The sequence below is a fragment of the Elusimicrobiota bacterium genome, from assembly GCA_028718185.1.
Classification (GTDB): Bacteria; Elusimicrobiota; UBA8919; order UBA8919; family UBA8919; genus JAQUMH01.
Map to the genome: position 1 here is coordinate 1 of JAQUMH010000001.1, position 57,671 is coordinate 57,671.

The following is a 57,671-nucleotide window of genomic DNA, read 5'->3' on the forward strand; positions in this document are numbered from 1 at the left end:
AATCACTGCCTACGGCACTTAATATTTTTGTCAAACTGTAATTCCTGCCGGTTACATATGAACCGGTATCCGTGGTAGTCATTACAAACGGACTGCCGGTTATCTCGCTTACTCCTTTCTTTATATGTACTCTTGGATACCCTGTCTTCGGGGCATCGCCATCGGCATCGGCATACTTCACTCTATACACATAACTCGTATTGGTTGTGCCGGTCTCCGGATTTATGCCATCTGATGTATAGTCTGTTTCACCGGTCCAGCTTAATGTCGGCGCTGTATTTACACGGGTTACGCTTATGGATGTTTCAGAGGTATTGTTTGAGGTGTCGGTTGCTTTTGCATATATTGTGTTTGAGCCATTTACTAATGTTACGGTACCATTCCACGAATTTGTTCCTGTCGCCGGGACATAAGTCCCTCCGGTACCTAACTTTATTTCCACTTTGCTTATTCCTATATTGTCATTTGCAGTACCACTTAACGTTAATAACGATGTTGTTAATGTAGTACCATTAGAAGGTGATGTTATAGCTATACTTGGTGCTGTTGTGTCTGACGGTGTATAGGTTACGGTTATTGACGTTTCGGTGGTATTATTTGATGTGTCGGTTGCCTTCGCATATATTGTATTTGAGCCACTTACTAATGTGACAGAACTATTCCACGGATTTGTCCCTGTCGCTGATGCATATGTGCCGCCGGCACCTAACTTGACTTCCACTTTGTTTATCCCTATATTGTCACCTGCGGTACCACTTATTGTTATCAATGCTGCTGTCGTTATTGCTGCGCCATTTGCAGGCGATGTTATGGCTATTGTAGGCGGTGTTGTATCAGGAACATATGTCACGGTTATTGACGTTTCGGTTATATTTCCTGTTGTATCCGTTGCTTTTGCATATATTGTATTTGAGCCGCCTACTAATGTGACAGAACCACTCCACGGATTTGTCCCTGTTGCTGATGCATAAGTGCCGCCAGCTCCTAATTTAACTTCCACTTTGCTTAAGCCTATATTATCAGAGGCAGTACCGCTTATCGTTAATAACGATGCTGTTAATGTTGCACTATTAGCAGGTGATGTTATAACTATACTTGGTGGTGTTGTGTCCGGTGGTGTGCAGGTCACAGTTATTGATGTTTCTCTTGTGTTACCTGAGGTATCCGTTGCTTTAGCATAGATTGTATTTGAACCGCTTACCAATGTTACAGTTCCACTCCAGGAACTTAATCCTGTCGCTGATGCATAAGTGCCGCCGGCACCTACTTTAACTTCTACGTTGCTTAACGCTACATTATCTGATGCAGTACCACTTACAGTTAATTGCAGATTGGTTACTGTTGTTCCACTTATTGGCGAAGTAATGTTTATACTTGGCAATATAGTATCTGCCTTGTTGCTGGCGGCATTGGATATGCCTGACCAGTTACCTTCAACATCTGCTACTTTCATCACAAAATAATATGTCTTATTAACAGTATCTAAACCACTTACTGTAAGACTTTGGTTAGTTCCTGATACTTGCGGAACCGGCTCTGTTGTGCATTGTGTTGCGGTAGTCCAGTTATGAGTTATTCCGGCAGGGGTTGTTGCATACCTGATATCATACTGACTCGCTGTTCCCTTAAAGCCGTTCGCTCCTACTGCGACCCAATTTAACACCACACTGGAAGGCGTTATGTTACCTACGGATAATGTAGCGATTGATGCTGGCGGGCAGGGAATATTTGATATTATCTCGCCGCTCGTGGCTCCTGTCCAACTGCTATCTCCTATATTTAAAAACATGCTTCTAGGAACTTTAAGTTCAGAGTTTCCAGCCACAGTTATTGATTTTGTGTTCCAGCCATGTCCCCAATTAATTATCTTAAAGATATCTTGCCAAAAACATTGTGGTGTAGTCGGTGTTAGACCCGCTAAAACGCAGCCTGGCTGCTGACAAGATGCTGCATTATCTATAAATGTTCCCGGCACTAATGGAATTTTATTGTTTAATCTGCCACTATTGGTCTGCATAAAATCACATGCCCATTGTACATCACTGAGAGATAAATCAACTTGCTGCATCCAAAAATCCATTAACAGATGTGTTTGATGCCACAACATATCTGTTCCCGCACTATTTAGTCCATTACCAGTGACTGATGGACAGTTTACTGATATATTGAATGTCGGATTAGGTCTATTCACAGAAATCCAATCAGAAAATTCCTGCCAAAACGAATTCATTGCACCTTTCATTGCGTTAATTCGTCTTGTATCATTTGTATCGGGTCCTAACGTAGTAGTCGACACTATTATATTGATTGGAGTCGAATATGATAACCCATCATAACCAGGTTCTTCAAAATGGATTCCATCTATTGTGGGATAATTCTGAATAAGAAATTTTACTAAATCAAGCTCGTAAGCTTTAATTTCCGGATATGATATTTCTACTCGTTCTTCTGCCAAACTTCCATCCGAAAACACTTGAGCGTATTTGCGTTCCCATCTTTTAAAAAAACCAACTCCATAACCTCTGGTTGGTCCATAACCTATATGTATCTTCATTCCATTACTATGACACCAGGCAATTGCCTTATCTAACATTCCCCAACTTGCCTGTAAATTCCACGTACCGCAATTTATCGGGTCTCGTGCAGCTTCTAAATAGTCCTCTCTGAGCATAAAAAATACAGCGTCATAATTTGAATCCTTTCCAGTTTGTAAAGCGGAATACAATTCAGTTTCACTTGTCAAATCATACCAGTGTGAAATAAACATATCAGCACGGGTAAAATTAACAGGAACTAACGCACTGACCTTACTAATTACTCCGCAAAGCATTACAAAAATAACTGCTAAACATACTCTCTTCTTATTCTTCATAGCTCCTTCCTCCTTTAAAATGTGTTATGTGTAATGTATGTTATAGAGTTTTAGGGTTTTAGAGTTTGTAGAGTTAAAACCCTATAACCCTATAACTCTATAACTCTATAACCCTATAACTCTATAACCCTTTTTAGAATTTCAAATTCAACGATATTCTATGTGTATCGCCTAAATCGCCAAACGGGACAAAGGCATAATCTACACCACAACTCTTAAGCTCTATTCCTGCTCCTAAGCTTAATCCTTTTAACCCGCCTATGTCTTTCGTCTTCGTATTATAGCCTGCCCTGCCTATTAATGTTGCACCTTCACTCGCTGCATACTTGTACTCTGTTCCTGCTCCTATCCCAAGACCACTGTCATTTACTGCTGTCATTTCTAAGCCTACTAACCACTCAGGTTGAATATTATATCCTCCGCCTACACGTATCGTCATCGGCAGATTATCGCCGGATTCTATATACTTCATCTTTCCACCTAGATTCTGGAGCGATATTCCTAAGCTCGTTTTTCCTTCCGTTGGCTTGTATAGCATTCCTATATCGCCGGCTATCGCTACCCCGGTTTCCTTTATCTTGCTGCTTATATACTTTATTCCGGCTCCTAACGATACTTCATCGCTTACGTCATTACCATATCCTAATGTTATTGACATGTCTGAAGGACTATAATTGCTCGTTAATACTCCGGCGGTATCATTGCCTTCTATTGAACCATAACTTAAATACTGTATCCCTATTCCTAATCCGCCGGTTTCGGTCGGCTGACCATACCCTATCCATGTATAGCCTATGTCCTCAAACCAGACCGCATGCATTACACTTATTGATGTTTTTTCTATTCCCGCTAATCCGGCTGCATTCCAATATATATTACTTGCTCCTTCACTTACGCCTACTCCTATATCACCCATGCCACTACTGCGGGCTCCGGCACCCAGCTTTAAAAAATGCACTGCACTTGTGCCGGCATCGCTCTTACTAAAAGCGGCATATGCACTACCTGTACATATAATACCTGCTAATAATACTACTAACATCACTGTGCTTAACACTTTGCGCATATTGACCCCCTTGTTATTACTAGTCTTCTGTTCTAATGTTTGATTACCCCGATTCTTATTTATAACGGAATATGTAATCAGGATTGTTTTATTGGTCTCCGGTAGGGGACTCAAACTTGATCATCCCGATTCTTATTTCATAAAAGAATTTGTTATCAGGATTGTTTTATTGGTCTCCGGTAGGGGACTCAATAAAACAAAAAAAAGCTCATTAAAAAACTAGTTAAAAATTAACTAATTAAGTATCTTATACCTAATTAACTAATTTACTAATTCTCTAATCAACTCTTTTATTTTCGATAACCTTGCTGGCTTGATAGTCTTTATCTTGCCATAAGCGGTTTACACGCTTGTGGTTTGTCGCTTGTCGGCAACCTGTTGGCGTTCACTATCTTAGCCCTTGGTTTTGCGAACTCATCAAGGTTTCCCTTGAGCAGCCTTTTCGGATTAGCACTCGCAGGTCGGAGCTACTGCACCGACCGAGAATGCAATCCCGCAGTATGCGGGGCAAAACAACTACATTTGGATATTACTACTTTTGTTTAATAATTTGCTATTGACTAATTTGAAACTTTTCTGTATAATATTTATGTTACTTATTACTCCCTCTTAAATAGAAGTATAACGCATAGAGTAAAAAAAGTCAATGTCAAAAACTGTAGTTCTTTTGTCAAATAATTTGATATGAAAATGGATTATAACTGGGAAAGAGAAGTTAAAAAAAATACTAAATTATTTTTTGCAGAGTATTATGATCCATACCGCGAAGTAGAAAAACATTACCATTCATTTAACGAATTAGTAATCATTATTAAGGGGTCATTACGAGTTGAAATATCTAAGAAAACTTTTCATGCAAATCCCGGCGACATACTGTTTTATCGTGAAAGGGTTGCACACAAAGAAGTGATTGAGAGTAGCGGTCAGGTTGGACTTATTGCTGTTCTCTGGAGAAAAATAGGACAGGCGGATCTTCCAATTTTAACCTATGATAAAAATAAAAAAATCAGGTTTTTAGCCCAATGGTTGTGTGAAATAAATCAATCAAAGTCTCCTTATGCAAGTTTATTACAAGAGCAAATCTTTGAAGTAATATTAACCGAATTAACAGATATTTCCAAATCCAAAGAATTGCACCCTATTGTCAGTAATATACGAAATTTTATGAAAGATCACTTAAAGGAACACCTGTCAGTAGAAAAATTAGCTAGTCATGCCTGTATGAGTAAATATAGTTTTTTTAAGAAATATAAAGAATTCACAGATAGGACCCCAATGAAAGATTTAAGAATCATTCGTGTTGAAACTGCTAAAGATATGATATTTACAACAGATGTGCCATTAAAAACTATTTCCAAAGAAGTGGGATTTGTTGATGAGTATCAGTTTTCAAAGGTGTTCAGAAAACATTTCGGTGCCCCGCCAGGTCACTTCCGTAAAAACACTATTTTCTCTTTAAAATAGAATCTGCAAATAAATATGTAAAGTTAATTATAGAGTTTTAGGGTTATAGGGTTTTAACTCCTTAATACTACAAACTCTATGAACCCTATAACCCTACGAACATTACTAACCCTATAAACTCTTCCTTTAATATAGACAATAAACCAAGTTAAAAGTAGTTTTTATCCTATTTTATCAAAGTAAAAACTATTTTTTTATTTGTTTTTTTATCTTTTCCAACATTTCTTTTGATTGTTTGTTGTTTGGATCAATTTTCAAAGCTTCTTCCAATTCGGCAGCAGCTTTTTCATATTCTCTTTTCTGATAAAAATTTACACCAGCCGTGTAATGCTCTCCCATTAGTTTAAGTTTCTCTTGTTGGGAATTTTCCGGTTGTACTTGCGGAGCAGGCACTGGAGCAGGTTTTTCCGGTACTGCTGCTGGTACTGGTGCTGCTGGCGATACTGCTGCTGCTGGTTGAACTGTCTCAACAGATTTTGGTTTTTCTATTTCTTTTTTAACAGAAACTATCCGATTTTTTTCAATAATTTTCACAATAGCTTCCTGGAATTTACCTTTCTGCTCCTCATCAATTTTGTCCAAAAACTCCACTAAAGACGGGATTGCCGATTTACTACCAAGCGAAACAAGTGCATCTGCAACAGCATCATATACTGTTATATCTCTTCTTTGTCTTAAAACCGCTGTCAGAAGCGGTGTTGCATCTTTATCCCCGAGAGCTCCTAAAACATTAATTGCAACAACACTAATTTCATCTTTCTTATCGTTCACTGCAGTAGAAAGTGCACGAATAGCTTCGACACCACCGATACTGCCTACAGCATAAATCGTAACAAGACGAATCTTTATATTCTTATCGGCAACTAACGGCGAAAGCGTAGGAATAACCGATTCATCGCCAAGACTACCCAACAAATTTATTGCTGATATTTTTACTTTATTATCTTTATCTTTTGTGGCATCAATAAGCGGACCGATTGCTGATTTGCTATTAATATTGGCTAACGCATCAATAGCTGCAAGTCTGACTTTCGTATCTTTGTCCCTAATAGCTACCCCAAGAGCACTGACAGATGCATCATTATGAATTTTTGAAAGTGCATTAATAACTTCTAAACGAACACTTTTACTCTTGTCACTTAACGCATCCCGTAACGCTTCAACAACCTCCGGCTTGCCGATTTCCCCTAATGATTTGGCAGACGAAATCCGCACTGCGTCCTTCTTGTCCTTCAAGCCGGTGATATACTGTTGAAGCATTAACTCCTCTGCTTTTAATACCGGCAAACAAACAAACAGTAAAAAGCACAATGTTAAACCTAAAAACCGTTTTCCAAACTCTTTAACCTTTACTTCTACCCTTAATCCCATACTACCTCCTTTTGAGATTGCTGATAAACCTCTTTTTGATATCATTCTGAGCCATAGGCAAAGAATCTCTTTATCATCAGAAACGAGTTCCTTCACTTCGTTCAGGATGACGGCAAGGGAACATTTTTTCAGCAATCTCCCCGTTAGAGACCAAATATCTCTAATAAAATTTACATTCTTTCGGGTGCGGAAACACCCAATAAATATAATCCGTTCTTTATGACATTTTTTACCGCTTGACACATCTGAAGTCGTGCAATTGTCAATTTGGAATTTTCAGTTATAACCCTGTTCTTATTATAATACGAATGAAAATCAGCGGAAATATCCTGAAGATATTTCGTAATGTAATGAGGAGCACAATCTCTTACAGCTATTTCAATAATATCTTCAAAAAATAAGACACTTTTCACAAGTCCTTTTTCTTCTTTTAATTTCAATACCTGCAAATCATACGTATCAACCAGAAATTCGCAATTCATCTTTTTTGCTTCTTTAAAAATGGAGCAAATTCTTGCGTGTGCATATTGGACATAAAAAACCGGATTTTCCGGCGCCTGTTTTTTTGCTAAATCAAGGTCAAAATCCAAGTGACTTTCGGAACTCCTCATTAAAAGAAAAAATCTAGTGGCATCTACTCCGACTTCACCCAATACCTCATCAAGTGTTGTAAATTTGTTTTCCCTTGTTGACATGGTAATTTTTTTACCGTCTTTCACAATGTTTACCAGTTGATATAAAATAATTTTAAGCTTTTTTTCATCTTCCCCAATCGCCTTTATAGAACCTCTCATCCTTTCTACATATCCATGATGGTCAGCTCCCCATATATTTATATATTCATCAAATTTCCTTTGATACTTATTATAATGATACGCTATATCCGACGCTATATAAGTTGTCCTTCCATCCGCACGTACAAGCACCCTGTCTTTATCATCAGAAAATGCAGTTGACTTAAACCACACAGCATCGTCTTTTTCATATGCAAAACCATTCTTTTTAAGTTTTTCTATTATTAAACTGACTTCATTTTTTTCATATAAAGATGATTCTTTAAACCAATTGTTAAATTTTACACCGAATTTCTCTAAATCAGTTTTTATCCATTCAAGTATTTTGTTGATTGTATATGCTTTATATTCAACATCAGGTATTTTATTATCCACAATCTGTTTAGCGATATCTTCAATGTATTTTCCTTTGTATCCATTTTCCGCAAGCGGCTTTTTTAAAATATATGATACAACCGAATTTGTTAATACTTCCATCTGGTTTCCTACATCATTAATGTAATATTCCCGTTCTACACAACCATCTGAAAATTCGAAAAGTCTTGCAAGAGAATCACCGTAAGCAGCACCTCTTCCGTGACCTATATGCAAAGGACCTGTCGGATTAGCAGAGATAAATTCAATAAGAATTTTTTTGCCATTCAAAAGCTTGGTTCTGCCATATGAACTGTCTGATGAAATTGCCGATTTTAGTTTATCAAATATAAAATCATCGGTTAATTTAATATTTATAAAACCTGACTGAAATTGGACTTCGGATATTATTTGGTTTTTCCTAATATTTTCTATTATCACATCTGAAACCTCTTTTGGATTTTTTTTAATTTTTTTCGAAAGCACCAATGCTACATTTGTTGCTATATCAGTTTCTATTAATGCCGGTGCCTGCTCTATAGAATATTTGAATTCACCTTCAATATTCATCTTCAATATAACATCATCAATTATCTTTCTTATTTCTTTTAACATTTTTTACTATCTCTCTTAACTGACGTCCGCTAAAATTATTTTTTTCTGTCATTACGAACCTGCCTGCCGGCAGGCAGGCAGGCAGACTTACCGTGAAGCAATCTTTCTGTTATATGTACGATTGCTTCGCCGGAACCGTAGGTCCCGCTTAGTGCGGGACCCCGCAACTGCTATTTTTTTTGCTGCTCTCCAATTGCTCTCTAAATTATAAAACTTTCTTGTTTCGTTGTGAAATATATGGACAACAACCCCGCCGTAATCCAAAACAACCCATTTTGACTTATTCTTTACCTCTTTTTTATACGGAGGTATCGATAATTTATCACATACTTCTGTCAGAAGTGTTTTTATGTGCGTATCTGAAGTACCGCTGGCAATAACCAGATAATCAGTAAAATCAGAGGTTTTTCTTACATCAAGCACTAAAATATCTTTACCTTTTTTTTCTTTTAAAATTTCAACTATTTGCTTTGTAATTGACCTAAAATTCATTTTTTTTCCCATATATTTTTTAATCCTTGCCAGTCACGCCCGATAATTATTGTTACATCCACACCTCTCGATTCGTCAATTTTTGTAATTACTTCTTTTACCCCGATTTCATCTGCAATTTGCTGCGCCTTTTTAAGTTGCCCCATCCTGTCGATAACAATCGTTTTCTCATATTTGGAATTTGGATCATAATTTCCTGTTTTAATAACATCGAAATTCTTTTTTACAAAATATTTTCTCATTTTTCCGGCAAGATCTGTCTTCCCGGATGCATTGAATATCTCAACAACTATATTAGAATAAGTCGGAAATCTTTCCATGTTATCTATTTTGTTGGTCATAACCAGATTAACCGACTTTTCGATTGCGATAGCGTCAGGAATCCATACGCCGCTTTTCGTCGGCGCACCGGCAAGTGATTGTACCCGGATGTTTGAAAGCTTGAAATCTTTTAATTCATATACTATCGCTAACATGTCCCATATGGAAATATTAGTATGAATATTCTCATAAATAATTTTTACTATTTTTGGAAATCCTATTATAACTTTTGGCTCTTTTATTTTGTTTACAACTTCACGTATAAAACCTTGCTGCCTTATAACCCTGTCTAAATCTGCCCGGTCACCGGTCCTGTATCTTATATATTCTAAAGCTTTTTGTCCAGTAAGTAAATATACACCGGTAGAAAAATGAATATGGAGATTACCCCAATTATCGTCATAATTCATCGGCTGGTTAATTTTAACTTTTACACCGCCAAGCACATCAATAAAATTCCTAAAACCATCATAATCTATTTGTGCATAATATGGAATATCTATACCTAATATTTTTTGGACTTCATCTTTCACACTATTAGAAGCTATATTGTGGTCCTTTGTACTTTTCCATTTGTTAGCATAAATCTGATTGATTTTTCTTATTGCGATTCCTTCAATTGATATTTTAGTATCGCGGGGAATTGATATTATATCCAAAAATCTTGTTTTTGGATTATATGATAAAAATATTATAACGTCTGAATGCTTTGAAAAATCGACACTATCTGTGCCTATGATAATTCCATTAACGCGGTTACCTGAAACTATTTTATACGTAAGCGTGTTTGAAACAGTAAGAATAACAGTTATTAAAAACAAGAAACTAAAAATTATTACAATTTTTTTCATCAGGATTATTTATTTGCAAATTATGAATACAAATATTATTGTTATATTATAGTTCTTTATTAAGGTGTCATTGCGAACAGCTTTTTCGTGAAACAATCTTGTCAGATTGCTTCGGCTATGCCCCGCAATGACGTCTATTTAAGGTACATTTTTTTAATAATTTATTATATAAAATTACGCTTTCTATAGAAAGCGGTTTCTTATCACCTAAGACATATTTCATTTTAGTTGATAAAGTTAAAACCATCGCTTTATCCAAATCTTCAAATGCAAGCTTTCTAATATTTTTGGCTTCCTTATATTTCCTTGATGGTTCAGAAATATCTGCAACATAAATAATTTTTGCAAATTTGTCCATATTCCTATATCCAAAAGTATGATGTTTTATTGCATTCAATATTTTCTTATCTTTAATTCCAAACTTATTTTTTGCAACCTCTGAAGCTAAAAACGAATGTTCGTTCCCGTTTTTAGAATTTTTCTGACTATCATGTAAGAGCGTAGCTATTTGTATTTTTTTAATATTTTTTAATCCATAATGTTTTGCTAATTCTGATGCAAGTTTTGTAAGTTCTAAAGTATGAACATATCTTTTCTGTGATATGTTCTTTTTTAAGTAATTCTTAATATCATTGATATAAACCATAATCTGCGTAATCAGCGATTGCTTGGATTTTCAAACAATCACATATAGAGACCGTTTCTTTTTATGTAACTTCCAACTGATGAACTAATAAGTCCTCTTGCAGAAAAACCATCTTCGATTTTCCTCCTGATTCCCGTTGATGAAATATCCGGAATTTTTCCCGAGAGCAGTATAAAATTATCTTTATTGTTAAAAATATAATTATCTCTTTTTCCAACAACAACTTTGCTTAACTGAATAATCTTTCTATCGTTTTTCCAGTTTTTTAAATCTATTGCAGAATCGGACCCGATGATAAGATATAAATCTACAGGAAAATATTTTTTATAAAAATATTCTATTGTTTGATATGTATAGGTTTTTCTTTTTCTGTTGAGTTCAAAATCCGATATTAAAAACTTTTTATAACTCCTTGTGGCAAGACTTAACATCCTTTTCCTGTGAAATGCTTTTTCTAACTTCCTGTTTTTATGAGGCGGCATATATGCAGGTACAAAAAACAATAAATCTAATTTTAACTGCTTTAATGCGCTTTTTGCAAGAACAATATGCCCATTATGAACAGGATCAAAACTTCCGCCTAATATCCCAATTTTCACTCTTTATATCCCTTTAATCACCAGAGCTAGCAAGAAATTTTCGCAGAGCCTAGATTTGCGACTACACTTTCAAGAGCAAATCTCAGAGCGAGTTGGTGCCGAGCGACTCAAGAAAATTTGCTTGGGAGCGATTTTTATTCTCTTATTTGCCCATTACCCCTTACGACATATTTATATGATGTAAGTTCTCTTAATCCCATGGGACCGCGAGCATGTATTTTTTGAGTTGAAATTCCGATTTCTGCGCCCATACCAAACTCGTTACCGTCAGTGAACCTTGTTGATGCATTCCAATAAACTACTGCAGAATCAACTTCTTTTAAAAATTTTTCCGATGTTTCCCTATTCTCCGTAACAATTGCATCAGAGTGATGAGACCCGTATTTTTCAATATGAGCGATTGCCTCGTCGACAGAAGAAACAATTTTTATAGACAAAATCAAATCCAGATATTCCTCATACCAATCGTCTTCAGTTGCCGGTTTTATACCACTAATTATTTTTTTTGTATTTTTACAACCACGAATTTCAACACCTGCCTTTTTATACTTATCAATTATTAAAGGCAAAATATTTGCCGCAATATCTTTATGAACAAGCAAAGTTTCCATTGCATTACAAACGCCCGGTCTTTGAACCTTTGCGTTAAAAGATATTTTTATTGCATTTTCTATATTGGCATCCTTATCAACATAAGTGTGACAGACACCTTTACCGTGAGCTATAACTGGTATAGAAGAATTATCCCTGACAAACTTTATAAGATTTTCACCACCTCGGGGAATTATACAGTCAATATAATCGTTAAGTCGTATCATTTCTGAAATCACTTTTCTGTCAACTTTATCAATAAATTCAACACTACCTTCAGGTATACCATCTGAATAAGCGCTTTCGCATATTAATTTTGTCAATATTTTATTAGAGTTAATCGTTTCGCTGCCACCGCGTAAAACAACACAATTGCCCGATTTAAGGCAAAGCCCGACAGAATCAACAGTAACATTCGGACGTGCTTCATAAATTATTCCTATAACACCGATAGGTACGCGAATTTTTCTTATCTCTAAACCATTCGGTCTTGTTATTTTCTCGATAATTTCACCGACCGGGTCAGGCAACCCTATAACAAATTTAAGACCGTCAACCATTGCGTTTATTCGTCCGTTATTCAATACTAAACGATCAACCATCGCTGACGGTAACTTCTGTTTTTCAGCGTTCTTTATATCTTTAAGATTTTCAGAGATTATTTTATCCCTATTTTTTAAAATATTCTCTGCGATATTAAAAAGGGCTTTGTTTTTTATATCATTTGAGACAAATGCTAAATTTCTTGAAGCAATTTTAGTTCTTTTAGCTTTTCTAACAATATAATCCTTAAAATTAGCCATGTTTTTATTATACGAAATTTTACCAAAAAGACAACAAAAAAAATCATTAGAAGAGATATTTAATTGTTTTAGATTCTTAGTGTTATATATATCCGCTAAAGAACTGATACATTTTAAAAAATAGAGTTTAAATGAAGTTTTAGCATAAAGAATGTAGTGGCTTGCCTTTGGCAAGCACTACAAATAATTGCAGAACCATATGATGCCATAATAAAGCACACAAGGACAGGCAAATACAACTCAAATAATAATAAAATCTAATTAATTAAACTCTACAATAAATTGCGAAGAAGGATTATTTTATATATTTTCTATTAACTCAGAAAACTTTTTTATTGGGTCGGGGTAAGATATTTTACTGAAAGATTCCGACATCTCTTGAAGAATATCAGGATTGTTCGCAAATTCATATATTTTTTCTGCAAGTCTATCAATGTTTTTCTCTTCAATAATAATTGCACTACCGTATCTTACCAGATATTCAGCATTTGCTTTCTGATGCTCTTCAGTAGAATAAGGATATGGGATAAGCACCGCAGGAATTTTTAATGTAATCAATTCTGCTACTGTAGTAGCGCCTGCACGGCAAATAACTAAAGATGCTTTTTGATATGCTGTTTCTATATTAAAAAGGTATTTATACACTTCTGCCGGTATTTTTTTTTCAGAATACGCATTTTTCACTATTTCATAATTATTTTCACCGGTAATATGTATAAACCGGATTTTTTCTTTTATCGCAACTAACCTTGATAGTGAATTTATAGCTGCAAGATTTATATTCTTTGAACCTTGACTGCCGCCAAAAACCAAAATAGTAATCGGTAATTTTATAATTTTAATTGATTTTGTCTGCTTAGAAACATCTAAAATATCCTGGCGGACAGGATTACCCGTAAAAACAACTTTTTCTAAAGGAAAATATCTACTTGAATCGCCGAAACTTATACATACTTTAGATGCAAATTTTGACGATAATTTATTAGCAAGTCCAGGAATGATATTTTGTTCGTGAATTATCGTAGGAATCTTTTTTATCCATGCTGCAAAAACAACAGGAAAGGAAACATAACCGCCAAAACCTATGACAATATCCGGTTTTTCTTTAATCAATATTTTTATTGATTGAAAAACAGAATATATGTTTTTAATTATAAATATTATCGCTTTTATTGATATTTTTCTTTGAAAACCAATACTAGATATTGTATAAAACCTGTAATTTTCTCTTGTAATTATTTCTGTTTTTTTACCAATAAAAAAAACATCATATCCTTTTTTTTTAAATTCACTCGCTATTGCAAGACCCGGATATATATGGCCGCCTGTAGAAGAGACAGCAATCAATATTTTTTTAGCCATTTAAGATTTTACCTGCCTGCCGGTAGGCAAGTTTGTTTACCGATATTCAGCAGTATTCCAATACTTGTCATCATTATTAAAATTGACGAGCCGCCAAACGAAATAAATGGAAGAGGTAAACCTTTCGTTGGTAAAAGCCCGACACTAACTGACATATTAATCAACGATTGAAAAGTAACCATTATTGTAATTCCAAAGGCAAGAATACTGCCAAAAAGATCTTTTGCACCCAATGCAATTTTCACACCAAAATACAACAATATTAAAAATAAAAACAAAACAAATATCGTACCAAATAATCCAAGTTCTTCACCTATAATTGGAAATATAAAATCCGTGTGCGGTTCAGGCAAAAAAAGCATTTTTACCCTGGATTCCCCCAATCCTATCCCTCTCAACCCGCCTGAACCCATTGCAAGAAGTGACTGGACTAACTGATACCCCGAACCCTGCGGATCAGCCCAGGGATTTAAAAAGGTTGTTATTCGTCTAATACGATATGGTTCTTTTATTACAGTATAAATAATTACAGGTATCCCTGCAATACTCATTAAAAACACATGTCCTAAATTTGCCCCGCCTATAATTAAAAGAATTATTGTTATAGAAAAAATAAGGAGCGGTACACCAATATCCCGTTCCGCAAATACCAATATTAATATCACGCCTACAATAAGTAGCGGTTTCAATAAACCCTCCTTAAAATTTTTCATTTTGCTTTTCCTTCTATCAACATACCAGGCAAGAAAAATTATAACAGTTAATTTTGCTACCTCTGATGGTTGAAAACCTAGTGGCCCAAACCTCAACCACCGTTTTGCCCCGCCGACTGTAGTCCCGAATATCAGAACAAACACTAACAGAACAAAAGTAAAAAGTAAAAGTGGTATTACCATGCTTCGTAACTTATTATAATCAAAATATGAGAAAAATAGCATAGAAATCCCGCCAAGACATACCCATAATAGTTGTTTCCAAAAAAACATTGTAGAGCTACCGTACTTGTAATCCGCCATTATGCCGCTTGCTGAATAGACCATAATTATACCGATAGATATTAGTATCGACATAACAACCCAAATTTCCATATTATATGACTTTGTTTTATCCATTATGATACCTGAAAATAAATACTCAACTATCTCATTGCTAATCAAACTTCACCTAACTCTGGCGAGAAACAATCGTATTGAGATTGCTTCGTTATCCCAAACATCGGGATTCCCCGCAATGACAACTTAGCTGAGTTAAATATTCATAACTATTTGTTTAAAATATTTCCCTCTCTCTTCATAGTTCTTAAATTGGTCAAAAGAAGCACATGCGGGAGACAATAAAACAATATCTCCCGAAACTGCAATTTCTTTTGCTTTCATTACAGCCTGTTCAATGTTTTCCAATAAAATAATATCGGCAGAACCCTTTAATTCTGAAAATATTTTTTCTTTCGCTTCGCCTATTGCGATAATTTTCTTAACGTTGTTTTTTATAAGTGGAATCAACGGTGAATATGGCGATCCTTTGTCCCTGCCTCCAAGAATAAGAACAATTGGCTGTTTGAAAGATTTTATAGCAACTTCTGTTGAAGATACATTTGTCCCTTTTGAATCATTTATGTATTTAACACCATTTATATCTTTGACATATTCAATACGATGTTCTATACCGTTAAATTCTGATAATATTTCTATAATATTTTTCTCGGGAATATTTGCTGCTTTTAATATTTCGATAGATGCGAGTGCATTTTCAACATTATGACTTCCGGGTATTTTTAAATTTAGTTTATTTCCATTTTTTCCAATTGAAAAATAAATTACCTCTGACCTGCATTTTCCGGAAAGTTCTTTACAATAACTATCATTTTCATTTAATACGCAGAAATCATTTTTATCCTGATTTAAGAATATCTTAGATTTTACATTTGCATAATTGTCCATTGTTTTGTGTCTTTCTAAATGGTCAGAGGTAATGTTTAAAATAGCTGATATATGCGGTGCATATTTGTCCGTATATTCAAGCTGATAACTTGAAACTTCCATAACAACATATGTCTCTTTATCTGATTCCCTGATAAAATCACAGACAGGAGTTCCTATATTACCGCAAATAATAGTTTTTTTACCAGCTTTTTTTAATACTTCACCTACCATAGAAGTTGTTGTGGTCTTTCCATTTGTCCCGGTAATAGCAATAATCATTTTATATTTTGCTAAAAGGTAAAATATTTCTATATCTGAAATAACCCTTATGCCTTTTTCTCTTGCTTCGGTTAAAATAGGTATATCCCAGTGAACACCGGGGCTTGGTACTATTAAATCTGCTGAAAGGATTTCTTTCGAATGGCCGCCGAATTCAGTTTTAATGTTTTGCGGGATTTTTGATTCAACTGCTTCCTCTTTTTTAACATCACTAAGTAAAACCTGGCATCCCTGTGATAAAAAATAATTAACACAAGAAATACCTGTCTTTGCTGCCCCCAATATTGCTACCTTTTTCCAGTTATTTTCCACAATGTTTCAAACTCCAAAAATCGGTTATAGAGTTTTAGAGTTTGTAGAGTTAAAACCCTATAACCCTATAACCCTACAACCTACGACATCTTCTCCGTCTACCTAATTTTTAACGAGCTCAAAGATAAAAGTGCTAATATGATTGCTACAATCCAAAATCTGATTACAACTTTATCTTCGGGAAGACCTTTAAGTTCAAAATGATGATGTAAAGGCGCCATTTTAAAAATTCTTTTCTTTCTGAAACGGAATGATATAACCTGCAGTAACACCGAGAGCGCTTCAACGACAAAAATCCCCCCTGTTACAATCAAAATCACCTCTTGTTTGATAAGAACACTAACAACCCCTATGCTGCCGCCTAAGAAAAGCGAACCCGTATCTCCCATAAATATTTCTGCCGGATGACAATTAAACCACAAGAAACCTAAACATGCACCTATCATTGCTGTTAGAAATATAGAAATTTCACCGGCGCCGGATACTGAAATTACCTTTAAATATTCACTAAACTTTACATTGCCCGCTACGTAAGCAAAAACCACATATACGAGCCCGGAAAATATAATTGAACCGACAGCAAGACCATCAAGTCCGTCTGTAAGATTAACTGCATTTGAAGAACCAATAATAATGAAATATGAAAAAAATATGTATAAAACTCCAAAATTCAAAAATACTCCCTTAAGATAAGGAATATTAACGGATGTTACATATTTTGGATTTGATGGAAACAAATAACAGTATGCAGAAATAATGACTGCCATAATAGATAAAAACAAAATCTTTTTTGAAGCAGATAAACCACTGGAATGTTTTTTTACTATTTTAAGATAATCATCAACAAAACCCAAGACACCAAGATAAGTAGACGATAAAATTAAAACCCATATAAACCTATTATTAAGACGTGCCCATAAAATTGTTGAAACTAAAAACGAAATAAGTATTATAACTCCGCCCATAGTTGGAGTACCGGATTTAACAAGGTGGGTAGGCGGACCATCTTCTCTTATAGTCTGGTTAATTTTGAAGAGTTTCAACTTATTTATAAAGTATTTACCAAAAAAAATAGATATTATAAGTGATGTGAAAATTGCACCACCCGCCCTAAATGTTATATATTGAAAAACATTAAATGGTGAAAAATAATTTGATAAATGACAAAGATAATATAACATAGATATTTATTTGTTTTTTGTCTGAATGTTTTTTATAACTTCTTCGATACCTGCACCTCGTGAAGCTTTAAAAAACACAGCATCCCCTTTTTTAAGGTTTATTTTCAAATATTTTGACAACTCGTTCTTATTTTTAAACCATATGCCATTAGATGAATCAGCAATACTTTTTGCTAATTTTCCGACTGTATAAACAACATCGGCAAGTTTATTCTTAAATATAAACTCTCCAATTTTTTCATGTTCCCTTTCCCCATAATTACCTAATTCCAGCATATCACCTAAAACCAATACTTTTCTCTTATTATAAAAGATTTTTGAGAAATTTTCAATCGCATTGTGCATTGATGTCGGATTTGCATTATAAGAATCGTTTACAACAATGACCCCATTTTCTAATTTTACCATTTCCATCCGCATTCCCTGAGGTATAAAATTTTTTAAACCATTAACAATGTCTTGAACTGAGATTTTAAGAGAAACTGCACAACCTGTTGCAGCAAGTGCATTATATACATTAAACATTCCGGGAACAGGAATTTCAACTTTGGTTATTCTATTGTCAATTTTTATATTGAAATTTGTTTTATCAGCCTTCAAAATAAAATCAGATGCCATTATATCCGATTTACTATTAATTCCAAATGTTATTTTATTACATTTTAAACTTTTAGCAGCAAGCGATATCAGCTCATCATCATTATTAACAACAGCAATATCATTTTTCCCGAGGTAATTAAAAAGTTCCATTTTAGCATTTAATATACCTCTTAACGAACCAAAATTCCCAATATGCGCAAAACCGATATTAGTAATTATTCCGCATGTCGGGTTTGCTATCTCACACAATCGTGCGATTTCACCTTTATGATTTGCTCCCATTTCAAGAACACAGTATTTATGATTTTTATTAAGTTTAAAAAGTGTAAGTGGAAGTCCTATATGATTATTAAAATTTCCTTGAGTTGATAAAACGGAGTGCTTTTGAGAAATAATAGAAGCTAATATATTTTTCGTGGTTGTTTTGCCATTAGAACCGGTTATACCGATAGTTTTTGGATTAAATATTTCTCTGTAATATTTTGCAAATTCCTGTAAAGCCAGAAGGGTGTCTTTAACTATTATAACAGGTAATTGCGGGTTTTTTCCTATTCTTTTATGTTTATCAGACATAAAATCCGGAGTTCTGGACACGACAGCTGCGATTGCTCCCTTTTTAAATATTGCATCATATATATAATCGTGACCATCATATTTTTCCCCTTTTATAGCAAAAAAAATATCGCCCTTTTCAGTTGTACGTGAATCAATAGATACACCAAAAGACCGATATTTTTTAATTGTTCCTATGATTTTTAATAATTCTATTTTTTCCATTTTTTTTATCATACCTTTCTGATAAAATACGCGATGCAACATCCTTATCATTATAAGGAATTTTTTCATCACCGATAACCTGATATTCCTCATGTCCTTTTCCTGCTATTAAAAGTATGTCGTCAATTTCACAAATTGAAATCGCTTTTCTAACAGCTTCCGCTCTATCAAGTATAACCTCATAATTTTTACATTTTATATTTTGTAATCCCACTTCTACATCAAGCGCAATTCTTTCTTGTTTTTCGAAACGAGGATTATCAGATGTTATAATCGTGTAATCAGATAAACGCCCGGAAATTTCCCCCATTAAAGGTCTCTTTGAGCGATCTCTATCACCACCACACCCGAATACAGTAATTATTCTTTTATGCTTTATTGTTTTGGCAGCATTAATAAGATTTAGCAGGGCATCAGGTGTATGTGCATAATCGATAATAACAGTAAATGGTTGTCCTTTATCAATTGTTTCAAACCTGCCGGGAACTGTTTCAAATTCTTTAATACCATTAACAATATCTTTAAAATCTACTTTTTGACTATAAGCACAACTAAAAGCGGCAAGAATATTATAAACATTATGTTGACCTACGAGTTTTGTTTCTATTCTTACTTTTTTACTTTCCAATTGAACAAAAAATTCTGTTTTATTTCTAAGAATTGTTATTTCTGTAGCTCTTATTTGTGCATCTGATTTTATTCCATAGGTAATAACATCACCTTTTGTAATATTTAATAATTCTTTGCCTGCCTCATCGTCTGTATTAATAATTGCATATTTTTTTTCTTTTGCAGATTTTGTCAAAAATTCTTCAAAAAGCAGGAATTTTGCTTTTTTATATTCATCCATCGTTTTATGATAATCCAAATGATCTTGAGTAAGATTTGTAAATATCGCCACGTCAATATCACATCCTGAAATACGATTCTGAACAAGCCCGTGTGATGATACCTCTACCACAACACCATCAGCACCGCATTGCTTCATCTTTGATAAAATTTCCTGTAAATCAGATGACTGAGGAGTTGTATTTGGAGCCGGTATCATTAAAGTATCAAATCTATAGAAAATAGTTCCTATAACTCCTAATTTTATTCCGGCAGTTTGAAATATTTTTTCTATAAGATATGAAGTCGTAGTCTTACCGTTGGTTCCGGTAATAGCGAAAAATTTCATGTTTCTTGACGGTTCATTATAAAAACGTGAAGACATTTTAGCAAGTGAATCTGAAACATTGTCAGTAAGCAGATATGTGGCGTCACCTTTTATTATTTCTTTATTATCCGTTAATATTGCAGCTGCTCCTTTTGAAATAGCATCTTTGATATATTTTTTCCCGTCATCCTTGCTGCCTTCCATAGCAGCAAAAAGGTAATTTTTTGAAACTTTACGGGAATCATACGTTATTCCTGAAATATCTTTTTCAATGTTACCTTCTATCTTAATATCCAATCCTTTTATAAGCTCAATGATTTTCATGTTTTTTTAATACCTTACTTCATGACTACTTCTCTCGTAGGTTCTATGTTTAAATATTCAAGAACTCCCAATGCAATTCTTTTGAAAACAGGAGCAGCGACAGATGATGCCCAGTAATTTTCCTTAGGTTCATCTAATACAATAAGAATCGTAATCTTCGGGTCATCTGACGGCAAAAATCCTGCAAAAAGTGAAACATATTTTGTTTTAGAATAATCTTTTAAGATTTTATCATATTTTTGTGCTGTCCCGGTTTTACCTGCAACTTTAATCCCGCTGATTTTTGCTTGTACACCGGTTCCATAATTAACTACTGACTCAAGCATACCTTTCATAATATCTGCTGTCTTTTGAGATACAACTCTTCTTATTGTAGTTGGTTCAAAAACCTGCTTTTCATTATTATCATAAAGTATTGACCTGACAATTTTGGGTTCCATTAAAACCCCGCCGTTGGCTATTACAGAAAAAGCATTAACTATCTGCAAAGCAGTTGCTGAAATTTCCTGCCCGAAAGAAATTATTTCACATGAGATTTTTGACCATTTATTAGGCGGCAGCAATATTCCGTTAATTTCACCGGTAAGCTCAACACCGGTAGCCATTCCAAACCCAAAAGACCTGGCATATTGCCATAAATTTTGTTTCCCTATTTGATGGGCAAGCTTTGCAAAACCTATATTGGATGAATAAGCAAACATCTCCTCAAATGACAAAATCCCATATTTTTCGTGGTCATGAATAGTTACATTTTTTGCAAGCTTAAATGAACCATTTTCACAAAATATTTTCTCCTTAGTAATATCCGGCTGTGTTTCTAAAGCAGCTGCGACCGGTACTATTTTAAATACGCTACCCGGTTCAAAAGTATCGCCAATAGCAGGATTTTTCAACATTTTAGAATCAATTTTTTTATTTGAATCATAAGAAGGGTAAGATGCCATTGCAAGTATTTCACCTGTTTGCGGATTTTGTATTATGCATGTCAACAGACGGGCAGAACTATCAGCGTATGCTTTTTTTAGTTCCTGTTCAACGACATGTTGTATACGATTATCAATAGTCAGCACAACTGCACGCACACTTTCTGCAGGCTTACTGTTGAATATTACTTCCCTGCCTCTACCATCTCTATTTATAACATACTTTGTTGACTTACCTACCAAAAAATCATCAAATGTGTATTCAACACCGGACAAACCGTTGTTGTCAGTACCGACTACGCCAACAACATAGTTAGCAAGTGAATTTTCAGGATAAAACCTTAATTGTTCTTCTTCGAAATATACTCCCGGAAAATTCCTTGACCTGATTTTCAGAACTTCTTCCGGCAAAAGCTTTCTTTTTATCAATGCTACATTTTTTTTCTGTTTAATCTTTGCATTTACTTCTTCTGAAGATAATCCGATACACTTGGCGAAAAGATTTATATCTAAGTCTTCTGCTTTTTTTAAATCAATATAACACGATGAACTTACCATGCTTGTTGCAAGAACACGCATTTTTCTATCGTAAATATTTCCCCTTAATGGCTGATATTTTTTAACCCTTTTGGATTGTTCAGCCACTTTCTGATTAAAGAACTTATAATCCACAATTTGTATCTGAAAAAGCCGGAAACCAATTACCAAAAATACCAGTAATGTACTCACAAAAACAGTAATAATTCTTACCCTTGTAATTTTCACTTTTCTTTGACCTCTTCTATTATGACAATATCTGATGTTTTTGGAGTTACTAAGCCCAATTTTTTTCTCGCAACCTCTTCAAGATTATTTAATGCTATTATATCCATAATCTTCATTTTAAGATATTTGTTTTCATTTGATGAAGCAGAAATCTTATCTTTAACATCACTAATCTTGTATCCTAAAATCATCGAGGCATTTCTTTGCCATACATAGAAAGAACCTAATGTAATTACAATGCCGACAATTTTAAAATAAAAACCCGTTTTTTTATTTGTTTTTACTCTCATCTCTTTTCTACAACCCGCATCTGGGCTGACCTTGCACGAGGATTATTTAATATTTCTTCATATTTTGGAAAAATTGGTTTTTTTTCAGTTAATATTATTAAATTGCTTTTTTCAGCTGCAATGAAAGCTTTTTTTAAAAGCCGATGTTCAATAGAATGAAACGATATAACAACTATCCTCCCACCCGATGCAGAAACCTTTAAAGCAGCAGAGAGACCAGCCTTTATATTTTCCAGTTCATTATTAACAGCAATTCTTATTGCCTGAAATGTTTTAGTGGCAAAATGAATCCGCCTGTGCTTATACCACGATGGTGTCGCTCTTCTTATAATATCAACCAGCTCTTTAGTTGTTTCTATTTTTTTTGTTTTCCTGAAAAGACATATTTCCTTAACTATATTTTCAGCAAACTGTTCGTCTGAAAAATCATTCAAAATAGAAATCAGCTCGCCTTCAGGATAATTGTTCAATATTTCCCCCGCAGTTAAAGCATTATCTTTATTAAACCTCATATCCAACGGGGCATCATAATTGAAACTAAACCCTTTACCCACATTCTCAATTTGCACTGAAGAAAACCCTAAATCAAAAAGTATTCCATTAACTTTTTTAATTTTATTTTTTTTTACAATAGCCTCAAGATTTGCAAAATTCTCATTAATTATTTTTACATTTTTATATTCTTCAAACTTACTTCCAGTACTCTCTATCACATCTATGTCCCAATCAATACAAAATAATTTTCCTTTACCGGAAAGTTTCTTAGCTATTTCTAACGAATGCCCTCCACTTCCAAAAGTACAATCAACATAAGTCCCATTTTCCTTTATATTCAAATATTCTACTACTTCATTGAGCATTACCGGTATATGAGATATCATAAATAGTCTCGATTACGCAGATGACACTAATGATGTCATTGCGAGCCCGCCAATGAATTGTGGCGGGCGTGGCAATCCTGACTTGTTGGGATTGCTTCCCACCACTCCCTCTACTGAATCTTTGGCGGGCAAGGAACCGTTGACCATGGAATTTATCGCAATGACATTTCTGTGTAATTTTATGTTTTAATCTGCCTGCCGTCAGGCAGGTCTGTGTAATCAGAGTTTGTCAGCTATTTTAACAATCTTATACTTCCAAAGAACTCGCATGTTTTGTAAATAATTTTTTTGCAGGTTTATCATATTTTTCCCAAAGATCCTTTGACCATATCTCTATTCTATTTGAAACACCTATTATAACAACTGCACTTTTAATTGCTGCATATTGCCGCAAATGAAAAGGCAATAGTACTCTCCCCTGAGAATCAGATTTAACTTCTGTAGCACCTGATAAAAAAACTCGTTTAAATGCCCTTTCTTCAGATTTATCTTTAAACGGCAAATTCTCCAGATGCTCTTCAAGCTTTGACCATTTCTCAAAAGGGTACACATACAGGCATCTATCAATACCTATCGTCACAATAAATACTTTATTTTTCCCTTCCCTGAATTTGGCAGGAATAAATAAACGTCCTTTTGTATCAACAGAATATTCGTATAATCCTATTAACATAAAATAGAACTCGCTTTGCTCATATACACGAATTATCACGAATTTTATCCGCTTTGGCGGACCTCACATATTTATTACGTATATTCGTGTTATATTCGTGATTTTTCTATTATTCGTGAATATTCGCGTTTATCTAATTAAACACTATCAGGTATTATTAACCACTATTCACCACTTACGCTTAGTATAAACAATTTAACTAATTTTGTCAAGTCTTTTTTGTGTTTTTTATTTTTTCTGAAAGGAAGGTATTATACGCGAACTAAAATAATCATAAATATATCCGGAAGGGGGTGTGTAAGCCGGATTTTGTTTTAAGAATCATTTCTCTAAGCCGCGAAATTACTCTCGCAGTCAAGCGGTCAACCTGAAAATAGTTACGGGACGAACAATCCCGTTTCACTAAAAGTGAATCTTTTCATATTAGACCTTGCTCCAGATGGGGTTTACCATGCCCCCGGCGTCACCGTCAGGGCGGTGTGCTCTTACCACACCTTTTCACCTTTGCCTTTTAACTTTTAGAGTTAATGAGGCCGTTTATTTTCTGTGGCACTTTCCCTATCCCGACTTATCTTCGGAACGATGACCGTTAATCATCATCCTGTTCTTTGGAGTCCGGACTTTCCTCTCCGGGTATTAATCGGAGTGATTCTTCAACCCCCTTCCGTTTCATTTATATTTAAAGCAATATTCGCAAGTTTATCTGCTTCTGTATTTCTCTCTCTTAAAATATGTTCAACTTCAATACTTTCAAAACATTTTTGTTTTTCCCTTATTTTTTTTAAAAGAATCTTTAAGTTTTCACTGTTGATTTTATATTCTCCCAAATATTGCTTAAACACTAATTCTGAATCAAGAAAAATCTTTATCTTTTTTGCACCAAGCTTCTCCGCCTCTTCGAGTGCAGTCAAAAACGCAGTATACTCGGCAACATTATTGGTCGTTTTGCCGATATATTTACTTATGTTTTTAATAATATTATGAGAATTATCATACAGAACTACACCAATTGCCGAATTGCCCGGATTACCACGTGATGCGCCATCGATGTATGCAATTAATTCATTCATACTTTTTGATATAAAATCCTGAGACAATTATTACAAACGACAATATCTTTTCCTTTTCTGACTTCGTCAATAACATGAACCGGCAAATTCCTATGGCAACCGCCACAGGTATCATTTGCTATAGGAACAACAGCAAAATCTTTTTTATTTTTTACTAAGTTTTCATAGCTACTCGCCAAATCTTTAGGTAAACCTTTTAATTTTATATCTTTTTCGCTCTTAAGCTTAGCAATATCTTCTTCATGTTTTTTTAAATCGTTTTCGTGTAATATTTTTTTATCGGAAAACTCTTTTTCTATTCTTAAATATTCATTTTGAATATTTTTTATATCCGCTGATGCTTTATCCTCATTCTCCATCATACTCAGCAAATCATCTTCTATTTTTATTTTTGCTTTTCTACAATTCTCTATTTCAGACATGAGTGCTCTATAAGCGTCGTTTGTTTTTACTGTATTTAATTCCATATTGTGCTTTCTAATTTGATCGCTAATTGAAGATATCTCTGCTTCTTTTTCTTTTTTAAGAATGATGCTTTTTGTACTTTCCTTTTTTAAATTTTCAACCTGTTCTTTCTTGTTTTTAAGAGCTTCTTTCAAACAATCTGTTTCGCTATTAATTTTTATAATACACTCGTTAACCTTATTTATTTTAGAATCAATTTCCTGTAACTCTATTAAAACAGAAAGTTTTTCGTTCATAATGTTATTTATCATTGAGATTTTAATATTTTACAATATCTAAATTCGCTAAACTGTCATACTTGGGCAATGCAGGGATTGAACCTGCGGCCCCTCCCGTGTGAGGGGAGTGCTCTCCCGCTGAGCTAATTGCCCGTAACACCTAATCTAGGGCATAAATCAAAAAGAAAACAATTATTGCAATTTGGTTTAATAGCTTTGCAAACATTTCTACCGTGCTCTATTAAAAGATTAGATATTGCAAACCATTCCTTTTTAGGAAAAAGTTTCATTAAATCCTTCTCAATCTTTTCCGGAATGATATTTTTTGAAATTGCGAGACGATATGATAATCGTTTTACATGGGTATCTACCGCAACACCTTCTATTATTCCAAAAGCGTTCCCTAAAACAATATTTGCTGTCTTCCTTGCTACACCAGGAAGAGTAAGCAGCTCCTCCATTTTATTTGGCACGATACCGTTATATTTATTTTCAATGATTTTACACGATTCTATTATATTTTTAGCTTTGTTATGATAAAAACCAGTTGACCTTATCTCCTGCTCAAAAACTTTTAAATCAGCATTAGCATAATCAGAACTTGTTTTATATTTTTTGAATATTTCCGATGTAACTATATTAACCCTTTTATCTGTACATTGAGCCGAGAGAATTGTCGCTACAAGAATTTCAACGGGATTTGAAAAAATCAATGCTGTCTTCTTCACATTTGGATATTGTTTTTTTAAGCGTCTTATTATTTCATCTATTTCTAACTTTTTATTTTTCACTTTTCTTTTTTATTATATTGGGCCCTGAGGGACTTGAACCCCCGACCCGCTGATTATGAGTCAGCTGCTCTAACCAACTGAGCTAAGGGCCCAAAAGACAGTTCCCACTACTGATTCATCAGTGGGTCCGCCGAAGAACCAATGGCGGAAATAGTTTAGAGTTCATAGCCAACAAAACTAAATTTTTTAGAATTATTACTCTCTTGTTACATTCTGCTAACTATGAACTACGAACTATTAACTATAAACTAGCTTGTTATTATATAAAAAACCTGCAAATTGTCAAGGTTTTAGAAAATTTATCAAGGCTATTTATTCCATATAATCTGTGAGATTCTTAGAACGTGACGGATGTTTCATTTTTCTTATTGCTTTTGCTTCAATTTGACGTACACGTTCACGGGTAATTTTAAATATTTTCCCGACATCTTCCAATGTTAATGGATATCCATACCCGATTCCGAATCTCAAACGAATAATCTCTGCTTCCCGTTCACTAAGCGTTAACAATACATTCTCTATTTCCTTATATCTAAAATCAGAATGCATATTTTTTTCCGGTGTTCTATGCCTCTTATCTTCTATAAAATCTTCAAGACGAGAATCTTCATCATCACCGACAGGCATAGATAGTGAAAGCGGTTCCTGAATAATTCTCAGAAGTGTTCTTATTTTTTCAGAAGACATCTTTAAATATCTTGAATATTCTTCTACGGTTGGTTCACATCCAAAATCCTGGCGATGCTTTCTTGAATATTTGTAAAGCTTAGATACCATTTCCTTCATATGAACAGGAATCCTTATAGTCCGGGACTGATCGGCAAGCGCTCTGTTTATAGATTGCCTTATCCACCAGGTTGCATAAGTTGAAAATTTGAACCCCTTTTTATATTCAAATTTCTCAACTGCTTTTATCAATCCTAAATTCCCTTCTTGTATTAAATCCAAAAGTGATAATGACGGAGCATACATATGTTTTTTTGCTATTGAAACTACCAGCCTTAAATTTGCTTTTATTAGTTTTGCTTTTTCTAATAGCAATACTCTCTTTAGCTGTCTTATCTTAAAAGCGGAAGCTTCAATATCTTCAAGCGGAATGTTTAAGCTTTTATGCATTTTGTTTAATCTCTGCAAAGCACTGTTTACTTCCTCTAACGTTTTGTTAAATTTTGGAAATTCATATTTTGTCATTTTGAAAAATTTATCTTTCGTAATTTTCTTCTTTTTTGCCTGTCTGTAAATACGTTTCGAATCAGCAAAAGTTATTTTGCTTTTCTTGTAAATCTGATTGACAATATTTTTATTAATCGTTATCCTGTCCGCATATACCAATATTTTCGCTTCAAGTTTATTGAATTTTTCTTCATTTAAATTAAGTCCTATAATTTTTTTAATTATGTCTTTTTTGTATTCTGTAATTTTATTTCCATAAATCCCCTTTTTAATAGGATTTTTTTTATTATTCTTCATCAACTGTTTAGCTTTACTAATTTTTGATTGAATTTTATCAATATATTTTGATGCCTCTATCATTCTTTTTTGCATATTTCTTAACGTTGTGTCGGTTTTTTTACCACGGGGCATAAATTCTCTCGGTGAAGCAACACTGGTAGAAATAAGAACTTCCCAATTCTTTATTTCTTTAAATGATATTGGTGAATCTAAAACTGTCATTTTAAGTTCTTTGCTTTTTTCCCAAATACTTTTGGTTAGTTCTAATTCCTCTTTTCTCTGCAAAAGCGAGGATTTTCCCATTTCACTAAGATACATTCTAATCGGGTCTTCCATCTTTAATTTTATTGATTCCTCATCTTCAGAAATGTCTACTTGTTTATCGTGAATTTCTTCCGGTTGCTTTTCTAATATATTAATGCCCATATCATTTAATGTTATAAAAAAGTCATCCATTTCTGTCACACTCATATCTACAATAGACAGATGATCGCAAATTTCGTCGAAAGTGAGAAAACCAGTTTGTCTTCCCTGCTGAATTAAATTCCTTACTTCTTTTTCACCAATCATTTCTTTGACCCCTTTAATTTTTTCGATATTTCCATAAATTCGGTTAGATCTTTGACTTTAATTTGTTCTAATGATTTTTTTTGACGCTTACACAGCACAGCATCTCTATATGATTTTACAAATTTTTCAGGACTAGCAATGTTAGAATCACTTATTAATATTTGCGATATCAAAGATGGACCGGCTAAATCAATAAGTTCTGCCGGTGTAATAGAGATATAGCCATTTTTTCTCTTTTCTATAAGCAAATTAAGTATTTTTCTTACCTCGATATTACCAAAATCATCAATAATATTATCCGCAGCCTGAATTATATCGGAAATATAATCTATTAATTTAATATTATTAATGAGGACTGAAATCAAGTTGCGTTCCACTATACTAATATTATTTATTAAAACTACATCTTTTGAGTCAGTACTGTTTTTATATTGTTTATATTGTTTTATTTTTGACATTTCGGAGTTTAGTATCTCTTCTTTTATGCTAAGCCGCTCCGAAAGTGTCTTAAGATACTCGGATTTTACAATTTCATTAGGAACTTTTGAAATCACCGGTAACACTAATTTAGATAAATCTCTTTTACCTTCTATCGTTTTGATATCGTATAAATTTGATTTTTCATCCACAAGAAAATTTACATATGATTTGGCATTATGAAAAATATCTTTTAACTTATCTTCTCCATTAGCTAAAAGTATCTCATCGCTGTCCTTACCGTCCGGCAGCATTGCTATTTTCACATATAAATCACTAGCCAATAAAATCTCACAAGATCTTAACGCAGATGAACGGCCTGCCATATCCGGATCATATGCTATTATAACATTATCTGAATATCTTTTCAAAATTGATGAATGCTGCGAAGTAAAAGCTGTGCCAAGAGTAGCTACGGTATTGGTAAGTCCAAACTGATGACACATTATTACATCTATATATCCTTCCAATATTACTACAGAATTTGCATCTTTAATTGACTTGCCTGCAAAATTTAATCCGTAAAGAATCCCACTTTTAGAATAAACCGTTGTTTCAGGCGAGTTAAGATATTTTGGTTGATTATCGTTATCAAAAACCCTGCCGCCAAAAGCGACAATTCTTCCTGTAATATCAAAAATGGGGAATATAATTCTATTGTAAAAAAAATCTTTTCCGTGAGAACCTAAACCTGTTTTATAATATATGTCAGGAGAATATCCCCTTTTAACAATCTCATTAAACAGTGTTTTCGATGAAGCGGGAGAATAACCAAGCCTATATTTTTTTATACTTTCGTCGCTAATTCCCCGTTTTTTTAACCAATTCTTTACTGCATTACTTTCAGCAAGCATTTTCTGATAAAAAACACCTGCTTCTTCTAATATTTTATAAATTATCTCCCGTTCTTTTAACTGTTTATCGTCTTCATATAAATTCTCTTTTATTTCAATGCCACATTTTTTGGCAAATTTTCTGATTGCCTCAGGATATGTCAATCCCTCCATTTTCATCACAAAACTTATTGCATTACCACCGGCATTACAACCAAAACAATGAAAAATCTGCTTTTCCGGACTAACATGAAAAGAAGGAGTCTTTTCATTATGAAACGGACAACGCGCTTTAAAATTTCTACCGGACTTTGTGAGACGTATCGATTCGCCAATAACTTCAACAATATCAATAGAATTTAGAATATTCTGAATTGTTGTTTCTGGAATAGACATATATACTGCGATCCTAACTTAATAATTACTGACAAAAATATCTGTTTTATGATAAATGAAACTTTTTACTTTACCTGAAATAACAAAAGTAAAAAGTAAAAATAAAATCATTTAGTGGGTTTTTTAGATTTGATTCAAATTCAGTCGTTATGTTTTATTCGTCGGAAACCTGAACAGGGGATAAAATCAATCTGGCCGAACTTATTTTCAACTTTATCAAAAAGCAGGTTTAATCCAAGAGTATCGCTTGATATATGTCCCGCAACAACCACATTGACATTAGATTCTTCCGCTTTTTTTATATGTTCGTCCGACATGTGCATTGCAACAATTGTTCCTACACCTGCTATAGAAAGTTTCCCTAAAAACTCAACTGAACCTTCAGTACCGCCGGTCATATCCACAAAAACCTTACCGGCACGATTATCTTCACAACCAACAAGTATTTTTGGACCGATTGTCTCAGTTATCGAATTCTTATATTCAGGTATAGTTTTTAACGTTTTCATTACGTCTGAAACCAGATATGGTTTTGTAGAATCAAACTTCTCTTGAAGATACTTAGTAACATGATTGTCCGCAACCGTATGTATGCACATAAAGGGTACACCTATAAGTTTAGTTGCATCCACAGTTCTTGTATGATTTAACGGCATTACTCTACGGGAAACCTCTTTCATCCTTTTAGATAAAAGCCCTTCTGCAACATTTATTGGCACTCCAAACTTTTCGAGAATATCTGCCTGCATACCCATAACTTCATAAAAATTTGCATAAGCTTGCCCTGAAGGATGATGAGTTAAAATCAAATCAATTTTACGACCTGATTTTTTTAAATGTTCGGATAGAAGGACTTCGGCAACATCAATATCAATTCCGGTAAGAATAGATTTTATTTCCTCGTTACCGTTTCCGTTCAATATTCTTGTATCTTTATATGGATTTTTTAATTTCTCCTTGTCATACTCAGATTTTTTTTCCTCATCAAGTTTGTCATATTTCTGTTTATCTATATTTAACCGTTTTTTTACTACCTCAACACCCCGCGGATCAGATAAAACACCCTCTTCTACAATAAATTCATAGAACTCTCTTAATTTCAATCCGTTACCCTCCGAAAAACAATCCACTACATCCACTGCAATCGGGTTGTCTTTACTTTAATTACCTGAAAAACACTCTTTTCCGGATTTTTCTTCTTGCTTCTTCTGATTTACGTTTTCTTTTTATAGAAGGAGTCTCATAAAATTCACGTTTTTTTATTTCAGCAAGAATACCGTCTCTTTCGCATTCTCTTTTGAATCTTCTTAACGCTTCTTCAATAGATTCGCCTTCTCGTATCTTTACATTAGCCAATTTTAACACCACCTTTCTGTTTAAATAGGGCTTTAAAATTTTTGCCCTTTATTACATTTATTAAAAACTATATTTTACGGATTAAACTTAACAAAAATATCTATATAAACATTAAATTCAAACTTTAATATCAAACATTAATACCGAACATTTTATCCCGGAGGCCAACTAAAGTTTCTACCGCCTAATAAATGCCAGTGAATATGAAACACAGACTGTCCGGCGTCAGAATTGGTGTTTAACACCAACCTGTAACCCTTTTTATCTACACTATTTTTTTTTGCAAGTTCTTTAACAAGAAAATGAACATCAGCAATAATACTGCTGTCTGTTTTAACAATATCATTTAAGGTTGGAATATGTTTTTTGGGAATTACCAACACATGAAAAGGTGCTTGCTGATTAATATCTTGTATAGCAATTAAAGTATCTGTTTCAGCTATCACTTTTGCAGGAACTTTCTTTTCAATAATACTGCAAAACAAACAATCAGACATCTTATATTTATAAAGAATTTTCCCTGTTTTGTCAAGTACTTTATTTCATTTTATGAAATATGTCATTTCTTTCTGAACTTTTAACAATCGATCTACCTGACTATTTAATAATTTACTATTCAGTACTTCCTTATAATTTTCATCATACATTTTAATTCTTGGTATATTATATGATTCCAGCGGTATTACTATTGAAAGGGATTTATTTATAACCGCCATTTCATCCCATGTCGTGGTAACGATATATTCCCTTTCTTTGTTTTCCAAAAGAGAGAACCCCTGACTATAGTCGTTTGATGAATTTTTACAGCCTAAAAACGAGAACATTGTAGAAACTACATCTAAATGACTTGTCAGTTTTTTATATATCTGCGGTTTATGGTTTGGAATATACAAAACAAACGGGACTTTGACCTGTTCTTCGCAAAAACCCTGATTATGACCATAAAAACCTTTTTCAAAAAATGCCTCGCCATGATCGCCGGAAATAATTACAATAGTGTTTTTTAGAATATTTTTTTTCTCCAATTCACTTAAAATTTTACCTATGAGATAATCATCGTAGTAAATGGCATTTTTATATCTATTGAAAACCGGTAATATATTATCTTTATTAAGTGTGATATAATTAAATGTTTCAGCGGCAGGTTTAAATTTATGGAAGTTTGAAGGTGATTCATAACTGCCATGCGGACAATCAAAAAAAATAAATGAAAAGAAAGGAGTTTTGGATTCTTTTTTACTTATATACTCTATTAAATCATTTGCTATTATTGCATCTTTTTCTGATTTGTCTTCTGATTTAGGTTTATCCATTATTTTTTCCGGAGGTATTTCAACAAAACATGTCTTCGTAAATTCAGGGAAAGTTAGTTCAGTAGCAGCAAGTATCTTAAAATCATAATTTAACTTAATCAAGGAATCAACAAAAACCGGTGATTGTCTTTCCCCCAGTATAGAATTCCAATAATATCCGTCAATACCATAAAACAATGAAAACACGCCAAATCTTGTACAATTACCCCCACTATAATGATCCTTAAAAACCAAAGATTTTCTGCTAAATTCATAGATATTAGGAGTTATGTCTTTGTTTAACATATCATATCTGAAAGAATCGATTAAAATCCATATAATATTAGGTAAATTCTGCTGGTTTTTGTAAAATTCTATCTTTTTTTTTGGATAAATAAGTCCGGAATGTTCTTTATCCAATTGAAAGGAAACTGTTTCGTCTATTTTTAAATTAAAATATTTTTGAGCTAATTTCTTAATTGTAAGAGGTTGATATAAAGGGAATAATTTCATATGCCTGGTTATATAAGGGTTGTTTTTCAAGTCGGCATATGCATAAATCCCTTTATCCGCAACTATAACCGACAGAACGCAAATAACTGCCAAATAAATATTATTTTTTCTTAAAATATATTTTTTTTCTACTAAAGATTTAGCAAGATAATTATACAAAAATATCTCAAGCAGGAATAAAGATATAATGATAAAAACAAAAAACAGCTTTGTCGCCAAGTTAAAATCCAACGATTCCCACCCGCCTTTCGTAAATAAAGTATTTATTACAAATCCATTTATATGAAATCTAAAAATCCTGTAAATCCCGACGTCTATAAAGAACAATAGATTAACCGTAAAAAACATAAATATAAATATAATTTTGGGTAATCGCATAAAATAAAATACCGACAAAAGCAATAACAACAAAATATAAACCAAAAAAATATTTGAGAGATATGCGATAATTGTATATATTATCTCCGCAGGATTATTACCGACAAATTTAAAATACGGGAGACCAATAAGCAAAGTTAATATAAGATTAAAAAATACAAAGATAATGATTTTTAAATATTTTTTATTTTCCATAATGGTATATAATTTCATTTTCAGGATATTTTTTAGGAAGCTTTAAATAAATATAATTAGATGTATACCCGTAACCATTTGTCTCGGTTAAAACTTCCATTTTTTTACCCATAAACTTTTTAGAAAAATCATGCCGGAGCTGCAAATCCAACATCCGCAGCTTTGTTTGCCATTTCTTCACTAGCGATGAGTTTTCTCTTATCATTTTAAAATTGACAGGATTTATCAACTCTGCTTCTGTCCCAGGTCTTCTGGAAAACTTAAAGATATGCAACCGCGAGAACTTGCACTTTTTTATGAAGTTATATGTATTGTCAAACGTCTCTTCCGTATCTGTCGGATATCCGACAATAATGTCTGTTGTAATTCCAATATCTGTAATCTTTTTTCTTATTTTACTGACTTTTTTTAAAAATTCCTTAGTTAAATAAGGTCTTTTCATGTCTATTAATATTTTATCATCACCAGACTGGAGCGGAATATGTAAATGATGACAAAGTTTTTTTGACTCAGCCATATGTTCTATCAAATCATCGGTAATGTCGTTTAATTCAATCGAAGAAAGCCTTATACGATAAAGTCCTTCTGTTTTTTCTAATTCTTTTATTAAACCGGTTATATTAACCTTTAACTTATTCTCAATAAATTCATATTTTCCAAGCCGTATGCCGCATAGAACAACCTCCTTGTGTCCGGCTGAAACATAACATCCCACTTCTCTAACAACATCATCATAACTTTTTGAAGATAATGTCGGTCTGACTTTCGGCACAACACAATAAGCGCATTTACCGTTACAACCATCCTGAACTTTCACAAAAGCCCTGGTGCGATTGTGAAAAACTTCAGCCGCTATATCAATATTGTTTATTTTATTATAATTAGCATCTATTATATTTAAAATGTTTTCTTTGTTTGAATTTTTAAACAGTTTTACCTTGGGAAACTCATTTCTTAAACTACTCTCCGCTCTTTCAACATAACATCCCGTGAGAAATATTTTTGCTTTAGTATTTATTCTTAAACATTTTCTTAAATATTGCTTTGTTTTATGATCTGCATTAGAAGTTACTGTACAAGAATTAATAATAATAATATCGGCGTCTTCAGGTCCCGTAAAAACACACCCTGCTCTTGAAACTTCAGCCTGCATTTTTGAAGTTTCACACTGATTTACTTTACAACCAAAAGTATAGAAATGTATTTTCATTATATCAGCTATATTATATAATAAGAAGGTGATTTTAGAGGACAAGTGCGGTGTTTTCTAGTCTTCCAACTCATATAAAATATTTGCCACTGCGGCCATGGGAGCTGTTTCTGCACGAAAAATTCTTTTACCGATTGAAACGGATATAATATTATTTTTTTTTGCTAGTTCGATTTCAGAATCCGAGAAACCGCCTTCCGGACCAACTAAAAGATTAATTGATTGAATAGCTGAACGGTCTAATGATTTAAGAACATTTTTTAAAGTATTTTCCTTTTCATATTCCCATAAAATTAAAGAAATGCTATTTTTTAAATCTGGTGGTTTTTTTTCACTCTTTTCCTTTGATTGTTTTTCTGTTACTGAATTCATTATTATATATGAGGTAGATATTGTCTCTACTTTAGTTGCCACTGGTTCTATTGAATTTATAGATTTAACGACATCCGCAAACTTCAGAACTTGTAAAACTTTTGGAACAATAGTTCTTCCGCATTGTTTAGATGCTGCAATTGCAATTTTTTGCCACCTGCTTAATTTAGTAACACATCGCTCCGCCATTTCAGGGATTGTCCTTTCGGAAATTACAGGAATAATCGTATTTACACCAAGCTCGGTAGTTTTTTCAACAATTAAATCGAATTTCTTTCTTTTAGGAACTGACTGATAAAGATTAACCTTGATTTTTGCTTCAACATTCTCCCTTAACTTTAAAATGATTTTTACTTTTACACTATCAGGATTAATTTCCAATATTTCCGTTTTATACTCGTTACCTTTCCCATCAAACAAAAAAACCAAATCACCCACATTTTTTCTTAAAACATTTTTCAGGTGATGCACTTCACCGCCGGTAATTAAAGCCGTACCGCTTTCTATTTTCTCAACAAAAAATCTTCGCATTTGACTCACCACTCCTAAATAATTTCAGAATGATACTATAAATATATATCTATTTGTTAAATATCTTTTTAAAAAAACTTTCGTCTATTTTTTCGCCGGATATCTGAGCATATTCTTTCAAAAGCTCTTTTTGGCGGGTAGTAAGATTCTCCGGCGGCACTATAAAAACTTTTACATATTCATCTCCAACCCGTGAAGAATTAACTGATGGCATCCCTTTTTCTTTAAGACGAAACACTTTATTGGAAGGTGTCCCTGAAGGAATTTTCATCGAAACATTTCCGTAAAGCGTCGGAACTATTATTTCACCGCCTAATGCTGCCGTGGAAAAACCTATCGGTACATCAACATAAATATCATCTTTTTCTCTTCGAAATATTTTATGTTGCAAAACTCTGACAACTATATATAAATCCCCGGAAGGTCCGCCTTTTTCACCCGCTTCTCCTTGTCCTTTAGCTCTTATTGTATTTCCGGTATCTACACCTGCAGGAATTTTTACAGTTATTTTAGATTGTTTTTTGACTTTTCCCCTGCCTGAGCATTCAGAACAAGGTGTACCGACTATTTCACCGCTTCCTCCGCATTTTGAACATGTCTGTTGAAGCGAAAAAAAACCACGCGAATATCTGACAACACCGCTACCTTTACAAGTAGAGCACGTTTTTTTTGATGTTCCTTTTTTTGCACCGCTACCCCGGCAAATGGAACATACCTGCGTATGATAAATATCAATTGCCTTTTCACTACTTTTGAACGCTTCTTCTAATGTAATTGTCAGGTGGTATTCTAAATCTGCCCCCTTTGTAGATAGTGTCCTGTGACTTTGACCGGAAAATCCTCCACCACCAAAAATATCAAAAATGTCACCAAAAACCTCACCAAACCCTCCATTCTGAAAAATATCTTCAAAACCGGAAAAATCGGCATTTTTGAAAATATCTTCAGATGTATATCTCCCGTCAATGCCAGCATGACCATATTGATCATACAACTTTCTTTTCTCAGTATCAGACAAAACAGCATAAGCCTCAGAAATTTCCTTAAATCTTTCTTCTGCTTCTTTCTTTTTGTCAGCGGTAACCCTGTCAGGGTGAAATTGTAAAGCAAGATTTCTATAGGCTTTTTTTATTTCATCTGCAGTTGCATTCTTTTGAACACCAAGAATTTCATAATAATCACGTTTTGTCATAATAAAATGAGCTACTTCGTCGCCTTACTTGCTTTCTTCTTTGTAATCAGCATCAATTACATCATCTTTCTTTTTCGTTTCTTCTGTAGGTGTTTCTGATTTTGTTTCTGGTTCCTGCTGGTTTGCTCCTTGCGATTCTGCTGATTGTTTTTTTGTTGCATCTTTATAAATTTCTTCAGCAAGTTTATGTGAAGCAGTTAAAACCTCTTCTTTTGCTTTTTTTATTTTTTCAAGATCATCTGTTTTTAGTGCTTCCTTTGCATCAGCAATTGCTCTTTCTAATTTAAGCCGTTCTTCGGCAGAAACCTTATCACCATGTTCTTTAAGTGACTTTTCCGCTGAATATACCACAGCATCGGCTTCATTTTTAACCTCTATTTCCTCTTTCCTTTTCTTATCTTCTTCTGCAAATCTTTCAGATTCTTTCACCATTTTATCAACTTCTTCTTTGGATAGTTTGGTAGGTGCAGTAATTTTTATTGATTGTTCTTTGCCTGTTCCTAAATCCTTTGCAGAAACGTGTAAAATACCGTTAGAATCAATATCAAATGTAACTTCAATCTGAGGAACACCGCGAGGTGCTGCAGGGATACCGACTAAATCAAATCTACCTAATGAAACATTGTCCTTTGCCAACTGTCTTTCACCTTGCAAAACATTTATAGTAACAGCCGGCTGGCTATCCGCAGCAGTTGAAAATATTTGTGATTTTTTAGTAGGTATAGTAGTATTCCTGTCAATTAATTTTGTCATAACACTACCCAATGTTTCAACTCCCAATGAAAGCGGTGTAACATCTAATAATAATATATCTTTCACCTCGCCTGTTAAAACAGCTGCCTGAACCGCAGCGCCCATAGCTACACATTCCATAGGATCTACGCCTCTTTCTACTTTCTTACCGACTAACTCTTCAACAAATTTCTGTACTGCAGGCATTCTTGTCGGACCGCCGACCAGAATAACTTTTGCAATATCATTAGGGGTAAGTTTAGAATCCGAAAGTGCTTGCTCAACAGAATGCCTGCATTTATCTATTATGGGACCAACTATTGATTCTAATTTGGAACGGGAAATCTTCATAGTAAGATGTTTTGGACCCGATGCATCTGCAGTAATGAACGGCAAATTTACATCTGTTTCTAAAACATTGGAAAGCTCTATTTTTGCTTTTTCGGCTGCTTCCTTTAAACGCTGTATTGCCATTTTATCATTTCTTAGATCAATACCGGTTTCTCTTTTAAATTCTGAAGCGATATAATCAATCATGGCATTATCCATATCTGTCCCGCCAAGCTGAGTATCACCACTGGTTGATTTCACTTCAAAAACACCACCGCCGAAATCCATTACTGTAACATCAAGTGTCCCGCCGCCAAAATCAAAAACAAGTATTTTTTCTTCTTTACCTTTCTTGTCAAGTCCGTATGCAAGACATGCCGCAGTCGGTTCATTAACTATTCTTTCAACTTTAAGCCCCGCAATTTCTCCTGCATCTTTAGTTGCCTGGCGTTGATTGTCATTAAAATAGGCAGGAACAGTAATTACCGCTCTATCGACAGTTGTACCTAAAAATGCTTCAGCATCTCTTTTAATTTTCTGTAAAATAAAGGCAGAAATCTGTTGAGGGGTATATTCCTTACCATAAATATTATACTTATAATCCGTACCCATCTTTCTTTTTGCTGCCATAACCGTACCTTCCGTATTAGCTACAGCTTGACGGCGGGCCGGTTCACCTACTATCAGTTGTCCATCTTTCGTAAATGCTACATATGACGGAAATGCTTTTCCACCAAGTGTCATCCCCTCAGCTGATGGAATAATAGTTGCTTTACCACCTTCCATAATAGCAGCAGCTGAATTTGATGTGCCTAAATCAATACCAATAATTTTTGCCATAAATGCCTCCCTATTAACATCATATTTAAGAACTAAGAACTCTTTATTCTCAATCCTCTTTTTTTAATTCTGTTTCTTTTGACTCTATCTTTTTTGCAGTCTTAACTATTGCCGGTTTTAAAACCCTGTCACCTATTTTATAACCTGATTTAACCTCTTCTATAATTATACCATCTTCCACATTTTCCTGCTCTAATACCCCAATAATATCATGTAACATAGGATCATATTTTTCACCAATAGTTGCTATTTGTACTACATTATGCTTTTTCAAAATCTCAGACAACTTCTTTTCTATATGCTGTAAACCTTCCTGTATCGATTCACTGCTATTTACTTTTTCAATCATTGTTTTAGCTAATTTTACTGTCTCAAATATATCAAGCAACTCCATTATTGTTGAATTTTTGCCATCCTCAAAAAACTCTTTTTTTTCTTTTTCTGATCTCTTCCTATAATTTTCAAAATCCGCCTTAATGCGTAATATTTGTTCATAATATATTTCTGCTTGTTTCTTATGTTCAGACAATGATTGCCTTAATATTTCAAGTTCTGAAACCTTTTCTTCTCTATAAAGCTCTTCATTGCTTTTTTTATCTTCAGTCATTTTTATTCCCTGCAACTGACATAATTTCGCTTACACCCTTACTAATCCTATATGTATTTGATGCAATATCTATACCTTTGGATTCAACATCATTTTCAAAATTAAAAATATTATCAATATTTTGCCTTAAAAAATCTAATTCTTTTTTATTAGTTATTTGAAATGATTCTACTTTATTATTAATACTATTGTTATTAATATTATTAATAATATTTTTTATTTCCGACAATACGACTCCCCTCATAATATTATTAACCATTTTTGAAAAACTATTTAAAAAATCCTGACTTACAGGGTCCTCTGTTTTTATTATAAAATTTCTCACAACACTTATATCGGAATAAATAACCCCAAAAATTGTTTTTTTGTTAATAGATGTCAGTATCAGTTCTTTAAAAAATACTTTTTCCGGTTTGGGTAATATTGAATAGCTGGAATGTTGTAAAACATAAAAATAGATTCTTGACAATTCCATTAAAGCATTGTTTTGTGATTTTATCTGTATAAAATAATTCTTTTCAAGTTCGTCTTTTTTCTTAAAAATCACTTGCTGTGCTTCCATAAGTTCATTTATATAAAATCGCCAAGCTTTATCAGTCGGGATTTTACCGGATGATTTATGTAAACCATGCAAATAGCCGTCTTTTTCAAGTTTTGACATCCAACTTCTTATTGAACTCGATGAACATGAACATCTTTTTGTCAGTTGTTTTGAACTCACTGGTTTTAAAGATGTTTCAATATATTCCAAAATAACTGTCTCTAATATCTTTTTGTTCTTGATATCCATTTTTTATCCGATTATCCTGCACACTTTGTTACATTTACCAGATTCTGCATCAATTGTTAAAACAATTCCGTTGAAAAATATATCGTTTTTAGCAACTTGAAATTTAGCAGGCATACCGGTTAAAAACCTTTTAAGAACATCTGATTTTTCAACTCCTATTATCGAATCAGATGATCCGACCATACCAGCATCAGTAATATAACCTGTTCCATTTGCTAATATTTTTTCATCAGATGTTTGAACATGAGTATGCGTTCCCACCACACCACTTACCCGGCCGTCTAAAAAAAATCCTAATGCCTGTTTCTCTGAAGTTAACTCGGCATGAAAATCAACAATTATAATAGGTCTTGGCTTTAATCTTGACAGTTGCTCTAAGATTTTATCTGCTGTTCTAAAAGGACAATCAACTAAAGGCATATTAAATCTTCCTAAAAGGTTTACAACTGTTACTTTAATTGTTTTATTTGAGTCAGGGGTAGTAATATCTACTGAACACAAACCTTTTCCCGGTACACCTTCAGGATAATTTGCAGGCCTGATAATTTTCGGATGATCAATTGTTTCAGTGAATTCTCTTCTGTCAAAAGAATGATTGCCCAACGTTATGACATCAACACCTGCAGAAAAAAGATCCTCAGATGTTTTTTTGGTTATACCTGCCCCGCCGGCTGAATTTTCACCGTTAGCAATTGTGAAATCAATTGAGTGCTTTTCCCTTAGAATAGGTAACAAATCACTTACTTTTTCCCTGCCTGGTGAACCTATAATATCACCGATAAAAAGAATGTTCATATATAACGTATAATTGTCAAATTTACTAAAAAATCTAGTTTTAAACGATTTAGAGACATTTAGGCGAATAAACTGTTAAAAAATGACTCGTTTAGTGAAAAACTATGATTTTTCAGTAAAATCCATCTTCTACTTCATTTTCTACTTAGACTATAAAATCAATACAAAGCAAAAAACTACTTAGCCAGCTCTTGATATCGTGTTTCTCTTATGACTGTTACCTTAATCTGACCCGGATATTCCAGTTCTGTCTCTATTTTTCTTGCAATATCCTGGGCAAGCTGACTTGCCGCAGCATCATCAATATCTTCAGGTTCAACTAAAATTCTTACTTCTCTGCCTGCCTGAACTGCATATGATTTTGCAACTCCAATGAATGATTCAGCAACTTTTTCAAGCCGTTCTATCCTTTTCAAATAATGTTCAAGCGTTTCCCTCCTAACACCCGGACGTGCTGCGGAAATAGCATCAGCAGCCTGTAAAACAAACGCTTCAACCGATTCGGGTTGAACAATACCTTCATGATGAGCCAATATTGCATTTATCATTTTTGGAGATTCGCCATACTGTTTTGCAGTATCTGCAGAAAGCTGATGATGCGTTCCTTCTACATCCTTATCAACTGCTTTTCCTATATCATGCAGAAGTCCGGCTTTTTTACAAAAATGAACATCAACTCCGAGTTCTGCTGCAAGATAACCTGCTATATTTGCGACTTCAAGAGTATGTGACAGCTGGTTCTGACCATAAGATGTTCTGTATTTCAATTTACCGATAAGTTTTGTAATTTCAGGATTCAAATTTGTAATACCTACCTCTAAGGATGCATCTTCTCCTGCTGCTTTTATATTTTCGTCCATTTCCTTCTTCACTTGATTAACAACTTCTTCTATTCTAGTGGGGTGAATTCTTCCATCTGCCATTAATCGTTCAAGCGATATTTTTGCAACTTCTCTTCTAACCCCGTCAAAACTTGATAAAGTAATAGTATCCGGCGTATCATCAACTATTAAATCAACACCTGTCGCCTGTTCAAATGCGCGTATATTTCTACCTTCCCTTCCAATTATTCTTCCTTTCATATCGTCATTTGGTAATGGGACAGTAGATACAGTTATTTCCTGTGTATAGGTATTCGCACAATGTTGAATTGCAATCGCCAGTATCTCTTTTGCTTTTTTTGAAGCTGTTTCTCTTGCTTCCTGTTCTAATTTTTTTGTTAAAACAGCTGCTTCTTTTCTAGCTTCTTCTTCCATAATCTTCATTAAAACTTTCTTTGCTTCATCACCTGTCATTTGAGATATTTTCTCAAGTATCTTTTTTTGTTCATCTTTCTGCTGGTTCAATTTAATAAGTTCTAATTCTATTATTTTAGATTTCGAATTAATTTCGGTTTCTTTTTTTACAATATCTCTTTCTTTTTTCTCGATAATTTCAAATCTTTTATCAAGATTTTCTTCTTTTTGCAAAAGACGCCTTTCAAGATTTGACAATTCCTGCCGTCTTATTTTTGTCTGTGCTTCAAATTCCTGGCGCTGACGATGCATCTCTTCTTTTATTGATAATTCTCCTTCCCTTTTCTTCGCTTCAGCATTTTTTTCTGCATCCGTGATAATTTTCTTAGCTAAAGTTTCGGACGATTTTAAACTTTTTTTGGCAATAGAAACTCTAATGAAATATCCAACAATCAAACATATAATCGAAGCCGCTAAAACCATTAAAATATTATCCATTTTTCCTCCTTTTTATTCGTTGTTACAAATACAAGCATTTCGCCTGAAAATTCGTTTTTCCGTAATTACAAAATCCATCGGAACATCTTTTTCTGAAACCGGTATCCTTTTCAAAACCTGAAAACTGTGCGACAAACCAATCTTTACCGTAGAAATATTTTTTAAAAACTTGTCAAAATATCCTTTACCAAAACCAATTCGATTACATTGTTTGTCAAATACTACACCCGGAACAATCACTGCATCTAAATTAAAGTTGTTTTTAAGATTATTACCTTTAGTTTCCGGTTCTAAAATCCCATATTTACCTGAAACTAAATTTTTTAAATCTTTAATTTTAACAAGCATTAACTTATTTTTCACAATTTTGGGTAAAAAAACGTCCTTCTTTAATTTTAATGAACTTTCTATCATCTTACGAGTATCAACCTCGTTTTTAAAAGATACGTAAAACGATACTCTTCTGGCATCGCAAAACTCCCTTAGCTTAAAAAGTTTTTTTAATATCTTTTCACTATTTACATCTACTTCCTTTTTATTAATTTCTTCTCTTATTGCTAATATTTTTTTCCTGATATCCTGTTTATTCATTTACTTATTTTTAAGTTCTTCCGGAACATCAACAATTCTTTCTTTTTCTATCTTTTCAATTTTTTCAAATATTTTAGAATATGCTTCTCTGGATTTTTTTGCTAAAGACAAATATATCGTTACCTGAGAAAGTGAAATCTTTGCTTCAGGCATACCGACAAAATCAACTGCTTTAAGAACTGATGCTGCTAAAACTAATCCCATCGGGTCAGCATTACCAACATCTTCACTGGCAAAAATTACGAGCCGCCTTGCTATAAATCTAGGATCTTCACCGGCAACTAACATTTTTGCAAGCCAATAAAGAGCATCATCTGCTTTACCGGAACGCATAGATTTAATAAATGCAGAAATGGTATCATAATGACCATCTCCTTTTTTATCATAGACAACAACCTTTTTTTGAATGGATTCTACTGCAACATCTAAAGAAAATTCAACAAAACCTTCTTTATTTTTCTTTGTCGTTTCAAAACCTATCTCAACAGCATTCAAAAGCCGCCTGGCATCTCCTTCTGAATATTTTTTTAAATGATTTTTAGCTTCTACTGAAAATATAATTTTTAATTTTAACCCGGTACTTTGTAGAATATTTTCTAAATTATCTTCTGAAAGCTTTTTAAATTCAAAAACCTGTGATCTTGACAAAAGTGCAGAGTTAATATAAAAATATGGATTTTCAGTTGTGATTCCAATCAAAACGATTACTCCTTTTTCTACATAAGGCAGAAGACAATCTTGTTGCGACTTGTTAAAATGATGTATTTCGTCAATAAGCAAAATAGTTTTTTTATCTCTATTTTTCGCTGTATTAATTGTTTTTCTTAAATCATCTACACCGCTTATAACAGCGCTTATTTCCTGAAAATATCCCGATGTCATATTAGCGATAATCTTTGCTAAAGATGATTTTCCGCTACCGGAAGGACCGTAAAATATAACAGATGAAAGTTTATCCGATACAATTGCCCTTCTTAATAGCTTGCCTTCCGATAAAATATCTTCTTGTCCCACAAAATCATCAAGTGTCTTGGGACTCATTCTCGATGCTAATGGTTCTTTTCTTTTGATATTTTCTTTTTCAAACAAGTCCATATATAGATACTAAAATTACTGAAATATCCGCCACTAAACCGTTGGCGGATTTATCCTTTACGCATTCTGCGTAATAGGATAAAAAAATCCCCGCGAATGCCGTGTGAACAAAATGTTTGAAGCACTACTTACTAAGTGGGTATCCTGTTCAAGTAACCAAAATTACAAGAAACGCAGATTCCCAAAATTGTGCTTGTAAGCTCAAAACAGTCTATTCAACACCAACACCGCAGGGAAATTATAATATCACAAACGTAATGCTGACTCTAAATGCAAAATCAACTCATCAACATTTCTATCTAATTCCGTTTCAATATTTTCTTTTTCTTCTTTCAACGCAAAAACTTCCTCCGCTAATGTAATAAGTGTAAGATTTAGTATCTTCAAAGTATCAGGTGTGTTCTGTTCTTTGCTTACTTCATTCAATTTTTCATTAACATATTTTGCAAGCTGGCTGACAAACAAGGGCTCCATTTCTGTTTCAATATCAAACTCACTATTCAATATTTTTATAGAAACCCTTTCTTTTGTCATTAGATTTTCGCCCTCTCAATGTTTTCTATAATACTTTTTATTCTACCTTTTATTATATCCCTTTCTTTAACATACTTTCGCACCATTTTATTTTCCTCCTCAAACATATTTACCTTTGAAAGTAATTCTTCATTCATGTCTCTAAGTTTCTGATTTTCTTTTTTCAAATCACTTATTCTAAACGAAATGCCTTTAACTTTTTCTTTTAACAAAGCAACTTTACTGCCAATCTTATCCATTACACTAAAAAATTATACAAAAATATTTGATTTTGTCAACTCTCTTTTTGGTGATTATTTTTATAATAATTATTTGAACGAAATTGGCTATACTATTTATCAGCCCAGTCTTTGGCGATTAAAATTGCTTGTTCCAATACTGTTTCGGTTGCTTTTTTCTGTTTATCAGGTGGATACCCATATTTTCTTAAAATTCTTTTTACCATTACCCTCAAATTTGCCTGTATATTTTCTCTTATTGTCCAGTCAATAGTAACATTATTTCTCACTGTCTTTATCAGTTCCCTTGCAATTGTTCTCAAGATTTCATCTCCAAGAACCTTAACTGCACTGTCATTTACTTCCAAAGCATCATAGAATGCAAGTTCATCTTCAGTTAAATTTAATAACTCACCCCGTTTATCAGCATCCCTCAACTTCTTTGCTAATTCAATGAGTTCTTCTATAACTCTTGCTGTTTCTATTGCCTTATTCTGATATTTCCGAATCGTCTTTTCCAGCATTTCCGCAAATGACCTGCCCTGTATTAGATTTCTTTTTGTCCTTATTTTTATTTCGTCATTCAGCAATTTTTTCAAAAGTTCAAACGCTAAATTTTTGTGCGGCATATTTTTTACTTCCGCCAAAAACTCATCCGAAAGAATTGAAATATCCGGTTTTTTAATCCCAGCTGCTTCAAATACATCAATCACTTTATCAGAAGTAATTGCTTTTGATATTATCTGTTTTATTGCCGTATCAAGTTCTTCTTCTGTTTTACCACCACCCACTTCAAACTTCGCAATTCTTGACCTTACCGCTTGAAAAAAACCTACATTGTCTCTAATCTCAAGTGCCTTTTCATTCGGGACGGCAAGGGCAAACGCCTTTGATAACTGCGAGACATAATTCAAAAATCTTTCTTTTCCCTTCTCTTTTTCCTTGCCTAATATAAATTCGGCCGCTTCAGCCAATATGCCCATCTTTTCTCTTACACCAACAGTGAAAAACTTCTTATAATCAAATTTACCTGCCTCGCCAACAGGCGGGACGAACATGCCACAAACGATTTCGTATTTTTCAAGCATAACTGCAACTGCTTCTCTCTGGTCAAAAGTGGGCTTCCCTTCTCCGCCACTTTCTGTATAGATTGAAAGTGCTTCTTTCAAATCGGCTGCAATGCCTAAATAGTCAACCACGAGTCCACCGGGCTTATCTTTGAAAACCCTGTTCACTCTTGCTATCGCCTGCATAAGACCGTGCCCGCGCATCGGCTTGTCAATATACATCGTATGCAAACAAGGAACATCAAATCCCGTAAGCCACATATCTCTCACAATTGATAGCTTAAGCGGGTCGCTGTCATCTTTCATTCTGTTGCCTATTTCTCTGCGTCTCTGTTTATTTCTTATATGTTCCTGCCAACCAACATCATCACTTGCAGAGCCGGTCATTATTATTTTAAGAAAACCTTTGTCATCGTCTTTGTGATACCAATCGGGACGGAGTTTTATAATCTCATTATGCAGTTCAATACAAATACGCCTACTCATACAGACAATCATTCCTTTGCCATCAAGCACTTTTAGACGCTCTTCAAAATGTTCTACAATATCTTTTGCAATCTGTTTAATCCTTTTTTCACTGCCAATGATTGCCTCAAGCCGAGCCCATCTTGTTTTTAACTTCTCTTTTTTCTTTACTTCTTCGAATTCGGTCACTTCTTCGAATTCAGGGTCAATTTTAGGTCGCTCTTCTGCTTTTAACTCAAGTTTAGCAAGACGGTTTTCATAAAATATTCTGACTGTGGCACCATCTTTAACTGCCTGCTCAATATCATAAACATCAATGTAATCGCCAAAAACTGCAATCGTATTCCTGTCAGTTTTTTCTATAGGCGTTCCGGTAAATCCTATAAATGAAGCATTCGGCAATGCATCCCGCATATGCTTTGCGAAACCATCTATAAAATCATACTGACTTCTGTGTGCCTCATCTGCAATAACTACTATGTTTCGTCTTTCAGACAACAATTGGAAACGGTTTGCATTTTCTTCAGGGAAAAATTTTTGTATTGTTGTAAATACAACACCACCGGATGCAACTTTTAAATATTCTTTAAGTTCATCTCGTGTTTCTGCCTGTACCGGCTCTTGCCTTAAAAGTTCCTGACACCTGCAAAAAGTACCATACAATTGGTCATCTAAATCGTTTCTATCTGTAAGAACGACAATAGTCGGATTATCCATCCTAAGAACAAGTTTGCCGGTATAATATGCCATTATTAAACTTTTCCCTGAACCCTGAGTATGCCACACAACACCGCACCGTTTGTCGCCTTTCTTACTTGATGCTTTAATCGTTGATTCAACCGCCTTATTTACCGCATAATATTGGTGATATGCTGCTATCTTTTTGGAAGTTTTAATTTGCTCATTTTCAAAAACAATAAAATGTCTAATTAAATCAAGAAGAACTTTTTTATTCAGCATCCCTTTCAATAGCACTTCTATCTGCGGAACAGTTGCCGGTTCTTTTTCTGTGCCATCAATTGTTTTCCAAGGCAAAAACCTCTCCCAATCAGAAGTTATTGTCCCTGCTCTTGCTTCATTGCCATCACTTATTATAAGGATTTCGTTGTAATTGAAAACGGAAGGTATTTGTGTTTTGTAGGTTTCAAATTGCTTGAATGCCGATTTTATAGTAGCGTTTTCATCAGCAGGATTTTTTAATTCAATGACAACTAACGGCAAACCATTCACAAAAATAACAATATCGGGACGCCTGTTGTTATTATTTTCTATAACTGTAAATTGATTTACTGCTAAAAACTCATTATTGTTGATATTCTTAAAATCAAAAAGCCATACTTTATCACCAACAATTTTTCCCACCTTTTTATATTCAACATCAACACCGTTAACCAAGAGTTTATGGAAATTATGATTATTTACAATCAGGTTAGGGGTTTTGTCTCTCAATACTTTTTTAAGGACTTCTTCTTGGGCAGTTTTTGGAACCTGTGGATTTAACCTGTCAATTGCTTCCATTAACCGCTCAATCAAAACAGAATTGAAATAATCATCTCTTTCAGGTCTCGTGCCATCAACAGCAATATCCGGACCATAAAGTGTCTTATATCCCAATTCTTTTAATATGTCCAATGATAACTGTTCAATTTCCGATTCGGTGATTATGTGTGGCATATTTTTCAATGTTTATGAAACTAATTCTTGCCTTATTGCTTCTCTCTCACTCCAAATTACTGGATTAACTCCATAATTAAACAGTGCTTCAATAACCGAAGGCATAGTTTTTTGTTCTGAATCATTTAAGAAAGCATAAGCTTTAGAATTAGTAGGTCTAACTTCCTTGGTATCAATCCAAGAAAAAGCAAGAGCTTGTGCAGTATCTTTATTGGGTCTATTTATTGTTTGAATAATTCTTTCCGGTTGCCTTTTTGATGCAGGAATTACAAAGTCAAATAAATGGTCATAACCGCTTTTCCCAGTAAATTTAATCCTCGGAGTATATCTAATATCATTTATATTCATCCAAGAAGTAACATCTTCAAAAAACAAACTGGCAACCATAGGTGCAGCTAAATAAAATAAATCATTTATTGCTAACATAGCCTGTACCAAATTATGCTTTTTTAATGAAAAGTTTTCAGATGAAGCATGCAAAGTTAAAGATTTTTCTTGCATTTTAACGCCAAAACCGTTTAATGTTAATAGAAGAAGATCCTTGCGTTTTTTACTATCTAATTCACAGCCCGATTGCATAAGATCAGCAATGGTATAGCCATCATCTGTTAAAATATAACCATTATTATCCCGCTTAACATATATTTGTAAATAATCATTGTGTCTATCCAAATAAGGAGTCGTTATTTCGACCCAATCTTCTACTTGACGTAAAGCTGTTTTATCTTTCAACCAATTTAAGTAATTATCCAAAAGCTTTTGTATTTCGTCTATCATGAAAATAACCCCCTCTCTATGTTCGGTGGTTCTATTATATTACATAATATCATAAAATCGCTCAAGGTTTGCCATAAATCAGAAATATTTGGGAATCTGTCAATTGGCAAAGGTACTGCCCACTTATCACCAAATCCTTCACGATAATAATGTAAATGTGGTGATGCTATTTCTTGCCCATCAGGATTCCTATGAGGCTGTCCACCAAAATCTAATCTAACAAGTATTACTACTTGTTGTGCACGATTTTGATATGAACCTTTTAGTAAGTCAATTCTACCTCTGCTAATATCAAGCATAAAGTTCTCACGTTTGTTTACAGAAGTTATAGGAACGCGTATTTGTCCACCATATCCAGGGTATTCCCAACTTACATCATTGACTTTTACTTTTTCCATTGCTATCAAAGTATTCGCTTCGGTTTGAGGTAAATTAATTTCAGGCATTTGCACTCCTTTTTATTCTTATCTTTCCTGACATTAGTTTTGGTAAAAGAGAATCACAAATATCGTTTAATTTTTTATTTTCTCGCAAATTCTCTAATATTTGCTGCATGATAGGCTCAATTACCTTATGAAACTTTTTCATTATGAAATCATTTGGAACAACAATACTTATTCGCGCAAAATTTCCTGTATTAAGATTCAATGTAGCTGTTCCCCCAAGTCCCATAGTTTTTATTTCTTCACTTTTGTTCAACATAGAAAAATACATAAAATATGGACTAATTTCTTTTTTACAAATAATGCTATTTATTTGTTGATTTGTCTGACTAACTTCACTTGTAAGTGATACTAAACCTGGAGTAGCTATACAACTGACACAGACAGATAACGCAGATAAATATTTATTTTTTTGTAAATCAGCCCCTTGTTTTGAAAGTATTTTTTCTGTTTTAATTACAAAAACAAAATTACGCATATCAGGAATAGTAATGAACGGTATATCTGCTCCATAATTATCTCTATTTATAGTTGCAGGAGTTTTTCCGCAAATAATATCACCACAGTCTTTTATTTCTTTTTTCCCCCATCCATCAGGTAAACCATTTTTAAATTTTGTTTTTTCATAGTCGGGGAAACGGAAAGCAATAAACCACTCCTTGAATATTGCCTGAGCTATTGACTCAAGGGTTTTATTCATCTGGTTATTTAGTTCTATCTTTTCATCAAGGTCAGAAAGAATTTTTGCAATCGCCCGCTGTTCATTGAACGATGGTATATGTTTTTTTATTTCATACACGTAATCACGATTAAGTCCGGGAACTGCTGAATGACTATTCATTTCAGTAAGATTTAATGTTTTAAGAAAATAATACCAAAACAATATGTCGTTTTCTCCTTTTGTTTTTACGTAATATGTTGTATCAATAGGCCAAAAATCAGTTTTTGAAAATGTAACTTGTCCAACAGTGCCTTTCCTGCCAATAATAATTCCAGGTCCTTTTACAAGTGCTTCATTATGCTGACCAATAATACCATTTGAACCATAGACCGATATATCACCACCTTTTCTCTCTCTTGTTATAAGCCCATCACCATAAACTAACTCAATATTATTTCCAACAGATGATTCTTCCCATCCTTCGGGAATTGCACCAATTTCTGTTTGTTTGAATTTATTCTTTTCCATATTGTATTTAATTAGTTGCGATTGTCTTACATTTTTTACAAAAACATCCCGGGTCATGAAAACCTATCTGCATAATAAGTTTGTCCCAGAACAGCATACCCCAGAAGTGAAATTTATTTAACTCGGGAATAATAATATATTTATAATCAAATACTGCTGGATACTGCCCTTTTGATGAGATATTACGTATATACTCAAACTCCAAATCAGGTCTTTGTCCTTCTGAGTAAATCTTGTTAATACGCGGTGTTCTATCAGGAAGAAACTGTCCGCATTCTTTAAAAAATAACCCTCTTGTAATTTTCCAAACCACTCTCCAAACACGCTCGCCATTGAATCGTTTTAGTACTTTATTATATGGTAAAATAAGCCCTGACGGCCTTGTTTCAAATTCTTTAAAAACCATTTTGTGAAGACGACTACCTGCGGGACGCTTTCTTCTGCATACAATATCCTTCCAAATTTCGCTTCCTGTATCTGATTCCATTGTTAATGGAGCTATAGAATGAACAAAATAGTCTTCATCTATCTGGTATGGTTCATGACATTTGCGATGAACCGGCAAAGTAAATAAATTTGGGGAATCTTTCTTCCTAACACGGGTCGCATAAAATTGTTTCGGAGGAACGTGGTCTTTATCTACTTTACCCGATAGCATATTACCGCACAAGTAACATATTTCTATTTCTTTTTTAGCCATTGCTATTTTTTTATTTTGTTTGTGCTTTTACTCAACTCTTTCTCAATTTGTTTTATTGTTGGTAGATTCGATTTGAATTTCTTGGGTAAAGAATGTGTTAATTGATATTCAGAAACACCAATTGGCTTATGAATATCGCTTAAAGCATACTCAGCGACCACTTTATCTTTGGTTTTGCAGATAATTATTCCGACAGTCGGTTGGTCGAATTCACTTCTCAACTGGCGGTCTACTGCAGTAATATAAAAATTCAATTTTCCGGCAAACTCCGGTTGAAATACCACAGTTTTTAGTTCTATCACGATATAACAACGCAATTTAATATGATAAAAAAGCAGGTCTATGTAGAATTCACTTTCACCTACACGCAATGGAATTTGCCGTCCTACATAAGAAAAACCGGTTCCTAATTCCAATAGAAACTTTGCAATATGCTCAATAAGAGCATTCTCCATGTCTTTTTCATTGTATTCTTCGGTTAACCTTAAAAAGTCAAAAATATAGGGGTCTTTGAGTGTTTGTTTGGCGAGGTCAGATTGGGGTTTAGGCAGTGTAAGAGAAAAGTTATTAACCGCCTTGCCTTCTCGTTTGAAAAGTCCCCATTCAATCTGGTGAACTAATACAGAGCGGCTCCAATTGTGCGTAATTGTTTTTTGAACATAATAAATTGCTTCTTTTATATTCTTACATTTTGTTATAATTGCGATGTTATGACCCCAAGGTATCTGGGTGATTTGTGCAACGGCTTGTTGCACAAATTGTCCGACAGACTTTTGGATAATTCTGTTTATTGGCAATTGGGCAACAGCCTGTTGCCCAATTAAGCCAACAGGCTGTTGGCTTATCGCATTTCCCCGGCTATAAAACTGATACCATTGCTTGATATATTTAAGATTTCTAAGTGAGAATCCCTTCATATCCGAAAACTCTGCTGTTAAATCCTTGCTAAGCTGAATTAGAAAACCGCCACCCCATTTGGTGTTTGCCTGTTTAGCCACAATATCTGCACCAAGCTCCCAATAAAAGGAGAGCATTTCTGAATTAACTTTTACCGCTGCTTTAATCTGGGCGTTACGGACTTTTGCTTTTAAATCAGCAAGCCAAACTTTGTATTCCTTATCAAATACTAAATTAGATTTCATATCCCAGTCCTTTTAAATTTTTCTTTATTTCTTTTTCAAGTTCTTCGGATTTTTCAAACTGTTCTGAAAGTTCTTTGGTAAGTCGTTTCATTTTTTCATTAAACTTTTCTTTATCTTCTTCCACTTCTTCGGTGCCTACATATCTACCGGGTGTCAAAATATAACCCTGTGATTTTATTTCTTCAAGTGTTGCCGATTTGCAATAACCTTTTTCATCTTTATACTTGCCCGCCGACGTCCCAGTGGCGGGTTTACCTTCTCCCCGCCATGCATGATATGTATCAGCAATTCTATTTATCTCTTCTTCAGTTAATTCCCTGTGCCTGCGGTCTATCATTACGCCCATTTTCCGAGCATCAATGAAAAGAACTTTGCCCCTTCTGTCTTTGAATTTGTGATTTTTCTTATCGCGAGCAATAAACCAAAGACAGGCGGGTATCATTACATTGTAGAAAAGTTGTGATGGCAAAGAAACCATACAATCCACTATGTCTGACTCAAGCATATTTTTTCTTATTTCACCTTCATTTGACTGGTTAGAAGACATAGAACCGTTTGCTAATACAAAGCCTGCAATACCTTTTGGCGATAGATGATAAACAAAATGCTGAACCCATGCGAAGTTGGCATTACCTGTCGGAGGGACACCGTATTTCCATCTCACATCATCTCTTAATTGCTCGCCCTTCCAATCACTGTCATTAAATGGTGGATTGGCTAATATAAAATCTGCTTTTAAATCTTTATGTTCATCTTTTAAGAAACTGCCTTCATTATTCCACATTATATTTGCATCTATACCACGGATTGCTAAGTTCATTTTACAGAGACGCCATGTGGTTTGATTGGATTCCTGTCCATTGATAGCAATATCACCTAATTTACCACCGTGTGCTTTTACAAATTTTTCGCTTTGAACGAACATACCACCGGAACCACAACACGGGTCAAAAATACGACCTTTATATGGCTCCATCATTTCCACAAGTAATTGCACTATGCTCCGCGGAGTATAAAATTGCCCGCCTCGTTTACCTTCCGAATCTGCAAACTGCCCTAAGAAATACTCATAAACTCTACCCAAAATATCTTTACTGCGATTTTCGTAATCTCCTAAACTAATTGTACCTATAAGGTCTATTAGTTCACCAAGACGCTGTTTATCAAGTTTAGGGTCTGCATAATTTTTAGGAAGAACACCCTTAAGGGTTGGATTTTCCTTTTCTATAACATACATTGCGTCATCTATGATTTTACCTATTGTGGGTTGTTTTGCATTTTTCTGTAGGCGTGACCAGCGGGCTTTTTCCGGGACATAAAACACGTTTACGGCTTTATATTCGTCTCTGTCTTCAATTGTCTCATAACGCACTTCGGGTTCTTTTATATATTGATTGCTTTTTGGATTAGAAACTTCTTTTACAAGTATTTGATAATGTTCTTCGAATGCGTCGGAGATATACTTAAGAAAAATCAATCCTAATACAATATGTTTATACTCAGCAGCATCCATATTGTTCCGCAGTTTATCAGCTGCTTTCCACAGTTTTTCCTCAAAACCAAGATTTCCACCATTTGAATTATCTTCTTTTTTCATAATTTATTTTTTATCACACGTATCTGTTTAATCACTCATTTTTTATCCTCTCCACTATAGTGAAAAGAAAAGGTGAGGGTAAGTGGATTTTATTCAATCTTATATGAAAATTATACCCAATTTTTAAGAAAAATCAAGAAACTGTATTGTGTAGGTATTGCAAAATAAAATGTGCAGACAGATAAAGGGTTTGAACTATTTGGCAGGAGATTTTGTTTATTTTACTTGTTAAGTATTTTTACCTTAATTTTGTTTGGAATTTATTTTCAAGTTGTAAAACAATCTTTTTTACAACCACATCCACTTCTTCATCTTTTAATGTCCTGTCTGATAATCTAAATCTTATTCTAAAAGTAAGTGATTTATATCCTTCCTTAATTTGTTTTCCGGTATAAAAATCACATACGCTCACATCAACAGGAATATTAGACGCTTTTTCTTTTATAGCATTACATATTTCTACTGCAGGATACTGTTGAGATACTTCAATTGAAATATCCCTTTCTATAAACGGATATTTGGGAATATGTACGTATTTCCTCTCAAAACCGGCAGAACAAATAAGCTTATCTAAATCCAACTCAAAAACATATAAACAATCATTTTTAATATCTTGTTTTTTTATTACTTCAACATTGAGCAATCCAAAACTTCCGACATTATTGTTTTCTATTAAAATATCTGCTGACTGATTTTGCTGAAACATTTCTTTGTCAGATTTTTTATACTCCCATGACTTAACCCCAATTTCCCTGAATAGTCTCTCAATAAAACCTTTTAAAAAATAAAAATCTACTGCAACAGCTTTTTCTTTCCACCAGTCATATTCCGAACCTAAAATACATCCTGAAAAAAATGTTTTTTCTTCCTCCCCAAAAACCTTTCCAATCTCAAATATTCTTATATCTTTATTACCTCTATTAATATTTCTTACCACAGTTTTTACCAGTCTTGGGATAAGCGATATTGACAAAAACGGTTCTTCTAAAGATATAGGATTGGCAACTTTTCTTGCGCCTTCTGCCAACGTAAAAACAGCAAAGTCATCTTTAGATATAAAATTATAATTAATCGTTTCATAAAATCCCACTGACACTGCAGTATTTCTTACTTTATCTATAACCTTTTCTGATTTATTTAAAACAATATCTGTTCTGAATGTTATTTTATCGCTTGTTTTTATTTTATCATAACCAAAAATACGAACGATTTCTTCTATTAAATCAAAATCTGTTTTGACATCGTTCCTGTGAGAAGGAACGGTTACAGAAAGTAAATAGGGGACAGGAAGCCCGCCACTAAACATTGGCGAGGCAGGCAAGAAGCAAGAAAAACCAAGGCGGGATAGAATATCCCTTATTGCATCAATTGAAATATCTATGCCTAATATTTTATTTACCCTGTCGGCATCAAGTTCTATTTTAATTAATTCTTTTTTATTTGAATATTTGTCAATCATACCGCCGGAAATTTCGCCGCTGCAATTTTTTTTAATCATTTCCGATGCTATCATTCCTATATTTGAAATATTTTCCATATCGACCCCTCTTATAAATCTATAAGACGAATCTGTGGAAATTCCAAGTTTTTTTGAGGTTTTGCGTATAGAAATAGGATTAAAACATGCTACTTCTAAAAATACATTTTTAGTATTTTCAGAAACGGCTGTAGGCTCACCACCGATTACACCTGCAATAGCAATAGGGTCTTTTTCATCGGCAATCACAAGCATTTCTTCATCAAGACTATATTCCTTATTATCAAGTGCTAAAATCTTCTCATCCTTTTTAGCATTTCTGATAACAATTTTTCCCTTTATTTTTTCAATATCAAATGCATGCAGCGGTTGTCCATATTCAAATAGAATATAATTTGTAATATCAACAACATTATTTATTGTTCTTAAACCACAACCTTCTATACGGTCAATAAGCCATTGCGGAGATTTTCCTACTTTTATATTTTTTATAATAAATCCAACATATCGAGGACAATCTTTCGTATTTTCTACAACTACGGGAAAAATATTCTCTACTTTAATATCATAATCCCCTATCTCTTTCTTTAATTTTTTATTTAGTATTGCGGAAATCTCCCTTGCAATTCCAAAAACCGATAAACAATCACCCCTGTTTATTGTAACTTCAGTTTCAACATAAGAATCCTTATTCAGATATTCATTAATCGGGACACCAAGATTTACATCCGGAGGCAGAAGCAAAATCCCGGATGAATCATTACCAATTTTAAGTTCAGATTCTGAACAAAGCATACCTTCTGATTCAACCCCGCGAAGCACAGCTTTTTTTATTTCACCTGCTGGCAACTTTGCCCCAATTTTTGCCAGCGGTACAATATCATCAACTTTCATATTTTTAGCACCGCAAACAATTTTGTAATTCTTCTGACCGTCGGTAACACTGCATATTGAAAGCTTATCTGCATTAGGATGTTTTTCTATTGATAAGATTTTTACAACAACAACATTTCTATCAATTGAAACACATTTAACAGGTTTAGTTTCAATCCCTGACATTGTAAGAAGGGAAGATAATTTTTCGGCATCAATATCAACATCAATAAAATCCGACAGCCATTTTAATGAAATTATCATAATAGTATTATACAAAATTACTTAATATTTTCAATAAAAAAAATTCGCTTAATCCCATTTAAGCGAATTTCTATATTATTATCCGTTATTTTGTTTTTTAACAAAAGATATTTATTATCTTGGTATACTTGCTAACTGGTGTT

General features: G+C 33.7%; 50 protein-coding genes, 2 tRNA genes and 2 other RNA genes (1 of these 54 running past the window's edge). 1 reads left to right on the forward strand and 53 read right to left on the reverse strand.

All coding sequences use genetic code 11. The annotated features are described in order from the left end of the window. On the reverse strand, nt 1-2,872 hold a 2,872-nt coding region (locus tag PHE88_00005), incomplete at its 3' end, for an Ig-like domain-containing protein (GenBank protein ID MDD5686204.1). Nucleotides 2,873-3,005: 133 nt separating this feature from the next. Further along, nucleotides 3,006-3,938 carry a PorV/PorQ family protein gene (locus PHE88_00010; GenBank protein ID MDD5686205.1) on the reverse strand — a complete coding sequence of 311 codons (933 nt, stop codon included), beginning with the start codon at nt 3,936-3,938 and terminating at the stop codon, nt 3,006-3,008. Between the two features lie 690 nt (nt 3,939-4,628). Between PHE88_00010 and PHE88_00015 the strand changes: the two genes are divergently transcribed. Beyond that, on the forward strand, nt 4,629-5,402 hold the full coding sequence (locus PHE88_00015; GenBank protein ID MDD5686206.1) for an AraC family transcriptional regulator: 774 nt from the start codon (nt 4,629-4,631) through the stop codon (nt 5,400-5,402). Nucleotides 5,403-5,588: 186 nt separating this feature from the next. On the opposite strand, the gene PHE88_00020 is transcribed toward PHE88_00015, so the two are convergent. The 51 genes from PHE88_00020 to PHE88_00270 form a co-directional block, all read right to left on the reverse strand. Further along, a complete protein-coding gene (locus PHE88_00020) occupies nt 5,589-6,818 on the reverse strand; it encodes a HEAT repeat domain-containing protein (GenBank protein MDD5686207.1) in 1,230 nt (409 codons plus the stop codon). A gap of 125 nt (nt 6,819-6,943) precedes the next feature. Continuing rightward, entirely contained in the window at nt 6,944-8,536 is a 1,593-nt protein-coding gene (gene argS, locus PHE88_00025) for an arginine--tRNA ligase (protein MDD5686208.1), read from the reverse strand. 87 nt (nt 8,537-8,623) lie between these two features. Beyond that, nucleotides 8,624-9,040, reverse strand: a complete 417-nt coding sequence (gene rsfS, locus PHE88_00030) for a ribosome silencing factor (protein ID MDD5686209.1) — start codon at nt 9,038-9,040, stop codon at nt 8,624-8,626. Continuing rightward, nucleotides 9,025-10,200 (reverse strand): LCP family protein, encoded by a 1,176-nt coding sequence (locus tag PHE88_00035; GenBank protein MDD5686210.1) that lies wholly within the window; start codon nt 10,198-10,200, stop codon nt 9,025-9,027. Before PHE88_00035 ends, rsfS begins: the two co-directional genes overlap by 16 nt. Before the next feature lie 115 nt (nt 10,201-10,315). After that, on the reverse strand, nt 10,316-10,846 hold the full coding sequence (gene yqeK / locus PHE88_00040; protein MDD5686211.1) for a bis(5'-nucleosyl)-tetraphosphatase (symmetrical) YqeK: 531 nt from the start codon (nt 10,844-10,846) through the stop codon (nt 10,316-10,318). A gap of 38 nt (nt 10,847-10,884) precedes the next feature. After that, complete coding sequence (gene nadD, locus PHE88_00045) at nt 10,885-11,445, reverse strand: nicotinate (nicotinamide) nucleotide adenylyltransferase (GenBank protein ID MDD5686212.1); 561 nt, start codon at nt 11,443-11,445, stop codon at nt 10,885-10,887. A 134-nt stretch (nt 11,446-11,579) separates the two neighbouring features. Then, complete coding sequence (locus PHE88_00050; GenBank protein MDD5686213.1) at nt 11,580-12,839, reverse strand: glutamate-5-semialdehyde dehydrogenase; 1,260 nt, start codon at nt 12,837-12,839, stop codon at nt 11,580-11,582. A gap of 300 nt (nt 12,840-13,139) precedes the next feature. After that, nucleotides 13,140-14,201, reverse strand: coding sequence for an undecaprenyldiphospho-muramoylpentapeptide beta-N-acetylglucosaminyltransferase (gene murG / locus PHE88_00055; protein ID MDD5686214.1), 1,062 nt, complete (start codon nt 14,199-14,201; stop codon nt 13,140-13,142). 8 nt (nt 14,202-14,209) lie between these two features. Then, the gene (gene ftsW / locus PHE88_00060; GenBank protein MDD5686215.1) at nt 14,210-15,313 is read right to left on the reverse strand and encodes a putative lipid II flippase FtsW; all 1,104 of its coding nucleotides are present in this window, start codon (nt 15,311-15,313) and stop codon (nt 14,210-14,212) included. 135 nt (nt 15,314-15,448) lie between these two features. Next, the gene (gene murD, locus PHE88_00065; protein ID MDD5686216.1) at nt 15,449-16,714 is read right to left on the reverse strand and encodes a UDP-N-acetylmuramoyl-L-alanine--D-glutamate ligase; all 1,266 of its coding nucleotides are present in this window, start codon (nt 16,712-16,714) and stop codon (nt 15,449-15,451) included. Nucleotides 16,715-16,812: 98 nt separating this feature from the next. After that, on the reverse strand, nt 16,813-17,895 hold the full coding sequence (mraY, locus tag PHE88_00070) for a phospho-N-acetylmuramoyl-pentapeptide-transferase (GenBank protein ID MDD5686217.1): 1,083 nt from the start codon (nt 17,893-17,895) through the stop codon (nt 16,813-16,815). A 6-nt stretch (nt 17,896-17,901) separates the two neighbouring features. Next, on the reverse strand, nt 17,902-19,284 hold the full coding sequence (locus tag PHE88_00075; protein MDD5686218.1) for a UDP-N-acetylmuramoyl-tripeptide--D-alanyl-D-alanine ligase: 1,383 nt from the start codon (nt 19,282-19,284) through the stop codon (nt 17,902-17,904). Next, entirely contained in the window at nt 19,232-20,752 is a 1,521-nt protein-coding gene (locus PHE88_00080; GenBank protein MDD5686219.1) for a UDP-N-acetylmuramoyl-L-alanyl-D-glutamate--2,6-diaminopimelate ligase, read from the reverse strand. The genes PHE88_00075 and PHE88_00080 overlap by 53 nt, the downstream gene beginning before the upstream one ends. A gap of 14 nt (nt 20,753-20,766) precedes the next feature. Beyond that, entirely contained in the window at nt 20,767-22,440 is a 1,674-nt protein-coding gene (locus PHE88_00085; GenBank protein MDD5686220.1) for a penicillin-binding protein 2, read from the reverse strand. Next, complete coding sequence (locus PHE88_00090; protein MDD5686221.1) at nt 22,437-22,730, reverse strand: hypothetical protein; 294 nt, start codon at nt 22,728-22,730, stop codon at nt 22,437-22,439. The genes PHE88_00085 and PHE88_00090 overlap by 4 nt, the downstream gene beginning before the upstream one ends. Then, nucleotides 22,727-23,611, reverse strand: a complete 885-nt coding sequence (gene rsmH / locus PHE88_00095; GenBank protein ID MDD5686222.1) for a 16S rRNA (cytosine(1402)-N(4))-methyltransferase RsmH — start codon at nt 23,609-23,611, stop codon at nt 22,727-22,729. Before rsmH ends, PHE88_00090 begins: the two co-directional genes overlap by 4 nt. Before the next feature lie 247 nt (nt 23,612-23,858). Beyond that, nucleotides 23,859-24,284, reverse strand: coding sequence for a division/cell wall cluster transcriptional repressor MraZ (gene mraZ, locus PHE88_00100; GenBank protein ID MDD5686223.1), 426 nt, complete (start codon nt 24,282-24,284; stop codon nt 23,859-23,861). A gap of 282 nt (nt 24,285-24,566) precedes the next feature. Continuing rightward, an RNA gene (gene rnpB / locus PHE88_00105) (RNase P RNA component class A) lies at nt 24,567-24,949 on the reverse strand. Next, complete coding sequence (locus PHE88_00110) at nt 24,938-25,354, reverse strand: ribonuclease HI family protein (GenBank protein MDD5686224.1); 417 nt, start codon at nt 25,352-25,354, stop codon at nt 24,938-24,940. The genes rnpB and PHE88_00110 overlap by 12 nt, the downstream gene beginning before the upstream one ends. Beyond that, nucleotides 25,351-26,070 (reverse strand): C4-type zinc ribbon domain-containing protein, encoded by a 720-nt coding sequence (locus PHE88_00115; protein ID MDD5686225.1) that lies wholly within the window; start codon nt 26,068-26,070, stop codon nt 25,351-25,353. The genes PHE88_00110 and PHE88_00115 overlap by 4 nt, the downstream gene beginning before the upstream one ends. Before the next feature lie 48 nt (nt 26,071-26,118). After that, nucleotides 26,119-26,190: transfer RNA gene (locus tag PHE88_00120), tRNA-Val, on the reverse strand. After that, nucleotides 26,181-26,828, reverse strand: coding sequence for an endonuclease III (gene nth, locus PHE88_00125; protein MDD5686226.1), 648 nt, complete (start codon nt 26,826-26,828; stop codon nt 26,181-26,183). Before nth ends, PHE88_00120 begins: the two co-directional genes overlap by 10 nt. An 18-nt stretch (nt 26,829-26,846) precedes the next feature. Further along, nucleotides 26,847-26,920: transfer RNA gene (locus PHE88_00130), tRNA-Ile, on the reverse strand. Between the two features lie 220 nt (nt 26,921-27,140). Then, complete coding sequence (locus PHE88_00135; GenBank protein MDD5686227.1) at nt 27,141-28,850, reverse strand: sigma-70 family RNA polymerase sigma factor; 1,710 nt, start codon at nt 28,848-28,850, stop codon at nt 27,141-27,143. Beyond that, nucleotides 28,847-30,556 carry a DNA primase gene (gene dnaG, locus PHE88_00140; GenBank protein ID MDD5686228.1) on the reverse strand — a complete coding sequence of 570 codons (1,710 nt, stop codon included), beginning with the start codon at nt 30,554-30,556 and terminating at the stop codon, nt 28,847-28,849. Before dnaG ends, PHE88_00135 begins: the two co-directional genes overlap by 4 nt. A gap of 140 nt (nt 30,557-30,696) precedes the next feature. Continuing rightward, a complete protein-coding gene (locus PHE88_00145; protein MDD5686229.1) occupies nt 30,697-31,686 on the reverse strand; it encodes an NGG1p interacting factor NIF3 in 990 nt (329 codons plus the stop codon). 34 nt (nt 31,687-31,720) lie between these two features. Then, entirely contained in the window at nt 31,721-31,912 is a 192-nt protein-coding gene (gene rpsU, locus PHE88_00150) for a 30S ribosomal protein S21 (protein MDD5686230.1), read from the reverse strand. A 152-nt stretch (nt 31,913-32,064) separates the two neighbouring features. Continuing rightward, nucleotides 32,065-32,409: a histidine triad nucleotide-binding protein gene (locus PHE88_00155; GenBank protein ID MDD5686231.1), complete on the reverse strand. Its 345-nt coding sequence runs from the start codon at nt 32,407-32,409 to the stop codon at nt 32,065-32,067. A 45-nt stretch (nt 32,410-32,454) separates the two neighbouring features. Then, on the reverse strand, nt 32,455-34,290 hold the full coding sequence (locus tag PHE88_00160) for a sulfatase-like hydrolase/transferase (GenBank protein MDD5686232.1): 1,836 nt from the start codon (nt 34,288-34,290) through the stop codon (nt 32,455-32,457). Then, nucleotides 34,280-35,500, reverse strand: a complete 1,221-nt coding sequence (locus tag PHE88_00165; protein ID MDD5686233.1) for a MiaB/RimO family radical SAM methylthiotransferase — start codon at nt 35,498-35,500, stop codon at nt 34,280-34,282. Before PHE88_00165 ends, PHE88_00160 begins: the two co-directional genes overlap by 11 nt. Nucleotides 35,501-35,557: 57 nt before the next feature. Beyond that, on the reverse strand, nt 35,558-36,403 hold the full coding sequence (locus PHE88_00170; protein ID MDD5686234.1) for a 16S rRNA (uracil(1498)-N(3))-methyltransferase: 846 nt from the start codon (nt 36,401-36,403) through the stop codon (nt 35,558-35,560). Between the two features lie 49 nt (nt 36,404-36,452). Then, nucleotides 36,453-37,595 carry a molecular chaperone DnaJ gene (dnaJ, locus tag PHE88_00175; GenBank protein MDD5686235.1) on the reverse strand — a complete coding sequence of 381 codons (1,143 nt, stop codon included), beginning with the start codon at nt 37,593-37,595 and terminating at the stop codon, nt 36,453-36,455. A 24-nt stretch (nt 37,596-37,619) separates the two neighbouring features. After that, complete coding sequence (gene dnaK, locus PHE88_00180) at nt 37,620-39,497, reverse strand: molecular chaperone DnaK (protein MDD5686236.1); 1,878 nt, start codon at nt 39,495-39,497, stop codon at nt 37,620-37,622. A 49-nt stretch (nt 39,498-39,546) separates the two neighbouring features. Then, entirely contained in the window at nt 39,547-40,104 is a 558-nt protein-coding gene (locus tag PHE88_00185) for a nucleotide exchange factor GrpE (protein ID MDD5686237.1), read from the reverse strand. Beyond that, nucleotides 40,097-40,894: a hypothetical protein gene (locus tag PHE88_00190; protein ID MDD5686238.1), complete on the reverse strand. Its 798-nt coding sequence runs from the start codon at nt 40,892-40,894 to the stop codon at nt 40,097-40,099. Before PHE88_00190 ends, PHE88_00185 begins: the two co-directional genes overlap by 8 nt. Before the next feature lie 3 nt (nt 40,895-40,897). Continuing rightward, nucleotides 40,898-41,689 carry a TIGR00282 family metallophosphoesterase gene (locus PHE88_00195; GenBank protein MDD5686239.1) on the reverse strand — a complete coding sequence of 264 codons (792 nt, stop codon included), beginning with the start codon at nt 41,687-41,689 and terminating at the stop codon, nt 40,898-40,900. A gap of 176 nt (nt 41,690-41,865) precedes the next feature. Next, complete coding sequence (gene rny / locus PHE88_00200; GenBank protein ID MDD5686240.1) at nt 41,866-43,422, reverse strand: ribonuclease Y; 1,557 nt, start codon at nt 43,420-43,422, stop codon at nt 41,866-41,868. 12 nt (nt 43,423-43,434) lie between these two features. Further along, a complete protein-coding gene (locus PHE88_00205; GenBank protein ID MDD5686241.1) occupies nt 43,435-44,013 on the reverse strand; it encodes a 5-formyltetrahydrofolate cyclo-ligase in 579 nt (192 codons plus the stop codon). Then, nucleotides 44,014-45,108 (reverse strand): replication-associated recombination protein A, encoded by a 1,095-nt coding sequence (locus PHE88_00210; protein MDD5686242.1) that lies wholly within the window; start codon nt 45,106-45,108, stop codon nt 44,014-44,016. Between the two features lie 83 nt (nt 45,109-45,191). After that, a non-coding RNA gene (gene ssrS / locus PHE88_00215) (6S RNA) lies at nt 45,192-45,347 on the reverse strand. A 7-nt stretch (nt 45,348-45,354) separates the two neighbouring features. After that, entirely contained in the window at nt 45,355-45,642 is a 288-nt protein-coding gene (locus tag PHE88_00220; GenBank protein MDD5686243.1) for a cell division protein ZapA, read from the reverse strand. Continuing rightward, on the reverse strand, nt 45,642-45,881 hold the full coding sequence (locus PHE88_00225) for a hypothetical protein (protein ID MDD5686244.1): 240 nt from the start codon (nt 45,879-45,881) through the stop codon (nt 45,642-45,644). Before PHE88_00225 ends, PHE88_00220 begins: the two co-directional genes overlap by 1 nt. 92 nt (nt 45,882-45,973) lie before the next feature. Next, on the reverse strand, nt 45,974-49,066 hold the full coding sequence (locus PHE88_00230; protein ID MDD5686245.1) for a type I restriction endonuclease subunit R: 3,093 nt from the start codon (nt 49,064-49,066) through the stop codon (nt 45,974-45,976). A gap of 12 nt (nt 49,067-49,078) precedes the next feature. After that, nucleotides 49,079-49,843, reverse strand: coding sequence for a DUF1829 domain-containing protein (locus PHE88_00235; protein ID MDD5686246.1), 765 nt, complete (start codon nt 49,841-49,843; stop codon nt 49,079-49,081). Then, nucleotides 49,840-50,289, reverse strand: a complete 450-nt coding sequence (locus PHE88_00240) for a hypothetical protein (GenBank protein MDD5686247.1) — start codon at nt 50,287-50,289, stop codon at nt 49,840-49,842. Before PHE88_00240 ends, PHE88_00235 begins: the two co-directional genes overlap by 4 nt. Next, nucleotides 50,282-51,475, reverse strand: a complete 1,194-nt coding sequence (locus PHE88_00245; protein ID MDD5686248.1) for a restriction endonuclease subunit S — start codon at nt 51,473-51,475, stop codon at nt 50,282-50,284. The genes PHE88_00240 and PHE88_00245 overlap by 8 nt, the downstream gene beginning before the upstream one ends. 7 nt (nt 51,476-51,482) lie before the next feature. Next, complete coding sequence (locus PHE88_00250) at nt 51,483-52,175, reverse strand: hypothetical protein (protein MDD5686249.1); 693 nt, start codon at nt 52,173-52,175, stop codon at nt 51,483-51,485. Nucleotides 52,176-52,177: 2 nt separating this feature from the next. After that, complete coding sequence (locus PHE88_00255) at nt 52,178-53,317, reverse strand: PDDEXK nuclease domain-containing protein (GenBank protein MDD5686250.1); 1,140 nt, start codon at nt 53,315-53,317, stop codon at nt 52,178-52,180. Further along, nucleotides 53,307-54,914, reverse strand: coding sequence for a class I SAM-dependent DNA methyltransferase (locus tag PHE88_00260; protein ID MDD5686251.1), 1,608 nt, complete (start codon nt 54,912-54,914; stop codon nt 53,307-53,309). The genes PHE88_00255 and PHE88_00260 overlap by 11 nt, the downstream gene beginning before the upstream one ends. 238 nt (nt 54,915-55,152) lie before the next feature. Then, nucleotides 55,153-57,528: a phenylalanine--tRNA ligase subunit beta gene (gene pheT, locus PHE88_00265; GenBank protein MDD5686252.1), complete on the reverse strand. Its 2,376-nt coding sequence runs from the start codon at nt 57,526-57,528 to the stop codon at nt 55,153-55,155. Between the two features lie 114 nt (nt 57,529-57,642). Next, on the reverse strand, nt 57,643-57,671 hold the 3' portion of the coding sequence (locus tag PHE88_00270) for a DUF5665 domain-containing protein (protein MDD5686253.1). It continues 283 nt past the right edge of the window; 29 of the gene's 312 nt are visible here — the last part of the coding sequence; its start codon lies beyond the right edge, outside the window; it ends in the stop codon at nt 57,643-57,645.

Coding starts and splice junctions, on each gene's coding strand:
- PHE88_00010 (MDD5686205.1), bottom strand. CDS start 3,938: ATGCGCAAAGTGTTAAGCACAGTGATGTTAGTAGTATTATTAGCAGGT.
- PHE88_00015 (MDD5686206.1), top strand. CDS start 4,629: ATGGATTATAACTGGGAAAGAGAAGTTAAAAAAAATACTAAATTATTT.
- PHE88_00020 (MDD5686207.1), bottom strand. CDS start 6,818: ATGATATCAAAAAGAGGTTTATCAGCAATCTCAAAAGGAGGTAGTATG.
- argS (MDD5686208.1), bottom strand. CDS start 8,536: ATGTTAAAAGAAATAAGAAAGATAATTGATGATGTTATATTGAAGATG.
- rsfS (MDD5686209.1), bottom strand. CDS start 9,040: ATGGGAAAAAAAATGAATTTTAGGTCAATTACAAAGCAAATAGTTGAA.
- PHE88_00035 (MDD5686210.1), bottom strand. CDS start 10,200: ATGAAAAAAATTGTAATAATTTTTAGTTTCTTGTTTTTAATAACTGTT.
- yqeK (MDD5686211.1), bottom strand. CDS start 10,846: ATGGTTTATATCAATGATATTAAGAATTACTTAAAAAAGAACATATCA.
- PHE88_00050 (MDD5686213.1), bottom strand. CDS start 12,839: ATGGCTAATTTTAAGGATTATATTGTTAGAAAAGCTAAAAGAACTAAA.
- murG (MDD5686214.1), bottom strand. CDS start 14,201: ATGGCTAAAAAAATATTGATTGCTGTCTCTTCTACAGGCGGCCATATA.
- ftsW (MDD5686215.1), bottom strand. CDS start 15,313: ATGGATAAAACAAAGTCATATAATATGGAAATTTGGGTTGTTATGTCG.
- mraY (MDD5686217.1), bottom strand. CDS start 17,895: ATGTTATATTATCTTTGTCATTTATCAAATTATTTTTCACCATTTAAT.
- PHE88_00075 (MDD5686218.1), bottom strand. CDS start 19,284: ATGATAAAAAAAATGGAAAAAATAGAATTATTAAAAATCATAGGAACA.
- PHE88_00080 (MDD5686219.1), bottom strand. CDS start 20,752: ATGAAAATCATTGAGCTTATAAAAGGATTGGATATTAAGATAGAAGGT.
- PHE88_00090 (MDD5686221.1), bottom strand. CDS start 22,730: ATGAGAGTAAAAACAAATAAAAAAACGGGTTTTTATTTTAAAATTGTC.
- rsmH (MDD5686222.1), bottom strand. CDS start 23,611: ATGATATCTCATATACCGGTAATGCTCAATGAAGTAGTAGAATATTTG.
- mraZ (MDD5686223.1), bottom strand. CDS start 24,284: ATGTTAATAGGATTATACGAATATTCTGTTGATACAAAAGGACGTTTA.
- PHE88_00110 (MDD5686224.1), bottom strand. CDS start 25,354: ATGAATGAATTAATTGCATACATCGATGGCGCATCACGTGGTAATCCG.
- PHE88_00115 (MDD5686225.1), bottom strand. CDS start 26,070: ATGATAAATAACATTATGAACGAAAAACTTTCTGTTTTAATAGAGTTA.
- PHE88_00135 (MDD5686227.1), bottom strand. CDS start 28,850: ATGATTGGTGAAAAAGAAGTAAGGAATTTAATTCAGCAGGGAAGACAA.
- dnaG (MDD5686228.1), bottom strand. CDS start 30,556: ATGTCTATTCCAGAAACAACAATTCAGAATATTCTAAATTCTATTGAT.
- PHE88_00155 (MDD5686231.1), bottom strand. CDS start 32,409: ATGTCTGATTGTTTGTTTTGCAGTATTATTGAAAAGAAAGTTCCTGCA.
- PHE88_00160 (MDD5686232.1), bottom strand. CDS start 34,290: ATGGAAAATAAAAAATATTTAAAAATCATTATCTTTGTATTTTTTAAT.
- PHE88_00165 (MDD5686233.1), bottom strand. CDS start 35,500: ATGAAAATACATTTCTATACTTTTGGTTGTAAAGTAAATCAGTGTGAA.
- PHE88_00170 (MDD5686234.1), bottom strand. CDS start 36,403: ATGCGAAGATTTTTTGTTGAGAAAATAGAAAGCGGTACGGCTTTAATT.
- dnaJ (MDD5686235.1), bottom strand. CDS start 37,595: ATGACAAAACGTGATTATTATGAAATTCTTGGTGTTCAAAAGAATGCA.
- dnaK (MDD5686236.1), bottom strand. CDS start 39,497: ATGGCAAAAATTATTGGTATTGATTTAGGCACATCAAATTCAGCTGCT.
- PHE88_00185 (MDD5686237.1), bottom strand. CDS start 40,104: ATGACTGAAGATAAAAAAAGCAATGAAGAGCTTTATAGAGAAGAAAAG.
- PHE88_00190 (MDD5686238.1), bottom strand. CDS start 40,894: ATGGATATCAAGAACAAAAAGATATTAGAGACAGTTATTTTGGAATAT.
- PHE88_00195 (MDD5686239.1), bottom strand. CDS start 41,689: ATGAACATTCTTTTTATCGGTGATATTATAGGTTCACCAGGCAGGGAA.
- rny (MDD5686240.1), bottom strand. CDS start 43,422: ATGGATAATATTTTAATGGTTTTAGCGGCTTCGATTATATGTTTGATT.
- PHE88_00205 (MDD5686241.1), bottom strand. CDS start 44,013: ATGAATAAACAGGATATCAGGAAAAAAATATTAGCAATAAGAGAAGAA.
- PHE88_00210 (MDD5686242.1), bottom strand. CDS start 45,108: ATGGACTTGTTTGAAAAAGAAAATATCAAAAGAAAAGAACCATTAGCA.
- PHE88_00220 (MDD5686243.1), bottom strand. CDS start 45,642: ATGACAAAAGAAAGGGTTTCTATAAAAATATTGAATAGTGAGTTTGAT.
- PHE88_00225 (MDD5686244.1), bottom strand. CDS start 45,881: ATGGATAAGATTGGCAGTAAAGTTGCTTTGTTAAAAGAAAAAGTTAAA.
- PHE88_00230 (MDD5686245.1), bottom strand. CDS start 49,066: ATGCCACACATAATCACCGAATCGGAAATTGAACAGTTATCATTGGAC.
- PHE88_00235 (MDD5686246.1), bottom strand. CDS start 49,843: ATGATAGACGAAATACAAAAGCTTTTGGATAATTACTTAAATTGGTTG.
- PHE88_00240 (MDD5686247.1), bottom strand. CDS start 50,289: ATGCCTGAAATTAATTTACCTCAAACCGAAGCGAATACTTTGATAGCA.
- PHE88_00245 (MDD5686248.1), bottom strand. CDS start 51,475: ATGGAAAAGAATAAATTCAAACAAACAGAAATTGGTGCAATTCCCGAA.
- PHE88_00250 (MDD5686249.1), bottom strand. CDS start 52,175: ATGGCTAAAAAAGAAATAGAAATATGTTACTTGTGCGGTAATATGCTA.
- PHE88_00255 (MDD5686250.1), bottom strand. CDS start 53,317: ATGAAATCTAATTTAGTATTTGATAAGGAATACAAAGTTTGGCTTGCT.
- PHE88_00260 (MDD5686251.1), bottom strand. CDS start 54,914: ATGAAAAAAGAAGATAATTCAAATGGTGGAAATCTTGGTTTTGAGGAA.
- pheT (MDD5686252.1), bottom strand. CDS start 57,528: ATGATAATTTCATTAAAATGGCTGTCGGATTTTATTGATGTTGATATT.